Here is a 57,671-nt window from a genome sequence, read left to right as displayed (position 1 = left end):
AAAGGCACTTCGCCTTCGCGATTTTCGTATTGCTGTGTCCAGGTTTCACCGCCATCGCTGGTCGCCAGGATCAGCGCGTCGTGGCCGACCGCCCAGCCATGTTTGTCATCGACGAAATAAACAGCCGTGAGCATCTGACGGGTCGGAACCTTGGCCTGGGACCACGTAGCGCCGGCGTCATCGGAAAAGAGGATATGCCCGCGATCACCAGCTGCGACCAAGCGCTTACCCGCATAAGTGATATCGAGCAGAAGAGCCGATGCGGCCTTCTCCGATTCGATCGCATAGCGGGTCGCTGGCTCAGCGCTTTGCGCATGAGCGGTAGCAGTGGCGAGAAACAGGATGGATAGAACACTGCAGAGCGAGAGCGTTCTTGCAAGCGGCGAATAATTGAAATTCGACTTGCGGGGTGTTTTTTCCGCACGGCCGAACCGGGTGCGCCACATGACGGGCTCACTCATACATACCCCCTTTATTCTTATTAAGGTAAGACCTGCGTTAAGTACCAGGCGGAGCCATGCTATAGGGCTTTCGAAAGCGGCGGCAATTGTCTGGACGTTATGTTTTGTTAAGCCAGGCTGATTGATGTTGCTTGATTAGTAGGCTTTATGGCAAAGCATCTCGCTGCCGCCTCGCATTCCGTTTCACGGAAACGATCCGATCTTCGATGAGTACCCCCGAAAAAACGAATCCCGTGACATTGCACGGGATTCGGGGTGGTTCATATCGCCTTGCAGACGGCTACACCGAGTCAGGCGAGACTCTTGCTGACCACCTCGTAGACATCGCTGGATAGCTCGCCCGAGGCCAGAATCCGTTCCAGCTCGCCCTTCATCAGGCCCTGCCGACCGGCGTCGTATTTGCGCCAGCGGGTCAGCGGCGCCAGAAGGCGCGAGGCGATCTGCGGATTGAGCCCGTTCAATACGATGATCTGATCGGCCAGGAACCGATAGCCAGCGCCGTCGGCCCGATGGAAGTTGACCAGGTTCTGATTGGCGAAGGCTCCGATCAACGCACGAACCTTGTTTGGGTTCTTCAGCGTGAACGCCGGATGTTGCATCAGGTGCTGAACCCGCTCCAACCCGCCCGGTTGCGTGTTGCCGGCCTGCACGCTGAACCACTGATCCATCACCAGCGGGTTGTCCTTGAAGTGCTCGGCAAAAGCTTCGAGTGCTTTGTCACGCTCGGCCTCGAAGTTCGAATTGACCAGCACGGCCAGCGCGGTCAGGCGCTCGGTCATGTTGTCGGCCTGCTCGAATTGCTCGACGCAGGCGGCAACCACTTCGGGTTTACCGCTCAGCATCAGGTACGACAGGGCGATGTTTTGCAGCGCACGACGGGCGAAGTGACTGGCTTCGGCGACATAAAGCGTTTGCCGCGACACCTCGCGATTGCCCTGGTAGCGCTTCCAGAGCAGATCGAACAGCGCTGTGGCGATGCCCTCGCGGGCAAAATCACGCGCCGCGTGAATGGCGTCGACATCCGCCACTTCGCTGATTTCGGTGAGGTAGGCCTCGCTCGGCAGCGACAGCATTTCAGCGACCATCGCCGGATCGAGGCTTTCATCCTCTAGCAGGCTGCGCAGCGCCGCGACCAGACGCTGATCAAGCTGCAGCGTTTCGCCGCGCTGATGCTGCCCGATCATCTCCTGCAACACCTGAACCGACAGTTGCTGACCGGCCTCCCAGCGGTTGAAACCGTCGGAATCGTGCTGCATCAGGAACATCAGCTGATCGCGGCTGTACGGAAATTCAAGCTTCACCGGCGCGGAGAATCCGCGCAGCACCGATGGCAACGGCTGCTCGGGAACGTCGATGAAGGTGAACGTCTGCTCGGCCTGATCGACTGCCAGCACGCGAGTGGTGCCGACGGCGGCGTCCTCGCCTTGCAGGCGCAGTGCAATCTCGTTGCCCTGGCCATCCAGCAGACCCAGCGAAACCGGGATCACGAATGCCAGCTTCTCGCTCTGGCCCGGCGTCGGCGGGCAGCTTTGGCGGAAGGTCAGGCTATAGGTCTTCGCGTCAGCATCGTATTGCTCGCTGACGGCGAGGCGCGGCGTGCCGGCCTGGCTGTACCAGCGCTTGAACTGGGTCAGATCGGCGCCGTTGGCGTCTTCCATGGCTTTGACGAAATCATCGACGGTTACCGCCTGGCCGTCATGCCGCTCGAAGTACAGATCGCTGCCCTTGCGGAAGCCCTCTTCGCCCAGCAACGTCTGGATCATGCGCACCACTTCGGCACCCTTCTCGTAAACGGTCAGGGTGTAGAAGTTGGAGATCTCGATGAATGACTCGGGGCGAACCGAGTGGGCCATCGGCCCGGCATCTTCAGCGAACTGATGGGTACGCAGGTAGGACACATCCTCGACGCGCTTGACCGTCTCCGAATTCATGTCGGAGGAGAACTGCGCATCGCGAAAGACAGTGAAACCTTCCTTGAGCGACAGCTGGAACCAGTCGCGGCACGTCACGCGGTTGCCGGTCCAGTTATGGAAGTATTCGTGGGCAACGATGGCCTCGACACGCTGGTGAGCAGCGTCGGTAGCGGTCTCGGCGCGCGCCAGCACGGCGCTCGAATTGAAGATATTGAGGCCTTTGTTCTCCATCGCGCCCATATTGAAGTCGTTGACTGCGACGATCATGAAGATGTCCAGGTCGTACTCGCGACCATAGGCCTCCTCGTCCCACTTCATGGACTTCTTCAAGCTGTCCATAGCGTGCTGGCATTTGTCGATGTTCTCGGGCTCGACGTAGATACGCAGCGCTACATCGCGGCCGCTCATGGTGGTGAAGCTGTCCTCGACACACCACAGATCACCGGCCACCAGTGCGAACAAATAAGCCGGCTTCTTGAACGGATCTTCCCACGTCGCCCAGTGGCGGCCGTCGTCCTCTTCGCCGCTGGCGATCGGGTTGCCGTTGGACAGGAGGATCGGATAAGCATGCTTTTCGGCGCTAACCGTGGTGGTGAACTTGCTCATCACGTCGGGGCGGTCGAGGTAGTAGGTGATCTTGCGGAAGCCCTCGGCCTCGCACTGGGTGCAGAACATGCTGCCGGACTTGTAGAGGCCTTCCAGCGCAGTGTTGCTTTCCGGATGAATTACTACAGTACTGTCGAGTGTGAACGCGGCGCTATCGGGCTGCAGGGTCAGACTTTCCCCGGCGATCTCGTAATCGCCCAGGCCCAGCTGACGGTCGTTCAGCGACAGAGACATCAGCTCAAGATCCTGGCCGTGCAACTGCAGCGGCGGCAGGCCGGCACCCGCTTCAGGATTGCGGCGCATCACCAGTTGCGCATGCACCAGGGTGCGGTCTTCGTACAGTTCGAAGGTCAGGTGTGTTTCATCGATCAGGTACTCGGGGGTCTGATAATCCTTGAGATGAATGACTTTCGGTTGTTCGGTGCGCATGCAATTGGGCCTCTTCGAGGCAGCTCAAGCGGCAAGCTTCAAGCTGCAGGTTTGTTCGGTGACAGCCGGTGAGGTCGGCGTACATCGACTGTCTCGTAGGGTGGATGTCGCTTTTCACATCCACCTTTCTCAGAATCGGCGGGGCGTACGTCGCCACCTCAAGCTGTGGATCGCCACCGCGTGGATCGGTAAAGCGTGGTTCACCCTACGATCTGCTTATGCCGCGGAGCTGGCCGCGACCTGATAAGCGGTGAACTTGCGGATGTTGATCACGCCGGTGTCCAGGATCAGGTATTGACCCTTGATACCGCGCAGGGTGCCTTCCACTACGGGCGTCTTTTCCAAGTCTAGACTGACGATCTTGGTCGGGTAGGCATCGACCGGGTAGCGAATTTCAAGCACCTCGGCATCTGCAACCGGTTGAATCGCCTGTAGCCCGTAGCGCTGCTGCAGGCCCCGCAGGCCTTCGGCACAGGCATCGAATATCTGCTCGCGAATCTTGATCAGGTCGATAGGCTCGGCATCGCCCTTGAGCAGCGCGCGCCAGTTCGTGCGGTCAGCGACCTGGCTACGCAACAGATCCTCGACCATGCCCGACTGCTGGCGGGTAGCGACACGCATGATCGGCAGCGCCTGGCTCGCGCCCTGGTCGAGCCAACGGGTCGGCAATTGCGTGGCGCGAGTAATGCCCACCTTGATGCCTGACGAGTTGGCCAGGTAGACCACGTGATCGGTCATGCAGAAGTCCATGCCCCACTGCGGATCACGGCAAGTGCCGAAATCGTGGTGGCATTTTTCCGGGCTCATGATGCAGATGTCGCACTGCGGGAGCTTCTTGAAGCAGGGATAGCAATAGCCCTGGCTGAAACTCTTGTTGGTCTTGCGTCCGCAATGCGTGCAATTGATGGCGCCGAGGTATTCCAGCCGCAGGGTCTTGCCGATCAGTGGATTGACCGGGACCAGTTCGTCGTTCAGGCGGAAGGAGTATTGCGCCTGGGCACCCAGCTGAATCGACATCTTGCTCAGCGCGCCGCGTCCCAATTCCAGCATCAGTGACGGGTTCCGGAAGCAGGAGCGAATAGACTGGTGTCGATCGGCGCCTTGTTCTTGCTCTTGGACGCGCACTCCTGGCCACCCATGTAGCCGGTGCGTTCTTCTTCAGGCAGGTTCTGGATTTCCCAAGCAATCATCGCGCCGAGGCAGGTTTCCTTCTGCTCGGGTGTCAGTTTGCGCCCGTCGCTCCACTTGCCCAGCTCGACGGCGGTTTTCAGATTTTCGTAGATTTCGGGGGTGATGTTTTCGATGGCTTCGATAAAGGACGACATGGCCGGCTCCCGGGGAAACAAGCGCGCATTCTACCGAGCGGCGCTGCTTTAGGGAAAACGATCAGCCTTTCAGTTGCCTTGGCCCGCGGCCCTGCGGCGCGCCAGCAGCCCACCTAGGATACCGGTCAGGCAGCCAGCGACCAGCCCGCCGACGTGGGCTGCAATGGCGATCGCCAATGCACCGAAGCTCACCACTTCGATCACCCCGGTCAGGCATACCACCAGCCAGATCAGCATCAGCACCACCACACCGGGCGGCAGTCGGTAGGCTTCGTCCGGCGACAGCTTCTGGAACAGCCAGCAGTGGCCGAGCAGCCCGTACAAAACGCCGGACAACCCGCCAAAGATGCTCGGCCCGCCGAACAGATATTGCGCCAGGTTGGACACGATGCCGAACAGCAGCGTGAACCCGAGCAGCATCAGCGCGCCCTGGCGATATTCGATGCGCCGCCCCAGTTCCCAGTACCACATGGAATTCATCGCCAAGTGCAGGAAGCCGAAATGCACGAAGATCGGCGTCACCAGCCGCCACCACTGCCCTTCTGCGAGAGTCTGTTCGAGCGTCGCGAAATAGGCGTATTCGCCGTCGATGCGAAAATCGCTGAAACTGAACCAGCGAATGGTCTCGAAATTTTCGCCGAGCATGGTAATCGCCGCCGCGATCAGCGTCAGCAGCAACACCGCGGCGGTCAACGGGCTGCGGCGCATACTGGCGACGAATCCCCCACCGCGGCGTGGCGGTTGCTCGGCGACGACCGCGCCATCACCTTGCGGGTAACGCTGATAGAGTTCACGGACCTGTTCGGCGGTTTCAGCCGGCACGCGCAGTACCTGCTCGCCCGACTCTTCGGAAACGCGGCAAGGCACCTGCAGGCGCCGCAGCAGCGCGACGAAACCACTCAGGTCTTCGGATAACGGCAGGCGCAACGCCTCGACAACCACCATCTAGCGCTCCACATTCACCCAGACGAATTTCGCCGGGTCGAGTCGGGTTTCCTGGTCGAGCCGGTAGGCGACCAGCTTGCCGTATTTCACCGCGCTGTAATCCAGGCAAGCCAGGTTATGGCGTATGGGCGCGGGCTCGCCGCTACGCCAGTAATGCCCGACGAACAGCAGCGGATCGTCGGGCCCGTACAGGAACAAGCGGCTCTTCTGGCTTTCGCTGAGCGGCAGGCGCGCCGCCTTTTCCGGCAGGCCGTCGGGCTGGAACACGATGTCGCCATAAGTTCTGGGGTTCTCTTCCCAGAACTTGGTGCGGAAGAAGCTGCGAGTGAATCCCTCGGCACTGGTCAACGTCAGGCCCTGGGGCAGCGGCATGTCGGTGCCACGCAGTAGACGGTCCAGTGCCTTGGCCGCGAATCCCTCGCTGAACGCGGCATCGCGCAAGAATTCTGGATCGACACAGCCGTGGCTCAAACGCTGGCGGAGCTGATCGATGACGGCGTTATCCCAGCAGGCGTGAACCACGCGGAAACGCTCGCTCTGAAGAAACAGCGGCAGCTCCATGAACCACTCGCGGAACGCCCGCCACTCATCCGGGTAGCGCTCGAACTGCTGGAAGGTCTCCTGCAGCAGCGTCTCGTAGCGCGGGGTATGCTCGCGGACGAAGGTCTTGCCGCTTTCCGGCGGTGCCGGGGTGTACCAGCCCAGTGCGTTGAACTCGTGGTTTCCCATGATGCAGTAGGCCTGCTCCGCCTCGACCATTGCATGCACCAGATGCAACGCCTCACGAATGCGTGGCCCGCGGTCGATGATATCGCCGAGGAAAATCACTTGCCGGCGCGGATGGCGCCACACATCGCCATGCCGGCGATAGCCGAGCTGATCGAGCAGCCGCTCCAGGGTACGAGCGCAACCGTGCACGTCCCCGATGAGGTCGTAGCCGCGCTCCGGATCGACGATCACTATTCCCCTCCACCGAGGCGACTGCCCCAGCCAAGCTTGGTGCGGCAGACCTCGTAATAATTGTGGTCCAGCGGATGGATCAGGTGCAGCTTCTGCGGCTTCTTGCGCACCGTGACGGTATCGCCCGGCGCGCAGGTGAAATGGTTCTGGCCGTCACAGGAGACTTGCGGATAGATCTGCATGTTCGGCGATACCACGATCTTCAGCTCGCTGTTGCCATCCACCACGATTGGCCGGCTGGACAGGGTATGTGGATACATTGGCACGACAACGATTGCATCCAGCCGCGGGTGCATGATCGGCCCGCCAGCAGACAGAGAGTAGGCCGTCGAGCCGGTGGGCGTGGCGATGATCAGGCCATCGGCCTTCTGGCTGCAGACGAACTGGCCGTCGATGTACAGCTCGAACTCGATCATCCGCGTCGATTTGCCGGGATGCAGCACCACGTCGTTGAGCGCGTCGCCCTCGCCGATGGATTCCTCGAAGCGCCTGACCTGAGCTTCGAGCAGGAAGCGATTTTCCAGGGTGTATTGCCCACTCAGCACTTCAGCGACTTTCTCTTCCAGCTCGTCGGGGCGAATATCGGTGAGAAAGCCCAGGCTGCCACGGTTGATTCCAAGCACCGGGACGCGATGCTTGGCCAGCGCTCGCGCCGCGCCAAGCAAACTGCCGTCACCGCCGACGACAATCACCAGATCACAGGAGTCGCCCAGCCGTTGCCGCGACGAGGTCTGCATGCCATGCCCCGGCAGCACCTCGGCGATGTTTTCTTCGAGGATGACGTGCAGGTGGCGTTCCACGAGGAATTTCTTCAGTCGGCGAATGGTGTCCAGCACCTGGGAACTGCCCAGGCGGCCGATGATGCCGATGTTGCGGAACTGGTCCATTGAAGCTCCCTGATAGCGTGGCGGGTAACAGGCCGGCACGCATCGAGCGGCAGCGGGCCGGGCAAAGCCTAACAGGCTCTAGATTGGTGTCGCGCGGGCGCGTTTGAGTTCAACACCGCGTTGGCCGACCCCGTTGCGGTGCGGCGCGAGGATTATGGGCGAAAGGCCAGAGGCGCAGCAAACCATCCCGGCTATGCTTGCTGCATGAGCCTTCCCCATCTTGCCGATTTGTTGCCCAGCTTACGGCACCCACAGGTGCGAGATCTCGCCTGGGCGATCCTTTCGCCGCCGCTCTTAATCGACGCCCCGTCACCCCAGCGCCATCCACTTGCGGCCAGTCGCTGGGCCGATGATCCCGCTGCGCTGAGCAACTGGTTGCTGCTGCACGACAGACAGCCGGCGATACTCCAGGCGTGGCTGGCACAACACAGCATTCGCCGGCTGGGCCTGTATTACGAACGTCTCTGGCAGTTCGCCTTGGCCCAGGCGCCGGATGTCGAACTGCTGGTGGCGAATCTGCCGATCCGACAGGGCGGCCAGACGTTGGGCGAGCTGGATCTGATCTTGCGCGATGCCGAAGGCGTGCATCACCTTGAACTCGCGGTGAAATTCTACCTGGGCCTGCAGACCGGCGATCGCCGCCGACACGACCACTGGCTGGGTCCCGGCAGTCATGATCGGCTGGATATCAAGTTGCAGCGCCTCTGCGAGCACCAGCTGCGACTCTCGTCCAGCCAACAGGCACAGGCACTACTGACCGAGCTGACTTGCCGCCAGATCAAAAGCGCCTTGTGGCTCGGTGGCTACCTGTTCCAACCCTGGCAGGACGGGTGTGAACCGCCCGCCGGAGCCAACCCGATGCATCTCGGCGGGTCATGGTTGCGGCTGTGCGACTGGCTGCATTCGACTGTCACCGATAGCGACGCGCACTGGCAACCGCTGCCCCGTCAAACCTGGCTGGCCCCGGCGCAATTGGAAGACAGCCAACTCTGGCAAGCCGAAGACGTTCAGCAGTGGATTGTCGATGCCAATCGCAGCCAGGCACGCCTGCTTGCCCGCGTGGAACCCGATGCGGATGGGCACTGGGTCGAGCGCGAGCGCCTTTTCGTGGTATCCGATAGCTGGCCTGGGTGATGCACTCTTCATCAAATCGTCACCCTCATGCGACACACTGCAGCGCCCATCAGACTGCCCCTCAGTAACAGAACGGCCCATCGATGTCTTCAGTTCAACCCGATTCAATCTCTCTGCAGCATTCAAGCGCCTGGACCATCTTTCTGGTGTTTCTGCGTCTGGGGTTGACCTCCTTTGGTGGTCCGGTGGCTCATCTCGGCTATTTCCGCGAAGAGTTCGTCAACCGCCGTCGCTGGCTGGATGAAGCGGGGTATGCCGATCTGGTCGCGCTCTGCCAGTTTCTGCCTGGGCCGGCGAGCAGCCAGGTCGGCATTGCCATCGGTTTGCTACGCGGTGGTTATCGCGGCTCGCTAGCCGCCTGGACCGGGTTCACCTTGCCGTCGGCGATTGCTCTGATGCTCTTCGCGTTCGGCATCAGCAGTTGGGGCGAAGCCGTTCCGGAAGGGCTTCTGCATGGCCTGAAGATCGTTGCGGTTGCGGTGGTAGCTCAGGCGGTGTGGGGCATGGCTCGAAACCTGTGCACCGACCGAGCGCGCATCACCATCGCTCTGTTCGCCGCATGCGCGGTATTGATTCTGCACAACGCCTGGGCACAACTCGGCGTTATCGCGCTGGCAGGCCTGGTCGGGGTGATGTTGTTTCGCCCTACATCGAAGGGTTGTCCCGCGCCTCATCAGGGCCGTCGGGATCGCTCGGTTGCCGGCGTCTTTTTGTTCTTGTTCTTCGCACTGCTGATGACGTTACCCGCGCTGGCCGCCGCTTCCAGCAGTCAGTTGTTGGAATTGTTCGACACCTTCTACCGCGCCGGCGCGCTGGTCTTCGGTGGGGGGCACGTGGTGCTTCCGCTGCTGCAGGCCGAAGTCGTACCTAATGGCTGGGTCAGCAACGACATATTCCTTGCCGGCTATGGCGCCGCACAGGCGGTGCCGGGGCCGCTGTTCACTTTTTCGGCATTTCTCGGCGGGTCCATCGGTCCTGGCAGCGCCGGCCTGATAAACGCAGCCGTATGCCTCGTGGCGATATTCATCCCTTCGTTTCTTCTGGTGTTCGGCGTCATGCCGTTCTGGGATCGACTACGCGCCAACCGCCGTGTCCAGGCAGCGCTGGGTGGAGTGAACGCCGCGGTGGTCGGCCTGCTACTGGCGGCGCTTTATGATCCAGTCTGGACCAGCGCCATATTCAGCCCCAGCGACTTCGCTCTGGCGCTGGTCGCGCTTGTCGCCTTGATGGCCTGGAGGCTGCCGCCCTGGCTGGTCGTGCTGGTGGGCGGTCTTGCAGGCTGGGCTATCGCCGCGGTGTCTTGATCGTTCGCCAGTGGTTTCGGCTCAGCCGCTGCGTTCAGTGCGACCGCCGGAACGCGCCAGATAGCCGCTGCCCCGCTCACAGATCAAGGTCGCGTATTGCTCGGCAGACAGCCCATCGAGACCGTCACGCAGCGGATAGGCGGTGAAACCCAGTTGGGTCAGCAGAAAGACCGCGCTGGCGCTACGCTTGCCGCTGTCGCAATAGCACAGATAGATCCGATCCTGAGCCAGCAGGCGTGTCTTGAGACGCAACAGATGCAGCGGCATATGCAGTGCCTGCAGCGCATGGCCGCGCTGGTATTCCTCCAGCAGCCGGACATCCAGCCATTGAGCGCCCTTCGCGATCAGTTCGTTCGCCTCCGCAAGGTCAAGTTCGGCCACCACCGGCGCCTTCAACAGGGCGATGAAATCCCGCCGCGCCAGGCGCAGCACCTGAGCATCCTCGAGCAGCGTCACGGTGGCGTTGCGAGGGCGTTCGGAGAGCAGAGCTTCTTCGCCGAAGCAGGCGCCGACGTCCAGTTCCGCCACGACCTGCTCTACACCGCCAAGGCCGGACATGACCTCGGCTCGACCGCTCTTGAGGAAATAACAGCAGTCGCCGGCATCACCTTCACGCAGCAGTACGTAACCGGCAGGTAACTCGATCGACTCAAGCCTGCCAAGCATCTTTCGCACGTTTTCCAGCGGCACCTTGGCGAACAGCGGATTGTCCAGCAGCGCTTCGAGCCAATCGGTCAGCTCGCCAGCCGTGGACAGCTCCAGAAGCAGATCGGCATGGGTCTGATGCCAGGACAACAAACGATCCAGCTGGGCGCTATCGACCGTCAACACACTGCAGACTTCCAGCGACCGCACCTGGCTCAGCCGGGGGCCGGGGCCGAATGCATGGCAGCTTTCCGGCGAGCCAGCGGCCATCCGCCATTGCTTGCCGCCTTGCCCATGCATGGACAAGGCGCCGGTAAGTAGGAAGTAGCAGGATCCGGCGCCTGTCTCGTCATCGAACAACAGCTCATCGGCGAGCAGCAGTCGTGGAATCAACTGCGCACGAAGCGTCTGAAGTCGACGAGGCGAGAGCGCATTGAGCGGAATCAGACTACCTAACTGATCGGGACGCAGCGGCTTGTTCATCCATGGTTCCAGAAGACGGGAAAGTCAGCGCAGCAGCTCGTCCAGCTGCGCCTGAGCAGCTCGCCGGCCCTGCAAGCCGCCGGTATGCACGAAGATGAGCCGCGTGCCGGGCGTAAAATAGCCGCGCTCAATATAAAGGCGCAATGCCATCATCGCCTTAGCCGTATAGACCGGTTCCAGCGGCAACCCGGTGGCACGCTCGGCTTCCACCATGAAGCGCGCAAGCGCCTCGTCGAACCGACCGAAACCGCCGCGACTCGCATCGATCAGCTGATAGTTTGTGCTGGAGACTTCAGCCTCGCCGAGCAGCCTGGCGACTTCCTGCGCAACACCATGAGACGGCGGCCCGGCCAGCGCACCGTAGACGCAGCGCTCGCCCTGCTCGGCCTCGCCGATCACCAGTCCTGCCAGGGTCGTACCGGTTCCAGCGGCCAGCCACCAGCCGTCGTGATCGTCCCAGCCAATCGCGGCCAGTTGCTCCCGTACGCGTGTCACCAGCGGCGCGCAACCCAGAGCGCCAGCAAGGCCGCCACCACCTTCCGGTACGCAGTAATAACCGGGATAGCGTTCGCACCAGAAATCGAAGAACCCCGGTTGGTGCCGCTCACGATAGCCACCGTAGCCCAGCCAATGGAGCTGCATTCCGAAGCCCTGTAAATCATCGACGGTCGCCGTCCGCTGTGGTTGCCCGCGCATCAGGCCGACACTGGCCAGCCCGCTGCGTTTGGCAGCTGCCGCCAACGCGTGAAGATGATTCGAGTGGGGGCCACCAAGGCTGATGAGGCCTGGTGCACCCGTCGCCCGTGCGGCCTGCAAATGGTGGGTGAGCTTGAACCATTTGTTTCCGGACAGCTCGGGATCGACCAAATCCAGGCGCAACACGGCGACCTGCACCTGCGCTTGCCGCAGCCAAGGCAAGTCGATGAGCTGCAATGGCGCGGGCCGTAACTCTGGAAATGATGATGAGAATGCCGGCAAATCGTCAGCTACCCGTGCGCAGCCGGTCCTGCGCTCTATGTCTGGCACAGCAGTTGGACTCACCAATGAAAAAACGGCTAGGGGCTTCCACTTTGTCCAGCGGCATATTGCAGCGCTCTCCACTGGACAAGGTAGCGACGCAGGTTGGCTGTTGATAATGCTGCACCCACTGGCCGTACTGCTCTTCGGAAACGGCACATTTGGCTGCGGCATAGGCGAGAGGGTTCTGTTGATAGCGGGCCATGTCATGAAGCGGAATGGTCAGGTGTCCCGCGCCGGGGTGATAAGCCATGAACGTCACGCCAAGGCCTGAAAGACGCTTGAGCACTTGCTCACCGCTCTGCTCGACGAGCGCATCACGCTGCTTTTGGAGTTGCTCGATCTCCTCCTGCAGCTGGACATCCAGTTCGTTGCGGTAGGCCAGTTCCACGTCACGGATGGACACCTGCTCCTTGTATTCGGTCACCGCGGCCGCGATCTGCCGTTTCAACTCCTCATCGAACTGCGCCTGCGAGGCCTGCGCTTCCGCGCGGCTGTTCTGCTCCAGCACACGCAGCTGCCGGCTCATTTCTTCACGGTTTTTCTGAAAACCCTCCGCCTGCTCGGCGAGCTGCGAGCGAAGTTGTTCGGCGAGCTGCTCCTTGTGCAGCAGTTCCTGGCGTAACTGAGCAAGCTCTTCCAGCAGCTTGGCCTGCTGCTGTGCGGCCAACTCGCGCAAACGCGTGATATCGGCCTCACGCTGTTGCTCGAGATTGGCGATGCGCAGACGCTGCTGTTTGATCAGTTGCGCGGCCTTGAGCCGTTGCTCCTGCTCGCGCTTTTCGGCTCGTTCGGTGGCCGCTTGTTTGGCCGAATCAGCCGCATACCAGGCATCCTCGGCGACCATTTGCAGGCGCTCGGCCGGTACCGTCTGAGGCATCTCCTCCTCGACCAGCAAGCAGAGCTGGTTGCGCCTGATTCGGTCACGCAGCATGACGAGGTGATTCCGGCTCTTGGTCAGTTCCGGGTCCCAGAGATGCATCTGATACCAAGACACAGGGCATTGGCTGCGGCATGCCAGCCGAATGGGGCCCGCACCTAGGTCAGGCCCACGTCCGGTGCGTTCGGCCAGATTGCGCAGCGGAATGTTCCAGCCGCTGTCAGCCGAGCCGTCTTCGTTGAAGTCCAAGTAAAAGAACACCGCCGAACGAATCTGCAGCCGGGTACTGACCAAGACGTAGGCGACGCGCATCTGCTGATCGGCGAACTCCGGCATGCTCACCACGCCATCGAGCATGGCCTCGAATTCCGGGTAGAGCATTTCCTTGCAGACGCCGCTGTCATTGAAGAACAGCACGGCTTCGACCGTCTGCGGTTTGATCTGCATGCTCGCACCCTCGATGGCTTGATCAGCTAGCGAATGTTGCCCATGAGCGGCGGACGCACCCACGCCGCTCTTTTATGTCGGCGCAAGTGTAGGAGAAAAATCGAAACAGGCGATGTGATTGGGTTGGCAGCGAGTCCGGTGCCTGGGTCCACAGTGTCACTCCGCCGGGAAACTGTGACTGAATTGGATAAAGCCATGTCAGGATTTCAATGCCGCAAGCTGTGGCGCCAGACGCCGCCCCATTTCTTCACCGAGCGCCGCCAATCCGCTCATGGGGCGCACCATGACTTCGAAATCAGTGATCAGGCCGGCTTCATCGAAGCGAATCATGTCGATGCCCTTGAGCTGTCGATCGCCGACACGCGCGCTGAACTCCAGCACGACGCTCGATCCATCCGCACTGGCCAGCTCGCGGTGGTAAGCGAAATCTTCGAAAACCTTCACCACGGTATTGAGGATCAGGCTGACCGCTGCCGCGCCCTCATAGGGTTTGAAGGCCATCGGCGAGCGAAACACGGCGCGTGGATGTAGCAACTCTGGCAGACCGCTGAGATCGGCGGCTTCGATCATCTGATGCCAACGCTGGAGCGTAAATGCAGCGGGCGGTTGCAACGAAAGTGCGGTGTGCATACGAGGCTCCTGTGAATAGAACGGCCCCGCTAGAGGTGGGGCCGGACAACTCAGATTTCCGCAGCGAGGCGCGAGCCCTGGTTGATCGCGCGTTTGGCATCCAGCTCGGCGGCAACATCCGCGCCGCCGATCAGATGCACATTGGCGCCCGCCGCCTCGAGTTCGGCCTGCAGCTCACGCAACGGATCCTGCCCTGCGCAGACGATCACGGTATCCACCGACAGGATTTGCGGTTCGCCTCCGGCGACGCGGATATGCAGGCCCTGGTCGTCCACCTTGAGGTATTCCACGGAGCTGATCATCTGCACCTGCTTGTTCTTCAAGCCGGTGCGATGAATCCAACCGGTGGTCTTGCCCAGCCCATTTCCGACCTTGGATTTCTTGCGCTGCAGCAGAGAGACCTGGCGTGCCGGCGCGTGCGGTACCGGTTGAATGCCGGCCACCCCGCCACGCGCTTCGAGCCCAAGGTCGATCCCCCACTCTTTCCAGAACGCCTCACGGTCCAGACTGGTCGACTGGCCCTGATGGGTGATGAATTCCGAAACGTCGAAGCCGATACCGCCAGCTCCGATGACGGCAACGCGTTGCCCCACCGGTTTACGTTGCAGGATCGCATCGAGGTAACCGATCACCATCGGATGTTCGATACCGGGAATCTCCGGCGTGCGCGGCGCGATGCCGGTCGCGAGAATGATCTGGTCGTAACCGCCAGCTAGCAGATCCGCCGCATCGACACGGGTATTCAGGCGAACGTCGACACCGGTGCTTTTCAGTTTGCTGTCGAAGTAACGCAGGGTTTCGTAGAACTCTTCCTTGCCCGGGACGCGTTTGGCCACGTTGAACTGGCCGCCGATTTCGCTACGCGAATCGAACAGGGTTACCTGATGGCCACGCTCGGCGGCGACGGTAGCCGCCGCCAGACCGGCCGGGCCTGCGCCGACCACGGCAATCTTTTTCACCGCTGCGGTGGGAATGTAGTTCAGCTCGGTCTCGTAGCAGGCCCGCGGATTGACCAGACAGGTTGTGAGCTTGCCGCTGAATGTATGGTCGAGACAGGCCTGGTTGCAACCGATGCAGGTGTTGATGGTATCGCTGCGATCGGCAGCCGCTTTGTTGACGAAATCCGGATCGGCCAGGAACGGGCGCGCCATCGATACCATGTCGGCGTCGCCTTCGGCCAGCACCTGCTCGGCAACTTCCGGCGTATTGATGCGGTTGGTGGTCACCAGCGGAATGCTCACCTCGCCGCGCAGCTTCGCCGTTACTTTGGTGAACGCCGCGCGCGGCACTTTGGTGGCGATGGTGGGAATGCGCGCCTCGTGCCAACCGATGCCGGTGTTGATCAGTGTCGCGCCGGCCCGCTCGATGGCTTTGGCCAACGTCACGACTTCTTCCCAGGCGCTGCCGCCTTCCATCAGATCGAGCATGGACAGGCGATAGATGATGATGAACTCAGGCCCCACCGCCTCTCTCACCCGGCGCACGATTTCCACGGGCAGACGCATGCGGTTTTCGTAACTGCCGCCCCAGCGGTCCGTACGATGGTTGGTATGGGCCACCAGGAACTGATTGATGAAGTAGCCTTCCGAACCCATGATCTCCACGCCATCGTAGCCGGCCTGCTGGGCCAGGCTCGCGCAATTGACGAAGTCACGGATCTGCTTTTCGATCCCCTCTTCGTCCAGCTCGCGCGGTGTGAAGGGATTGATCGGCGCCTGGATGGCGCTGGGCGCCACCAGTTGCGGGCTATAGGCGTAACGACCGGCATGGAGAATCTGCATGCAGATCTTGCCGCCCGCTTCGTGAACGGCCTGGGTGACCACCTTGTGCTCTTCGGCTTCGGCGGCGGTCGACAGCTTGGCCGCGCCCGCGCGTACCGAACCCTCTTCGTTGGGCCCAACACCGCCGGTGACGATCAGGCCGACGCCACCGCGCGCGCGTTCAGCAAAAAATGCCGCCATGCGCTTGAACCCGTTGGGCATTTCCTCGAGACCGGTATGCATCGAGCCCATCAGCGTACGGTTGCGCAACGTGGTGAAACCCAGATCCAGCGGGGCAAGCAGGTGCGGAAAAGCGGTCATGGTCAATCCTCGGTCAGGCGGCGCGAGTGTGGTGCGCTGTAATCATCGGTAAAGTCGCCACGTCTCATGGGATCGTGGTCGCTATGCGGCGAAGATAAAGAGGCGCCGCGAAGCGCTCAATGATCGAAACTCACAACTGCCTGACCCTGGTGCGCAAAACACTTGGCAATCGTGAACGATATACCTAGTCTTTCGCACATGCCCTCAGCAGCGTTTTCCATGCGTACCTACAGCAAACTGCTCGGTTTGACCGCCCTCGCCCTTGCCGCGCTCTTCATCTATCTGGACTGGACAGGTGACCGACGCAGCGGCCCATTGCTGTCCGACCTGCGCACTCTGCCGATCAATAGCCAGGGCCAGCCAGGGACTGCAGGCAATCTACTAGGGATCGAAACGCGGCTGATGCCAGCCGATTATCAAAGCCGGGAACGGCTGCAGCTGAAGTTCACCACTTACCTCGATCAGGCGCGTGACGCCGGTCTGCTGAACGCGCGTACGGTCGTCGTGCTGCCGGAGCATGTCGGCACCGGCCTGTTCGCCCTGGGCGAAAAGCCGGAAGTGCAACAGGCACGTACGCTGCGCGATGCCATGCAGTGGACGGCGTTGAGCAATCCTTGGGACTATCTGCGGGCGCTGTTTGCCAATGAGGGCGGCGACCACCGCACCGAGGCTGTGCTGAAGATCAAAGGGCGGCAAATGGCCGATGACTATCAACTCATCTTCGGCAATCTTGCACGCGGCTACGGCGTCACGCTGGTCGCCGGCTCCATCGTACTGCCCGAGCCGCGCCTCGAGGATGGCCGTCTACGGATCGGCGATGGCCCGTTGCGGCAGGTCAGCTTGAGCTTCGGCGCGGACGGCCAGCCCATTGGCCCGCTGCAATACAAGATTGCCTTAAGCCGCTATGAGCGTCGCTACAGCCAGGCACCTGACGTGCCATCGTCTACGCTGCGCACTCCTGCCGGACGTCTGGCCGTACTGCTCGGCTGCGACGGCTATACCCGCCAACCACCTGCCGATGCGGAACTGCTCGCCCTCCCCGGTGCGCGCGATGACCCGCACGCCAGTTGCGCAACCGCTCTCGTTCCTCAAACGTCGCTGCCCCGCATGGAGGTACGCACGTTCGGGCTGCCCTGGAATCTGGTCGGCTCGCCCCGTCGACCCGCACCGCAGCATTACAACGCGCCCGTGCAACTGAACAATCTGTGGCTGCCGGAGCGCTCGTGAATCGCCAACGGGTGCGCCTCGGTGACCTCTCGGTTGGCTTCGTGCACAGCTTGAGCAGTGCCCTACAGGAAAAACAAATCGATCCGCAGCCGCTGCTGGACGCTTACGGTCTAGACCTGGCGCGCCTGTCCGAGCCACGCGCATGGCTGTCCATTCCGCGCTATATGCGCCTCGGCCATGCGGCCATCCAATTGACTGGCGACCCGAGCCTGGGCTTAGTGATGGGCCGATTGCGCAAGGCCGGTCATCTGGGTCTGGTCGGAATAACCTCCGCCCAGGCGCCAACCGTTCGCGAAGCGGCACGCACCCTTATTCGCTACGAGCCGCTGTACGCATCCAATTACCGTGGCGCTTCGGCGTTTCATGAAGATGCCGAAGGGGCCTGGTTGCGCTTCTATTCGATCAGCCCCTACAACAGCTACAACCAATTCGTCGTGGATACGGTACTGGCTAGCTGGATCACGCAACTGGCCACGGTCGCCGCATGCCCGATAGCGCCCGTCGCGATTCATATCGAATTCGAACGCCCCGACTATGCCGCGCGCTACGAACCAATCTTCACGAAACCCGTCGAGTTCGCTGCCGAGCACAACCAGCTGCGGCTGGACAAAGCCACGCTGGCGCTGCGCAACCCGGAACATTGCCCCGGCACCTGGCGCCAGCTATTGGAGTTTTGCGAAGCGGAACTGGAACAGCGGACCCGGACACGCAGCCTGCGCGAGCGGGTCACGCAACTTCTGGGACCGATGCTCAAAGGCGGCGAGCCGGACCTGCAGCAGATCGCCAGCCGACTGCAGCTGCCCTCCTGGACGCTGCGTCGAAAGCTGGAAGAAGAAGGCACCAGCTACCGGGCCATTCTCAACGATACGCGCCGCGACCTGGCCATGACCTATATTCGCGACACCGAACTGGCGTTCGGCGAGATCGCCTGGCTTCTGGGCTTTTCCTCGGCGGAAGCCTTTCAGCGCGCATTCAAGCGTTGGGGCGGGCAAACGCCTGGCGAATACCGGCGCCAGCAGCGGCGTGCCGACTGATCAACTAAAGCTCGAAAGCGTCTTCAGCCGGCTCGGGGCCATCCTGCTCGGCGGCGTGCCATTCGAGTATTTCGTCCTGGTAGTCATCCATAGGAGCGCTCCTTGTATTGGGTCTCTATTCGACAAATCCGTACCAGCACGCTAACGCGAGTACATGACCGAAACATGAACCGTTGCGCACCGATGTTGGAACATCTGAATAGCCCAAGCTCACCGCCACCACAACGCGCCTAAACGCCGCACAGCACAGCACAGCACCGCACTTGACGCGACGTTCATGGAGTCGTCAGGCCAGCGGCCGTCATGAACTGACGCAGCAACCAGGCGACTACCCCAAGCACCAATACGCTTGCGGACCAGATCAACACGAGCCAGGTCATGCGCTTCCATAACGGCTTGGCCTCTGATGCGCTGCTTTCACGCTCCTTTTGCATAGGACCCTTCATGAGGCGACCAACTCAGTGATAGCCATCTTCGGCACTGACCTTTCCCCTGAATACGTAGTAGCTCCAGGCCGTGTACATCAGGATCAGCGGAATGATCAGCAGCGCCCCAACCAGCGTAAAACCCTGGCTCTGCGGCGGCGCGGCAGCCTCCCAAATGCTTACCGAAGGCGGAATAATGTTCGGCCAGAGGCTGATGCCCAGGCCGCTGTAGCCGAGAAAGATCAGCGCCAGGGTGAACAGGAACGGCGAGTAATGGGCGTAGCGCGCGATCGATCGCAGCAGCCCGTATGTGCACAGCAGCACCAGGATTGGCACCGGCATGAAGAGAAACAGGTTCGGCATGCTGAACCAACGCTCGGCGATATCTGGATGCGTTAGAGGAGTCCAGATACTCACGACACCGGTCACTGCCAATAAGGCCCAAACTAGCGGCACACCGATATCGTGCATGCGCCGCTGCAGATCACCGCTGGTTTTCATGATCAGCCAGGTGCAACCCAACAAGGCATAAGCGACGATCAAGGCCAGCCCGCAGAACACCGAGAACGGCGTCAACCAATCCAGCGGGCCACCGACATAGGCCCGATCGGCCACCGGAAAGCCGTGAATGAAGGCGCCCAGCGCGACGCCTTGGAAGAAGGTCGCGGCGAGCGAGCCACCAATGAAGGCTTTGTCCCAGATATGTTGGCGCGCAGCGCTCGCCTTGAAACGAAACTCGAAGGCGACACCGCGAAAAATCAGCCCCATCAGCATGAAAATGATCGGCAGATACAGGGCGGACAGCACGACTGAGTAAGCCAGCGGGAAGGCCGCGAACAGTCCGGCGCCACCCAGCACCAGCCAGGTCTCGTTGCCATCCCAGATCGGCGCCACGGTGTTCATCGCCACGTCACGCTCGGAACTGTCTGCAAGGAACGGGAAAAGAATCCCGATACCCAGATCGAAGCCGTCCATCACGACATACATCATGATCCCGAAAATGATGATCACAGCCCAGATCAGCGAAAGATCGACACCCATATTCAGTTCCTCTCGCCCAGTTGATCGCCGTGCTCGTGGGGAATCGCCTCGTCGGCGGCAGAAATCGGCCGCATCGGCGTTCTTTTTTCACCGGGTCCACCTGCACCCTTCTCTTTGCCTTCGTGGGTGACCGGCCCCTTCGCAATCAGCCGCAAAACGTAGACGAAGCCGATACCGAACACCGCAAAGTAGATGAGCACGAACAACGCCAGCGTCAGCCCTAGCTGCTCGGCGCCGTGATTCGAAACTGCATCGGCGGTGCGCATCACGCCGTAAATCACCCACGGCTGCCGGCCGATTTCCGTCGTGAACCAACCGGCGAGAATCGCGATGAGTCCCGACGGCCCCATCCACAATGCCAGCCGTAGAAACGCACGCGACTCATACAGCCTGCCGCTGCGCCGCAGCAAGAGACTCCACACGCCGGTGAGGATCATCAGTAAACCCAACGCGACCATTATCCGGAATGTCCAGAACACGATGGTCGAGTTAGGCCGGTCTTCTGGAGGGAAATCTTTGAGGGCCGGAATGGGCTCGGTCAGGCTGTGCTTGAGAATCAGGCTGCCGAGGTACGGAATTTCCACCTTGAACCGCGTCTCTTCACGCTCCATGTCCGGCCAGCCAAACAACAGCAGAGGGGTTGGCTCGCCAGACGAGTTATCCCAGTGCCCTTCCATCGCAGCGATTTTTGCGGGTTGATGCTCGAGCGTATTCAGGCCATGAAAATCGCCGACCACGGCCTGAATCGGGGCAACGATCAGCGCCATCCACATGGCCATGGAAAACATCTTGCGAACCGCCGGATTGTCTCGCCCACGCAGCAGGTGCCAGGCCGCCGAAGCGCCGACCATGAACGCGGTGGCAAGGAACGCCGCGATCGCCATGTGCGTCAGCCGGTACGGAAACGATGGGTTGAAGACGATGGCGAACCAGTCCACCGGCACCACGATGCCATCGATGATCTCGTGGCCCTGGGGCGTATGCATCCAGCTGTTGGAGGCCAGGATCCAGAAGGTCGAAATCAACGTGCCGACTGCCACCATGATCGTGGAAAAAAAGTGCAGCCCCGGTCCGACGCGGTTCCAGCCAAATAGCATGACACCGAGGAACCCGGCCTCAAGGAAAAATGCGGTCAAAACCTCATAGGCCAGCAAAGGCCCGGTCACGCTGCCGGCGAACTCCGAGAACGCACTCCAGTTGGTGCCGAACTGGTAGGCCATGACGATGCCAGAGACTACGCCCATGCCGAAGTTGACGGCGAATATCTTCAGCCAGAAGTGGTAGAGGTCGCGATATACACCACGTTTGGTCTTGAGCCACAGCCCTTCCAGCACAGCGAGAAAACTGGCCAGCCCGATCGTGATCGCCGGAAAGATGATGTGAAAGGAAATGGTGAAAGCGAATTGGATCCGCGCAAGCTCGAGAGCTTCCAAACCGAACATTCAAGGCCCCTCGTCAGTTAGCCGCGTGCCCATGGCAGATGGATGTCGTACGCATTACTGACAGCAAGAAACCGCAAGGGTGCGCTCGATCGCTCGGCAACCACGTGGCTAGACGAGCAGAACGCGTCATAACAGTGCAGACCAAGAGGACAGAGGTGCGTAACTATCGCTGCACGGTGCGATCAGGCGACGTCCCGATATGCAGAGCGCGGATGCGTAACGAAGAAAGCTGAGCGCGGTAAACAATCGTTATCCGCGGGCAGAGCGGCGCGCTCAAGGGAGCCAGTGAAAAAATCAGCCAGGACACTCTCGAATGGATGCGCTAAATAACGGCGAGGCAGAAACGAAAAAAGCGACCCTAAGGTCGCTTTTTGCGAGACTTCCTGGCGGTCAGGGCCTGGAAGTAAATATGGCGCAGCGGACGGGACTCGAACCCGCGACCCCCGGCGTGACAGGCCGGTATTCTAACCGACTGAACTACCGCTGCGCGTCGGCCGGACTTTCGTCCGAATCGTAAGGCTTGCTGTTAAGCAGTGGCCAACCGAGTAACCAACCGGTTGATCGCCTTGCGAGGCGCGCAATTTACGCATCCACCCGAACCAAGTCAACTGTGCGCAGCGTTTTTTTCCAGAAAAAATCCGGCCATTTGCAATCACTGCCAGGAATCGCACGTTGCCGGGCACCTTTTGCCTGAAAAACAGTCATTTGCACTGGCTATTTTAGGTGCTTCAGTTGTCATGGTCTGGTCTAGACTCCAGGCATGCCGGACATCGACGGTACCCACCAACCTCTACCCAAACAGCGTTCACACCCTTATTCAGTTTCACGGAGTGCCTGGCTTGGCTTCCACCGCCGCCCTGCAGAACGTTCGCCAACACGCGCCGCTGATCATCAGCGCGGCTATCGTCGTGCTCTTCGGTCTCTATCTGGCTGGTCAGATCAGGGAATGGCTGCAGCTTACCCAGGCGCCCTCGGCGGCTGCCGCGCAGAGCAGCCAGCCAGCGGGCGTCGCGCCGGATCTGCAACGCATGGAAAGTCTATTCGGCACCCCTGTGTCTACCAGTCAGAGCTACACAGCCGGGATATCAAATTCCGACCTGACCTTGCTAGGCAGCTTCGTACACGCCGATCCGGCCCGTTCCACGGCAATAATCCAGCTGAGCGGCTTTCCACCACAGCTATATCGGGTCGAAGAGGAACTGGAACCGGATGTCAGCCTGCACAGCGTTCACCCTGACAGAGTCGAAATACTGAGAGGCGGCCGCGTCGAAAGCCTGTATTTCCCGAGCGTTCGCTCCGCTACGGCGGTACCTGACAACCTGCCGGACTATAGCGACCCTGCGGAGACGGATTACGTCGACCCGCAAGCGGAAATGCTGCAACAGCAGATGGAAGCGCTCCGCCAACAGATGGAAGGGGCCACCAGCCCACCAGAAACCATGCCCACCGATGAACAGCCCACGGAAGACGACTGACTGATGCTGCCTTTTTCCTCTCGCCCGTTGATTGCCTTGATCGCCGTTGGCGTACTCGCCGCTCCCCTACCCTTGCTGGCGGTCGACCCCGGAATCGAGCCGAGCGAAACCCAACAGGACGGCTGGACGATCAACCTCAAGGACGCCGACATTCGCGCCTTCGTCGATCAGATCAGCCAACTGACGGGGCAGACCTTCATCGTGGACCCACGGGTCAAGGGACAGGTCAGTGTCGTGTCATCGACGACGCTCTCGCTAGCAGAGGTCTACCAGCTATTCCTGTCGGTCATGGCGACTCACGGTTTCAGCGTGCTCACCCAGGGCGAAGTCACGCGAATCGTGCCGAACGCAGAAGCAAAATCGGAGGCAGGCGGAGGACCGGCCGGCGGCGATCTGCTGGAAACCCGTGTCATCCAGGTCCAGCACACCTCTGCCACCGAATTGATTCCACTGATTCGCCCGCTGGTCCCGCAATATGGCCATCTGGCCGCGGTCGGTTCGGCCAATGCACTGATCATCAGTGATCGCAGCGCAAACATCGCGCGCATCGAAGATCTGGTCCGCCAGCTCGACCGCGCCCAAACCGACGACCACAGCGTGGTCAATCTGCAGTATGGCTGGGCCGTGGACATTGCCGAGGTGCTGCGCAACACGCTGGCACGGGGCGAAGCCCGGGATACCGCAGGCGCACAGATCATTGCCGATTCGCGCACCAATCGACTGATCTTTACCGGGCCGGAACAGGCGCGGCAGAAACTTGCCAATCTGGCGAGGACACTCGACACGCCAAGCACCCGATCGGCCAATACGCGCGTCATCCGCCTGCGCCATAACGATGCCAAGTCCTTGGCCGAGACCCTCGGCGATATTTCCGAAGGTCTCGCAACACCAGTGGATGGCGAGGTTCAGGGCGGCCGTTCGCAGAACATCCTGATTCGCGCCGATGAAAGCCTCAACGCCCTGGTCATGCTCGCCGAGCCCGAGCTGATCGGCACCCTGGAGTCGATCGTACGTCAGCTCGATATTCCACGTGCGCAGGTCATGGTCGAGGCTGCCATCGTCGAAGTTTCCGGCGATATCACCGACGCACTCGGCGTCCAGTGGGCGGTCGATGCGCGCGGAGGCACAGGCGGTGCCGGCGGCGTCAGCTTCGGCAATACCGGCATATCCATCGGCAGTGTGCTCAATTCGATCAACGAGAACGAGATTCCAAGCAACCTTCCTGATGGCGCGATTATTGGGGTCGGCACGCGCAGCTTCGGCGCATTGATCACTGCATTGTCAGCCAACAGCAAGAGCAACCTCTTGTCGACGCCCAGTCTGCTGACACTGGACAACCAGGAAGCCGAAATTCTCGTCGGGCAGAACGTGCCCTTTCAGACCGGCAGTTACACCACGGACTCGTCCGGCGCAAACAATCCGTTTACCACCATCGAACGCCAGGACGTGGGTGTAACGCTGAAGGTGGTGCCGCACATCAATGACGGAGCCACGCTGCGCCTGGAAATCGAACAAGAGATTTCCACGATCGCACCATCGGCATCGCTGTCGGCGCAAGCGGTCGACTTGGTGACGAACAAGCGTTCGATCAAGAGCACCATCCTCGCGGAAGACGGCCAAGTGATCGTGCTGGGGGGCCTCATTCAGGACGACGTTACCCGCACCGACTCGAAGGTCCCGCTCCTCGGAGATATCCCGTTCCTAGGCGCGCTGTTTCGTTCTACTCAGGAAACTCACATCAAGCGCAATCTAATGGTGTTTCTGCGCCCGACCGTTATTCGCGATCGCGCCGGGCTGGCAGCGCTGTCCGGCAAGAAATACAGCGATATCCGGGTCATCGAGACCGGCTCGGACAGCCCGAGCATCCTCCCTGCCACGCCCGAGCGGCTGTTTGACGGCCAAGGTCAGCCAGCACCGGCTATCGATCTTCGCTCTAACGAACCGGAGCAGCGCCGTGCGATTCCCAGAGCGCCGGCAACACAACGAGCCCCGGCAGTCTCCGCTCCCATGCCGCAAAGGGAACAGTCATCGATTCGCTCGGGCTGGGCCGTCCAAGTAGCCAGCCTACAGAACCGCGACAGCGCCGAAGCGCTACGGGGAAAGCTGGGTGCTGAAGGGTTCGATACCTATATAAGAACGACAGGCCGGACACATCGCATATTCGTCGGGCCAATGGAACAGCGCCAGGAAGCCAGCCGGATCCGCGACCAGCTCTCCGAGGAACAGCGCCTGGACGGTTTCGTAGTGAACTTCGAAGCTGGGGACAACTGAGATACCGTGCAATCCGAATTGAGGACGATCCTTCGTCCTCAATTCAGCATCACAACGCAGCCAGCCCTCGGGCTAGGTCGGCTTTCAAGTCAGCCACATCTTCCAGGCCCACGGCCACACGGATCAGACTGTCACGGATGCCAGCGGTTGCACGATCTTCCGGCGAAAGCCGACCGTGAGTAGTCGACCCTGGATGAGTGATGGTGGTCTTGCTATCGCCCAGATTGGCGGTGATGGAGATCAGCCGGGTCGCGTCGATAAAGCGCCACGCACCCTCCTTGCCCCCCGCCACCTCGAAGCTCAGCACAGCCCCAAAGCCCTTCTGTTGACGCTTGGCCAGTTCATGCTGCGGATGACTGGACAAGCCCGCGTAATAGACTTTTTCTACACCCGGTTGCTGCTCGAGCCACTCGGCGAGCGCTTGCGCGTTTGCGCAATGCGCCTGCATACGCAGCCGCAGGGTCTCCAGCCCCTTGAGAAACACCCAGGCATTGAACGGGCTCAACGTCGGACCCGCCGTGCGCAGAAAGCCCACCACTTCTTTCATCTGCTCGGCTCGGCCGGCCACCACGCCGCCCAGACAGCGCCCCTGGCCGTCGATGTACTTGGTGGCGGAATGAATAACGATGTCAGCGCCGAGCGCCAACGGTTGCTGCAGGACCGGTGTGCAAAAGCAGTTATCTACCGCCAGCATGGCGCCCTTGGCATGGCAGAGTTCGGCCAACGCCTCGATATCGACCAACTCGGCAAGCGGGTTCGAAGGTGACTCGACGAATACCAGGCGGGTATTGGATTTGAATGCGGGCTCCCAAACGTCAACCTCTGTGAGCGGAACGTAGTCCACTTCAAGCCCGAAGCGTTTCAGATATTTCTCGAACAACGAAACCGTCGCACCGAAGACGCTGCGCGAAACGAGCACATGATCGCCGGCGGAGCACAGGCTCATCACCGTTGCCAGGATCGCAGCCATCCCAGATGCGGTCGCTACGGCCTGCTCGGCACCCTCCATCGCAGCGATACGCTCTTCGAACGCACGCACTGTGGGGTTGGTATAGCGCGAATAGACATTTCCCGGCACTTCGCCGGCAAAACGTGCGGCGGCGTCGGCGGCACTCCGGAACACATAGCTGGATGTGAAGAACAGCGGCTCGCCATGCTCACCTTCGGGCGAGCGGCGCTGGCCCGCACGAACAGCCAGTGTATCCATGCCCACTCCGGACAGATCACTGTCCAGCCGGCCTGCGTCCCAGTCAGTTGTCATAAATTGTCCACCCTGAACGGAGGCGGCAAGCCGCCGGGTTGTCGATCAGTTGTTATGTAGATCGATGATAGCGCTGCCCGTGATGCTCTTGCTTTTGCTCAAGTCGTTACGTGCCTGCTCGATTTTGTGCAGGTAGACCTCATCGATATCGCCGGTCACGTATTTGCCATCGAATACCGCGCAATCGAAATTCTCGATCTTCACCTTGCCGCCACCGACCGCATCGATCAGATCATCCAGATCCTGATAAACCAGCCAGTCGGCGCCGATCAGTTCTGCGACTTCCTCGGTGCTGCGATTATGTGCGATGAGCTCGTGGGCGCTGGGCATGTCGATGCCGTAGACGTTCGGGTAGCGAACGGCCGGTGCGGCGGAGCAGAAATAGACATTCTTCGCCCCTGCTTCGCGGGCCATCTGGATGATCTGCTTGCAGGTAGTACCGCGGACGATGGAGTCGTCCACCAACATGACGTTCTTGCCACGGAATTCGAGATCGATGGCATTGAGCTTCTGCCGAACCGATTTCTTGCGCGCCGCCTGCCCCGGCATGATGAAGGTCCGGCCGATGTAGCGGTTCTTGACGAAGCCTTCTCGAAACTTGACACCCAGCCGGTTAGCCAGCTCAAGCGCTGCAGTACGGCTAGTGTCAGGAATCGGAATGACCACGTCGATATCGTGATCCGGACGTTCGCGAAGAATCTTGTCGGCCAGCTTTTCGCCCATCCGCAGACGGGCCTTGTATACCGACACGCCATCCATCAGGGAATCCGAGCGCGCAAGGTAGACGTGCTCGAAGATGCAAGGCGCGTAATGGGGGTTCGGCGCGCACTGACGGGTATGCAGCTTGCCGTCCGATGTGATGTAAACCGCTTCGCCGGGCGCGAGATCCCGGATCAACGAGAAGCCCAGCACATCCAGCGCGACGCTTTCGGAGGCGATCATGTATTCGACGCCGTGCTCGGTATGCCGCTGACCGAACACGATTGGGCGAATGGCATTCGGGTCGCGGAAACCGACGATGCCGTAGCCCGTCACCATGGCCACCACCGCGTAGCCGCCGACACAACGCTCATGGACCTTGGCCACGGCCGCGAAAACGTCCTCTTCGGTGGGCTGCAGCTTGCCTCGCACCGCCAACTCATGAGCGAACACGTTGAGCAGCACTTCCGAATCGGAGTTGGTGTTCACGTGGCGCAGGTCGGATTCGTAGATTTCCTTGGTCAGCTGATCGACGTTGGTCAGGTTGCCGTTGTGCGCCAGCGTAATGCCATACGGGGAGTTCACATAGAACGGCTGCGCCTCCGCCGAGCTGGAGCTGCCCGCAGTGGGATAACGTACGTGACCGATTCCCATATTACCGACCAGACGCTGCATGTGACGCTGTTGAAAGACGTCGCGGACCAACCCGTTGTCCTTGCGCAGAAACAGCTTGCCGCCGTCACTGGTTACGATTCCCGCCGCATCCTGCCCACGATGTTGCAGTACGGTAAGTGCGTCATATAACGCCTGATTGACGTTTGACTTACCGACAATGCCGACAATGCCACACATGCAAGGAACCTCTCAGTTAATACAGGCTGACCCGGACATGACACAGACCTGAGGCCCTCGGCACACCCGTTGAAGAACGCTCGTCTCAGCCGGAAGCATCGAGCGAGCCGGCTACCCATTGGCTTCCAAACCCGAGAATCAGGTTTTTCGACCAGTCGGCAACTAACAGAAAATGGGGCAGTAGTGTCGATTCACGCCACCACGGATCCTGGTGTACAGGCGCGAGGCTGAGCAGACCAACGAGCACAACGATCAATAGCCCGCCACGAGCCGCACCGAATACCATTCCAAGAAAGCGATCCGTGCCTGACAAGCCGGTTACCCGAACCAGCTCCCCGATGAGGAAATTAACCAGCGCGCCGACCAGTAGCGTCACGATGAAAAGAATCGCGCATGCCGCGATGACCTGAAAAGAAGGGGTACTGATGAACTCGGCAAGATGATGGGACAGCGCACCACCGAACATCCAGGCGACCACGCCAGCAATGATCCAGGTAAGCAGCGAAAGCGCTTCCTTGACGAAGCCGCGTTTCAAGCTGATCAGGCTGGAAATGACCACAACGGCGATAAACGCCCAATCGACCCAGGTGAGCGTCACAGGGTTTCCTGCTAAGGAGAAAGGCGGCGCATTTTAGCAGAGCGCCCGCAAAGGGGTAAGCAGACAATCATGCTTACCCGCGGAGCTGCGGGACGACCAGCGACAAGCCTGAGGTCCCCTTGCTTAACCCTGTTCAGGCTTGAAACGGACTACGAACCCGTTCAGCTTCTGCTGGCGTTGTAGTTGATCACGAAGGCGGTTGGCTTCCGCTCGCTCGACAAGCGGCCCGACGAAGACCCGGTTCATCCCGTCTGCGGTACGTATATAAGCGTTATACCCCTGAGAACGCAGCGTCTTCTGCAGCTTGTCGGCATTCTCGCGACTCGAGAGGCTGGCCAACTGCACCGACCAACTGACCGGCAAATTGGCCGTGTCCAGTCGCTTCTCTTCTGGAGTGGTCGACGGCGCCTCGACGGTTACCGGCTCAGGTGTTGCTGGCGCGGGCGCCGGCTCGGCAGAGGCTGGAGCCGGATTGATAGGAGTCGCAGGCGCCTCAGGCTGGGAAGCTGCATTCTCCTCGATGATTTCGAACTCTTCCGGGAAAGGCTCGACCTCGGGCTCAGGTACCTCCACAGGCTGCGTCTCGATCACAGGCGCAGCAGGCGCTTCGGGCATTTCCGGCGCATCCACGACAATCTGCCGGCCGGCATCTTCGCGGTTGAACAGCATCGGAACGAATATTACCGCCAGTGCCAGAAGCACCAAGGCGCCAACGATACGCTGCAACAATCCCTTATCTACCAAGACCATGTTCTCCACTGGTTGCGTGCCGATCGATCCAGCTCAGCGCATCGGCCACACAGTAAAAAGACCCGAACAGCAATATCTCATCGCCATCGACAGCCAGATCGCACTGCCCTTCGAGCGCCTGGGATATCCCCGGATAGATAGTGACGCTTGCATTGCGTTCCAGCAATGCCGCACTCAGCTCAGCTGCCGAGCGCGAGCGCGGCGTAGCCAGTGGAGCAACCGCCCAGACATCGACCACAGGTAGCAGCGCATCGATCACGCCAACCAGATCCTTGTCGGACAGCAGACCGAATACCGCCAGCCGACGACCAGGCTTCGGTTGTCGCTGCAGGTGTCTGGCTAGATATTCTGCCGCGTGCGGGTTGTGCCCGACATCGAGCAATATCGACAAGTCACGCCCCTGCCAACGGATCGTACGACGATCCAGACGCCCGGTGACACGCGTACTCAGCAGAGCCTCCACCACCCGCTCCGGCTGCCAGGACGACTGGAGCAATGCAAACGCTTGCATCGCCACAGCTGCATTTTCCAGCGGCAGCGCCAGCATCGGCAGATTTCGCAGTTCTAGGGGGTTGCCCGCCCCATCTCGGCCACGCCAGTGCCAACGAGTTGCCTCCATCGCCAGATCGAAATCGCGCCCACGGACCAGCAACGGCACTGCCGACTCAGTCGCATTTTTCAGCATCGATTCTGGTGGAGCGGAATCACCACATACGGCGGGCTTTGCGGGACGGAATATTCCGGCTTTTTCAAACGCCACGCTTTCGCGCGTATCGCCGAGCCATTCGGCATGGTCCAGCCCAATATTGGTAACGACCGCCACGTCGGCATCGATCAGATTCACCGCGTCGAGACGGCCACCCAGCCCGACTTCCAGCACCACGGCGTCCAGCGCCTCACGTTCGAAAAGCCAGAAAGCGGCGAGCGTGCCCATTTCGAAATAGGTCAGTGACACTGAACCTCGTGCTTGCTCGACCGCCTCGAATGCTTCACATAACGCCTCGTCACTAGCATCCGTCCCGTTGAGACGAACGCGCTCGTTGTAACGCAGCAGATGAGGCGAGCTGTAGACACCCACCTTCTTGCCCTGCCCAGCGAGCATTTGGGCGATGAAAGCGCAGGTCGACCCCTTGCCATTGGTGCCGGTGACAGTGACCACCTGGGGAGCCGGGCGCTTGAGGCCAAGCTTTGTCGCCACCTCACGGCAGCGATCAAGGCCCATATCGATAGTGGTGGGATGCAGCTGCTCAAGATAATCGAGCCAGTTCTGCAAACTCCGCCGGCTCATGCGCTGGCCGTTACCAAGGCAGGCTCCGCCGGGGTCGGCAGATGTTGCAACTGAGCGAGAAGACGCGACAAGCGAGGACGCAACTCGGAGCGCGGGACGATCAGGTCGATGGCACCGTGGTCAAGCAGGAACTCACTGCGCTGAAAACCTTCCGGCAGCTTTTCACGCACCGTCTGCTCGATCACGCGCGGCCCGGCAAAGCCGATCAGGGCCTTGGGCTCGGCGACGATGACATCGCCCAGCATGGCCAAACTTGCCGATACGCCGCCGTAAACCGGGTCGGTAAGTACGGAAATGAACGGCAATCCTTCTTCGCGCATGCGGGCCAGCACTGCGGAGGTCTTGGCCATCTGCATAAGTGAGATCAATGCTTCCTGCATGCGGGCACCACCGGAAGCTGCGAAGCAGATCAGCGGACAACGCTGTTCAAGCGCAGCATTGGCGGCCTGAACGAAACGCTCCCCGACGATCGCGCCCATGGAACCGCCCATGAAGGAGAACTCGAACGCGCAGGCCACGACCGGCATGTTCATCAAGGTACCCCGCATCGCGACCAGCGCATCCTTTTCGCCGGTCTGTTTCTGCGCCGCGGACAGGCGATCCTTGTACTTCTTGCTGTCGCGAAATTTCAGCCGATCGACAGGCTCGAGGTCGGCGCCGATCTCCTCGCGCCCCTCCTTGTCAAGAAAAATATCCAGACGCGTGCGTGCGTCGATGCGCATGTGATGTTGGCATTTCGGGCAGACATCCAGCGTTTTTTCCAGCTCCGGGCGATATAGCACCGCCTCGCAGGACGGACATTTGTGCCACAGGCCCTCGGGTACTGAACTCTTCTGCGTTTCCGAGCGCATGATCGAAGGGATCAGCTTGTCTACTAGCCAGTTGCTCATGCTTTTATTCTCCACAGCTTGTCAGTCCCGCGCGTAACGACTGCACGCACCGGAAAAATTCATCGTTGCGACCGGTCTCCAGTCGGAGCTCACTGCGTCGCGTAGGCAATAGCCAAAGAAGCGCTATCGCTGAAGTCTGATCGCCGCCTGGCACCAGATCGGTAACAGTGGCGAGGCTCGCCAAATCGGCGAATGGTAACTGGACGGCAATGACCCTGCGCTCGTCACATCGAAGCTCTTACTGACCGAACGAAGTCCCGCACTTTCTGCGCATCTTTGACGCCCTTGCTCAGCTCTACTCCCCCACTCACGTCGACGGCGAACGGACTTACCTCGGCCAGCGCCTGGCGAACATTTTGCGAAGTCAGCCCGCCAGCTAATATCAGTGGTTTGGGCAGATTTGCAGGGATTAGGGACCAATCAAACACCTCGCCCGTCCCGCCAGGAACACCCGCAACAAAGGTATCGAGCAGAATTGCGCTAGCCCCAGCGTAGCGTGCGGCCTGCACCCGGACATCCTCACCCGCCTTGACTCTGAGCGCCTTGTACCACGGCCGATGAAAGCCTTCGCAGTCTGCCGGCGTTTCGTCACCATGAAATTGCAGTGCATCCAGCGGCACGGCATCCAGCGTCTCATTGATTTCGCAACGCGATGCGTTGACGAACAAGCCTACGGTGGTGATGAAAGGCGGCAGAGCGGCAATGATGGCGCGAGCCTGCTGGATATTTACCGCGCGTGGGCTCTTGGCATAGAACACCAGGCCAATCGCATCCGCACCGGCTTCGGCAGCGACGAGCGCGTCCTCAACCCGGGTGATTCCACATATCTTGCTACGAACGATAGGCAACGGCAGGCACCTGCGATAAAAGACCCCGGATGGTAACAAAAGCGCCACAGGCTGCAACCCGCATCACTTTATCGTCCGTTTCGAAGGATGACTCGTCACTTGTCCCGCCGCTGGCATCAGGTCGGATGATTTCGCACATCAGGCAGGCCAGACAGGAAATGCGGCCCAAGATAGCGCTCAGGCAATTCGAACTGTTCCGGGTAATCCACCTGAACGAGATACAAGCCGTAGGGATGGGCGGTAACACCACCCGTTCGCCTTACACGCGACTCCAGCACTTCCCTCGCCCATTCGACCGGGCGTTCGCCCGCCCCGATGGTCATCAACACACCGGCGAAGTTACGCACCATGTGGTGCAGAAAAGCATTGGCACGCACGTCGATCACGATCAGCCTGCCATACTCGAGCAGCTCCAGATGGTGAATGGTTTTGATCGGCGATTTCGCCTGGCACTGGCGCGCTCTGAAAGCACTGAAGTCGTGGGTTCCGACGAATGCCTTAGCCGCTTCGCGCATGCGCGCAATGTCCAGCGGTCGGTGGTTCCAAGTTACTTCTTCGGCGAGATGAGCCGGGCGAATCTGGTCGTTGTAGATGACGTAACGATAACGGCGCGCCATGGCGCTGAAGCGCGCGTCGAAGCTCTTGGGCATTTCCTTGGCCCAGGTCACGCTGATATCACCCGGCAGATTCATGTTCGCGCCCATTACCCAGGCGTGCATGGAGCGCGTCACTGGCGTATCGAAATGAACCACCTGGGCGCAGGCATGAACGAGCGCATCGGTACGCCCAGCACAACTCAGCGTCACCGGGTGGCCGCCGGCCACTTTGCTCAAGGCATTTTCCAGTGAGAGCTGAATTGACGGCACGCCATCACGTTGCCGTTGAAACCCACGATAACGGGACCCCTTGTATTCCACACCAAGGGCAATTCTGAAAACGTCAGCGGCAGCCGATAGGGCTGCCGCTTCAGGTACTGCTTCGATCATGGTCAGGCTAGTTTGGCGAGCATCTCTCGCGCCTCTTGCTGCTGGGTATCACTGCCCTCGTTCATGACCTCATCGAGGATGTCGCGAGCGCCTTCGGCATCACCCATATCGATATAGGCGCGGGCAAGGTCCAGCTTGGTGGTGGTTTCATCGGTGTCGGCGAAGAAATCGAAATCGTCGTCAAGACCCTCCGAGGTTGACTCGGCCTCCGGCTCCGATAGGTCGAGCGGCTCGTCCACGTCTCGCGCCAAGGCTTCAGGCTCAGCTTCGACCTCATCGAACTCGGAGATAAACGTTTCGGATACCGCTCCGCCGCTGGTCTCGTCAGGAACCGACAGATCGAACTCATCCGGCATGCCCGCAGACTGGACAGGATCGGAGAGCTGGAAATCAAAGTCCTCGGCAGCAGGCTCGCCCGCTACTGGCTTCGACAGTTCTTCGTCGAGGTCTAACAGCACATCGTCATCGACAGTAGAAGATTTCGGCTGATCTTCAAGATCGAGCGAGAAACCGGCAAGTTCGGCTTCAAGGGACTGCATATCCGCTTCGGACGATTTGTCCAGGTCAAACGCGAAATCGTCAGCGGCCTGCTCCTGCGCAGCGGCGTCAAGATTGAGGTCGTCGAAATTGAGTTCGACAAGCTCCTCTGAGGTCTCGCCAGCCGGGGCTACGGCTGTTCGGGTCAGGTCATCATTGAGTTCAAGATCGTCCAGACTCAGGTCAAAGGCATCACCCGACACCTGATCAGCAGTCGGTGCCGAAGCCGGTTCGTCAAGCTGGAGATCATCCAGGCTGAAGCTCTCAAAATCATTGGTGCTTGTCGCGGCGGCTGCCGCAGCGAAGCCAGCTGCTGCAGCCATTGCCGGATAACGGAGCTTCGTCTGTTCAATTGCGTCCAACGAGCCGCCGATTTCGCGGAGCTCCGCCTCTTGCCGAGCGAAACCATCCCGATCACCAAGTTCGGCATAGACTTCCATCAGCTTCAATCGCAGGTCACTGCGCTGCGGCTCATCGTTCAATGCATTCTGCAGCAGGTCGCCAGCCTGATTGAAACGACCGTAAGCGATGTAAATATCGGCCTCGGCCAAGGGGTCGTTGGTAGCGGCAGCGAGCGAGTCAGCCGAATGCTCACCGCTGTCTTTATCGGTCGACTCCACAGCGGACGAATCGAGATCCTGCTGCGCCATGTAGAACGTGTCAGGTGAACTATCGGCAAGCAGGCTTTCCTGCAGTTCAGCTTCCTTCAAAGCGTTGCGGCGGGACAACGCCATCAGCCCGACCAGCAATAGCAAAAGGGCTCCGCCGCCCAAGGCGCCGAGGAGAATGGGATTGGCCAACAGCTCGTCGACGTAGCTATCGGCTTCAGGCTCTTGTATCGCTGGAGCCGATGCTGCGGGAGCCGGTGTGACTGGCGCCTGTGCAGCCGGCTCCGTATCTACCGCTGCCTCTCCTTGGGTCGCTGCTGGAGCTATGACCTCAGCACCAGTAACTTCGGGCTCGGCAGTGGTTTCGGTTACTGCTTCGGGCGTTTCCGGAGCAACGTTAGCGCTTGAATCAATTTCACTATTCGAAGGCAGCGCGGATGTCGCATCGACTCCCGGCTCGGCCCCCGTTGCCAGTTGAGCTTGTAGCTTGGCCAACTGGTCGTCCTTGAGCTGCATCAGGCGCTGCAGCTTGTCGAGTTGACCCTGAAGATCGTTGAGACGGTCCTTGAGGTCCAGATTTTCGCGACGACTGGAATCAAGACTTTCCTCGGTAACCGCGAGCTTGTCACGCAACGCCTGAGCGTCGGCTCCGCTTCCAGTATCACTACCCGCTGTGGCTTCGTCGGCTTCCGGTGCGACCAAGCGGAGATTATCGCCCTGCTCACTACGCGATGGTGCTGCTCCCACCGAATCACGCTGGGTCGCATCCAGCTGGCGCGTGCCCGCTGCGCCGGAGGCGGCAGCCTGACGCCAACTTGCGTTCTGTTGCGCGACTTGCTGAATCGCCTCAGCTTGTGACCGGCTACCGATTTGCTCGGCATTCGGCAGGCGAAGCACCTGACCGTTCTTCATTCGGTTGATGTTGCCAGCGATGAAGGCGTCAGGGTTCAGGTCTTGAATGGCCAGCATGGTCTGATGAACGGTGCCACCTTGGCGGGCGCGCTCGGCAATTTCCCACAGCGTGTCATTAGGCGTGACTTTATATTGCTCACCTTGCAGCGCGGAAGCGCCGGTAGGCGCTGAAGCAGGCCGCGTTGCGACTCGCGGCGCCGTCTCGGACCGAACGATTGGCGCTGCAATAGGCAACTGAGGGGCAACGGAAGCAGCGATTTCCGGCGAATAAAGCGGCGGGTCCAGCAGGAGCGTGTATTCGCGCAGTAGCCGACCGTTGGGCCAGAGCACCTCGATGAGGAAGTTCAGGTAGGGTTCGCGAACCGGCTTGGTCGATGAGACCCGGATAACGCTCTTGCCATCAGGGCGCAAAACAGGGGTAAAGGTCAGGTCCGTCAGGAAATACTGCCGGTCAACACCCGCCCGATTGAAATCTTCCGCAGACGCCAGAACCGGGACCACTTCACCCGGCGCCAGAGTTTTCGCATCCAGCAATTCGATTTCAGCCACCAGCGGTTGATTCAGTGCCGACTTCAGCGTGACCTCTCCCAGCCCCAGCGCGTACGCCATTTCGGAAGTCAGCGCGGTAGCAGCCGCGATTGCCAGCACCAGATTGCGAACCCGAACCATTATGTAATCCCTTGTTTTTTAACTTTTCTCGGATCTTCGAGAAGGGTCTTATAGACGCTGCCCGTGCCCGCCAGATGGCGGCCCCCCGTCAGCGATAAGCCTAAACAGCGCAGCTAGCTAGATATAGTTATTCGAATTGCCGGTAAGTATCTTTTACAGATAGTGTTTTATCAATAACTCACCAGACCGCACTGCATTGCCCGCCACGCCTTTTGCCACGTTATCAGACACAATCCACAATTCGCGTTCGCCTGTTTCAACGAAGCTGCAGCCTGCTCGCGAACCGGTAGCCCTTGTACTTCAATTCCGAACAAGACGCTCAACGAAACAATGCGAAACCCTGGCGGTGTAGTTATTGAAGCAATATCTATCGGCCCGCCACCTAAATATGGAAACGAAAAACAGCCCTTAACCGCGTCGATACCGACACATGGTGAGCCGTCCGAAGGGCGTCACTGTAGCCGAAGCAGATCGTCCCGCAGTGAGGTTAAGCCTAGATCCGACGAACGCGCCATGCAGAGCCCTCGCTGCGGAACGCTCAGCTAGGCAGCTTCGACCAGATAAAAAAAGCGCCGCGGCTGTGCCGAGGCGCTTCGGTGTTTCCTTCCTTGCGGTTTAGCGTTCCAGAAGGATGCGCAACATCCGCCGCAAGGGTTCCGCGGCGCCCCAGAGCAACTGGTCGCCCACGGTGAAGGCGCCCAGATAATGAGAACCCATGTTCAGCTTGCGCAAACGACCGACAGGTACGTTCAGCGTGCCGGTCACCGAGGTCGGACTGAGCTCCTGCATGCTGGCGTCCCGATGATTCGGAACCAGCTTAACCCAAGGGTTGTGCTGGCTGATCATGCCCTCTATATCCGAGATCGGCACATCCTTGTTCAGCTTGATAGTCAGCGCCTGGCTATGGCAACGCATGGCGCCGATGCGCACGCAGATGCCGTCGACCGGAATCGGATTCTTGAAGCGCCCGAGGATCTTGTTGGTTTCGGCCTGTGCCTTCCACTCCTCGCGGCTCTGCCCGTTGGGCAGTTCCTTATCGATATAGGGAATCAGGCTACCGGCCAGCGGCACGCCGAAGTTATCTACCGGGAAGGACTCGGACCGCTGGCTCTCTGCGACCTTGCGGTCGATCTCCAGAATCGCACTGGCCGGGTCGGCCAGTTCATCGGCAACCGCAGCGTTGATGGTGCCCATCTGCTTGATCAGCTCGCGCATGTTCTGCGCACCGGCGCCGGACGCCGCCTGGTAGGTCATAGCGCTCATCCACTCGACCAGACCGTTCTCGAACAGGCCGCCGAGCCCCATCAGCATCAGGCTGACGGTGCAGTTGCCACCAATATAGTTGCGAGTGCCGGCATCGAGCTGCTGGTCGATCACCTTGCGGTTGACCGGGTCCAGCACGATGACCGCATCGTCCTGCATGCGCAGGGCGGAGGCAGCGTCGATCCAGTACCCATTCCAGCCGGCTTCGCGCAGCTTGGGGAATACTTCGTTGGTGTAGTCGCCACCCTGACAGGTCAGGATCACGTCGAGGCTTTTCAGCTCATCGACGCTGTAGGCATCCTTGAGCGGCGCGATGTCCTTGCCGATCGAAGGCCCCTGACCGCCTACGTTGGAAGTGGTAAAGAACACCGGCTCGATCAGGTCGAAGTCCCGCTCTTCCAGCATCCGCTGCATGAGCACGGAACCGACCATGCCGCGCCAACCGATCAGACCTACACGTTTCATCGCAACTACACCTATATAAAGTGACCCACCCGCTTTGAGAGCGGGCCAAGAGATTACAACTTCGCGAGCGCCGCGACTACCGCATCGCCCATTGCCTGAGTGCCGACCTTGTTACAGCCATCGGACCAGATGTCGCCGGTGCGCAGGCCTTGGTCGAGCACGTCGCTGACCGCTCGCTCAATGGCATCGGCCGCCGCCACCTGATTAAAGCTGTAGCGCAGCATCATCGATACCGAAAGGATGGTCGCCAGCGGGTTGGCGATGCCCTTGCCAGCTATATCTGGCGCCGAGCCATGGCAAGGCTCGTACATGCCCTTGTTGTTAGCATCCAGCGACGCCGACGGCAGCATGCCGATGGAACCGGTGAGCATGGAAGCCTCGTCGGACAGGATGTCGCCGAACATGTTATCGGTAACGATCACGTCGAACTGCTTGGGCGCGCGGACCAGCTGCATGGCGGCATTATCGACATACATATGGCTGAGCTTGACGTCCGGATAATCTTTGCCGACCTCTTCCACTACCGCACGCCACAACTGGCTGGAGGCCAGCACGTTGGCCTTGTCCACCGAGCAGAGCTTCTTGTTGCGCACCATGGCCATGTCGAAACCGACCTTGGCGATACGGCGGATTTCGCTCTCGCTGTAAGGCAGGGTGTCGTAGGCCATACGCTCGCCGTTCTCCAACACTTTGCTTTCACGCGGCTGGCCAAAATAGATACCGCCGGTCAACTCACGCACGATGAGGATATCCAGGCCGGCAACGATCTCCGGCTTCAAACTCGACGCTTCGGCCAGCTGCGGATACAGCAGCGCCGGACGCAGGTTGCCGAACAGCCCCAGTTGCGAGCGGATCTTCAACAGGCCGCGCTCAGGACGGATGGCCGGATCGATGGCATCCCACTTGGGACCACCGACGGCGCCCAGCAGAATGGCATCGGCGGCACGGGCACGCTCGAGGGTTTCGTCAGCCAGCGGCACGCCGTATTTGTCGATGGCCGCGCCGCCCAGCTCGTCATAGCTCAGTTCGAAGTTCAGCTGGAACTTGTCATTGGCCAGCTGCAGCACCTTGACCGCTTCGGCCATGATTTCCGGGCCGATGCCATCGCCAGGGAGAACCAGAATCTGTTTGGACATTTCCTATTCCTTATAAGGAGTCACTTCGGGGCCGGGGTGCTCCATAGGGTGGGCTTCAGCCCACCAGTAGCTCCGAGCCGTGTTGGTGGGCTGAAGCCCACCCTACCTCGTAATTTTCACCTACTTGATCGCGCCGAACAGCCACGGCTGGCTCTGCTGATGACGAGCTTCGAAGGCCTTGATGGCCTCGGCGTCCTGCAAGGTCAGGCCGATATCGTCCAGGCCGTTGAGCAGGCAGTGCTTGCGGAACGCGTCGACCTCGAAGCCGTACTGCTTGCCATCCGGGCGCGTCACGGTTTGCGCGGCCAAGTCGACGGTCAATTGATATCCCTCGGTGGCCTCTGCCTGCTCGAACAGCTCGTCCACCTCTTCGTCTTTAAGCACGATCGGTAACAGGCCGTTCTTAAAACTGTTGTTATAGAAGATGTCGGCATAACTCGGCGCGATGATGGTACGAAACCCGTACTCCTCCAGCGCCCATGGTGCGTGCTCACGGGATGAACCGCAGCCGAAGTTCTCACGCGCCAGCAGCACACTGGCGCCCCGATAGCGCGGGAAGTTCAGCACGAAATCCTGATTGACTGGACGCTGCGAAGAATCCTGGTTCGGCTGACCAACATCCAGATAGCGCCACTCATCGAACAGGTTCGGACCGAAACCGGTGCGCTTAATCGACTTCAGGAACTGCTTGGGAATGATCTGATCGGTATCGACATTGGCACGATCGAGCGGACAGACCAGGCCGGTGTGTTGGGTGAATGCTTTCATGTTTCGCCTCCTCAGGCCTGGAGCAGTTCGCGCACATCGATGAAACGGCCGGTCACAGCGGCTGCCGCGGCCATGGCCGGGCTGACCAGATGAGTGCGGCCACCAGCGCCCTGGCGCCCCTCGAAGTTGCGGTTGGAAGTGGACGCGCAATGCTCGCCGCTGCCCAGCTTGTCCGGGTTCATCGCCAGACACATGGAGCAACCCGGCTCGCGCCACTCGAAACCGGCTTCGAGGAATATCTTATCCAGCCCTTCCGATTCCGCCTGTTGCTTGACCAGGCCCGAACCCGGCACCACCATCGCCTGCTTGACGGTCGCGGCGACCTTGCGCCCCTTGGCCACTTCGGCAGCGGCACGCAAATCCTCGATGCGCGAGTTGGTGCAGGAGCCGATGAACACGCGATCCAGCTGGATATCGGTGATCGGCTGGTTGGCGCGCAGGCCCATGTATTTCAGCGCGCGCTCGATGGAGTCGCGCTTGACCGGATCGGATTCTACCGCCGGGTCCGGCACCTGCTGATCGACAGCCAGGACCATTTCCGGCGACGTGCCCCAGCTCACCTGCGGTTTGATGTCCTCTGCTCTTAGCTCGACTACCGTATCGAACACCGCATCCGAGTCGGACACCAGCTCCTTCCACGCCGCGACCGCTCTGTTCCAGTCCGCGCCCTTGGGTGCATAAGGACGGCCTTCGACATAGGCGATGGTCTTCTCGTCACAGGCCACCAGGCCCACGCGGGCGCCGGCCTCGATGGACATGTTGCAGAGAGTCATGCGGCCTTCCATAGACAATTCGCGGATGGCGCTACCGGCGAACTCCAGCGCGTGGCCATTCCCGCCAGCGGTGCCGATCTTGCCGATCACGGCGAGCACGATGTCCTTGGCTGTGACGCCGAACGGCAGTTTGCCTTCAACGCGAACCTGCATGTTCTTCATCTTCTTGGCCACCAGGCACTGGGTGGCGAGCACATGCTCGACCTCGGAAGTGCCAATGCCATGTGCCAGCGCGCCAAAGGCGCCATGCGTGGAGGTGTGCGAGTCACCGCAAACCACGGTCATGCCCGGCAGGGTCGCGCCCTGCTCCGGGCCGATCACATGCACGATGCCCTGGCGGATATCGTTCATCTTGAATTCGAGAATGCCGAAGTCATCGCAGTTCTCGTCGAGAGTCTGCACCTGAATGCGCGAGACTTCGTCGGCGATGGCTTCCAAGCCGCCCTGGCGCTCGCCCTTGGTGGTCGGCACGTTGTGGTCCGGGGTGGCGATGTTGGCGTCGATACGCCACGGCTTGCGCCCGGCCAGACGCAGCCCTTCGAACGCCTGCGGCGAGGTCACTTCATGGAGAATATGACGGTCGATGTAGATCAGCGACGAGCCATCGTCGCGACGCTTGACCTCGTGCATTTCCCAGAGTTTGTCGTACAGCGTTTTGCCGGCCATCGGGACTTTCCTCATCAGTTTCTGCGGGCAATAGCCCTTTCGCTTATGGGGTGAATGCTATGGGGTTACATCGAATTACTCAAATTCATATTTTTCATTCGATGCATTCCTATATGGAATCTCTATAGCTAAGCTGGACGAAAGGCAGGGTGGGCTTTAGCCCACCAGAATCAGCGCGGTAGGCTGCAGCGGAGCGCCGCCCGGCCCACCTACGGAGCGCAGGCCGAGCGGCACTCAGCCTCCAGCGCTTTCTATCGGCTTCAAGAGGAAATTATGGATCTGGCAGGCCTCAACGCCTTTATCGCCATCGCCGAAACCGGCAGCTTCTCTTTGGCCGCAGAACGCCTGCACTTGACTCAGCCTGCGGTGAGCAAGCGTCTTGCCGCACTGGAGTTGCAGCTCGACGTGCGCCTGTTCGATCGTCTGGGACGGGAGATCGGCCTCACCGAAGCCGGCCGGGCCCTGCTGCCTCGCGCCTACCGAATCCTCAATGTACTGGACGACACCCGCCGCGCATTGACTAATCTCAACGGTGAAGTCAGCGGTCGCCTGTGTCTGGCGACCAGTCACCACATCGGCCTGCATCGCCTGCCGCCGTTGCTGAGGAGCTTCACTCGTGCCTATCCCGACGTGAATCTGGACATCCGCTTCCTGGATTCGGAAGTTGCCTACGAAGAGGTTCTTCATGGTCGTGCCGAACTGGCCGTGATTACGCTGGCGCCACATACGGCTGCGCCGATTCGCGCCAGCAAGGTCTGGGACGATCCGCTGGACTTCGTCGTCGCCCCGGAGCATCCGCTGGCACAAAAACAGCAGATAACCTTGGCCGACGTGGCCGGTTACCCCGCCGTGTTTCCAGGTGGCAACACCTTCACCCACCATATCGCTCAACGGCTGTTCGAGCGCGAGAATCTCAGACCGAACATTACGATGAGCACCAATTACATGGAGACGATCAAAATGATGGTCTCCATTGGCATCGCCTGGAGTGTGCTGCCCCGCACCATGCTCGATGAACAGGTGGTGCGCCTTCCGCTGCCTGGAGTTCAACTAACGAGAGAGCTCGGATACATAACCCATACCGAGCGCACCCTGTCGAACGCAGCCAAGGCCTTCATGTCTTTGCTGGATGCCGGCTGACGCACTTGCACCCTGCCATCTGCTACGGATAAGTTCGGGACATAACAACAAGAGCACCAGAATCATGAGCAGTACCGGTTATCGGCCGATCCGTCACCTCCACACCAGCCCGGCGGAAACCATTCATGCGACCTCCTGAATCCCTGACCGGTGTCAGCGCCAGCGAAGCGGCAAGCCCCTGGCGGGATGCGACCCGCCTATTGTCGGTACTCGATGCGGCAGGGCTCGGCGTTTGGTCGTGGGACTTGCAGCACGGCATCGTCTACTGGTCGCTCGGCACAGAGCGGCTGTTTGGTCTCACTGAACCGCTCACTCAGATTACTCAGGATGAGTATCTGAATCTGATCGCTGCCGAAGATCGGCTTCATCTCACAACCGTCGCCCGCTCCGTACTGACGGGCGACAGGTCGCGTTTCAGCGTGCGTCACCGGGTGCGCTGGCCAGACTCGAGCGTGCACTGGCTGGAGATCGATGGGCAGCTGCAAGAAAGCGGCGCCGGTTGCTCGACGCTGGTGGGCATCGTCCGCGACATCACCACCCAGCACACTCAGGCCCTGGCCTTCGAAGACAGCCAAGAGCGTCTGGAGCTGGCACTGGCCTCGGCAGAACTGGGCAACTGGGAATGGCACATCCCAAGCGACCGGCTCTATGCGTCGAGCCGCGCTTCTGAATTACAGGGCATCATCGACGGTCCGTTCGATGGTTCGTTCCGGGAGTTTTTTCGCAGCGTCGCGGCAAATGACCGACAAACCATGCGCGAGGCATACAGCGATCTGCTGGCCGGGCGACGCCAGAGCTATCAGACGACCTATCAGGCGCTGCATCCGAACGGTACCGTCCGGCACTTGGAAACAACTGCCAAGCTGTATCGTGATGAGCACGGCGTGCCGTTGCGGATGGCCGGAATCATTATCGACGCCACGGAGCGGGTCCTGCGCGAACAGCATCTGGCCGCGTCCGAAGCCAGATTTTCCGCCTTGTTCCAAGGCAGTCCCGACCCGATTTCCCTTTCCCGTATCCGCGACGGCACCTTCATTGATGTCAATCCCAGCTTCAGCGCCGTATTCGGCTGGGAAGGCAGCGATATCGTTGGGCGTTCGGCTCCGGACATACATTTCTGGCGCGACGAGAAACAGCGGCAGTCGCTCTACCAACGGTTGACTCGTGACCAACGCCTGGACGACGCCGAAGCGCAATTTCGCACCAGGGCTGGTCAGTACATCACATGCGTGGTTTCCAGCCGTTTCATTCGAATCGACCGACGACTGTGCATCGTAACGACTTTCCGCGACATCACCGAGCGCCAGCAGGCCGAAGCAGCCTTGAAAGCCAGCGAGGCCAAGTTCGCCAGGGCATTCCATTCAAGCCCCGACGCCATCATCATCAGCGAACGCGCCACCGGACGCTTCATAGAGGTTAACGAGGGTTTTCACCGTCTCTCCGGCTACCGTCCAGAAGAAGCCATTGGCCGTACATCCACCGAACTGGGCATCTGGTCTGACTCGCAGCGCAAGGACATCCTCGAACGGCTGGAGCGTGACGGCCGCGTCGCCAACTGGGAAATGGTCGGCCAGGATCGTCACAGCAACCCTAAACATATCGAGGTGTCAGTCGAACCGATCGAACTCAACGACACCGATTGCCTGTTGATATCGGCGCGAGACATCAGCCAACTGAAGGCGGCACACGCACAGATCCATCACCTGGCGTATCACGACCCACTGACCAACCTTCCCAACCGGGCGCTGCTGATGGATCGTCTGGTACAGCAAATCGCGTTACACAAGCGCCATGACCTGCGAGGCGCCCTGCTGTTTTTAGACCTGGATCATTTCAAGCACATCAACGATTCGCTTGGGCATCCGGTCGGCGATGCCGTCCTGAAGATGATTACGGCTCGCCTCGAAGCCAGCACCCGCCAGGAAGACACCGTCGCGCGCCTCGGTGGCGACGAGTTCGTCGTCCTGCTGACAGGACTGAGCGGCAGGCGCTCGGAGGTGACGCGCCATGTTCGTCAGATTGCCGAAAAACTGCGGACCCTGCTCGCCGAGCCCATGACATTCGAAGGCAACCGGCTGCACGTCACCCCAAGCATCGGTATTGCCCTTCTGCCGGACCATGGCGATACGCCCGCCGATCTCCTGAAGCGAGCCGACATTGCGCTTTACGGGGCCAAAGCAGCCGGGCGCAACGCCATCCAATTGTTTCGCACGACAATGCAGCAAGCCGCAAGCGCACGTCTGCAGCTGGAGAGTGAGCTACGGTTGGCGCTGCAGCGCAACGAATTCGAACTACAGCTGCAACCCCAGGTGGATGCGCGCTCGGGTTCGGTGATCGGCGCTGAAGTCCTGTTGCGCTGGAATCACCCGGAGCATGGCCCGCGCTCACCCGCTCAGTTCATCGACGTGCTGGAAGAAAACGGCCTGATCGTCGAAGTCGGCGACTGGATCATCACACAAGCCAGCCGCATCGGCGCTTCGCTATTGGCCGCGGGGTTGGTGCACCCCGACACCTTCAGCCTTTGCGTCAATATCAGCCCGCGTCAGTTCCGTCAGCACGAGTTCGTCGAACGCACCCTCAATGCGCTGAAGGCCACCGGGGTTCCGCATAGGATGATCAAGCTGGAGATCACCGAAGGTATCGTGATCCAGAACCTGGACGACACCATTGCCAAGATGCGCCGCCTTTGCCGACACGGCATCAGCTTCGCTATGGACGATTTCGGCACTGGCTACTCATCGCTCACCTATCTGAAACGCTTGCCGGTGGATCTGCTCAAGATCGATCAATCGTTCGTGCGAGACGCGCTGGATGCGCCCAACGACGCCGAGATCATCCGCGCTATCGTCGCGATGGCTAGAAGTCTCGGGCTGGAGGTGATCGCCGAAGGGGTCGAGCAGCAGGCGCAGCTGGACTTGCTGCAACTGCAGGGCTGTCACCTGTATCAGGGGTATCTGTTCAGCCGTCCGCTGCCCGTGGACGAGTTCAGAAAGCTTCTGGCAGGTTCCAGCACCAACGAGGGCGGCGGCCGATAAATAGCATGGGTCCCCTGCCATATTGAGAGAGTGCAGCGACTCCCCCCGGCCGAATGAACTCGGCCCTACGGATTACGCACAATGGTCTGGCCCGAAACCCCGTAGGGCCGAACTTGTTCGGCCTTTGCAATCTGCGGCTTTGGTTCAGGTGGAAATCGAGCACAAAGAACGATAGCCATAAAACAAATGCCCCGGCACGAGCCGGGGCATTTGTCAGCATACTGAAGCCGGTGGAACACACCGGCTTTGAAATGGGATCACCTGATCAGTTCAGGCTCAACTTGGCGCGGTTCTTTTCCAGGGTAGCGGCACCAATCCCTTTGACTTCCAGCAACTCGTCAACCGAACCGAACGGGCCATGAGCTTCACGATACGCAACGATGGCCTTAGCCTTTGTCGCACCGATGCCTTTGAGTTCGCGGGTCAGGGTCTCGGCATCAGCCGAATTGAGGTTGATCGTTGCCGCTTGGGCTACTGCAACCTCTGCTGCTGCAACAGGTTCAGTCTGGGCTGCATGGCCGCCAATGGAAACGCTGGCGAGCAGTGCGAAGAGTGCTGCGGAGAGAAAAGACTTGGTCATGATTCACGTCCCTTTGAGTGTTGGTTTTCGACCGGCGCGGTACTCCATGCGCCGCCGGGACACTTTAAGGTGCAACAATTACAAGTCAAATCGATGCGTTGGTTCTGTGAACTACGCCCTCCAAGCGGTGCTTAGCGCATCACATTGAACAGGCTCAGCCCGGAAATTTTCACGTAGCTCTGTTGCGCCGCTTCGAGAATGACCGTTTGCATAGCAAGCCGCGACAACGCCTCGGGATAGTCCAGTTCGCGCAGCTCCGCCTGGACGCCCTTGTTGACCAGCGCGACGTCTTCGTTGTCTGTCAGGGTGGTGTCGATGGTATTTAACCGTGCGCCGATATTGCCGCGCGCCGCATCGACACTGACCATGCCGTGGTCGAGGTTGGTTAGAGCGACGGCGACTGAGTCGCGGATGCCGGTGTTGCCAGTCGATGGGTTTTCCAGGGCAGAGCGAAGGTTGGCGATGGTGTCCAAGATGCCCTGTTTCTGCCTAATTTCGCCGGTGAGGCTGATGGAGAATTTGTCACCTTCAGCAGGCGGAGAAATAAGCGTTATTTCAATAGACACGCCATCTTTTGTAAGTACGCGCGTAGCCGGATAGCCAGTGTCGTTCACAGGAAAAGCTTCGTTAATTTCCCCGTCAAACGCCCCCTCTTCATAGCTGAAACTAACTTGCTTCCCCGTCGCGCGCCCTTCGGTTAAAGCGGCCCCCGTAATCTTGCCGGCTGGGTCGGTAGCAACGGAGCCAAGCACGGCCCCAGAAGGATTAGGAACTAGTATTTGAGCTCTATCACCCGCCACCGAAAGACCGTCGAGCTGAACCTCGACCCCGCGGAAGACTAGCTTATCGCTCTTGTCAGCGTTCGAATCCATTTGTTGAGTGGCGAGAGGTTTTTCTTCTTCTGGAGGTGTAACTGCAACACGAGGCAATGCATAGATCGAATAACTTCCATCCGCCCCAAATTCAAGCTCGACACCATTGACAGGGAACCCCGCCGCGAATGCGGTTTCATCGCTGACCAGCGGCGCAGAAACTTTCAGTGTGGAAGGATTCGCGGAATCGGCGGAAATGAGTGCAGTGTTTAGCCGCCCAGCATTGGTCACGTTTTCGAAAATCGACTTGCCGCTGTCGCTGATCGGAATATTCAGCGAGCTGGCAATCTGCAATTTGCGCTGCCCTTCGTCGCCTTGATAGCTATAACTGCCATCCGCGCCACGAACGAAAGGCTGGGTCTTACCCTGAAACCCCGAAAACAAGTACTCGCCGCGCGCATTGCGCGTATTCATCAGCGAAAGCAACTCATCCTCACGCTCGCCCAATTCGGCGGCGATGGATTTGCGGTCTTCAGCACTCAATGCGCCGTTGCCCGCTTGCACTGCGAGTTCGCGTACTCGCTGAAGGATCGTGTTTACCGAGTTCAGCGAGACTTCTTCCTGGGTCAGGCTGTTCTTCGCAGCCGTCAGGTTGGAGTTGTATTGGCCGAGCACGTTCTGCTGTTGCTCCAGCTGCAGCAGGCGCACCGACGCAACCGGATCATCAGCTGGCGTAAGGATGCGGTTGCCAGTGCTGATCTGCTCTTGGGTGCGCGTGGCGTTGGCATAGTTTCGCTGGATGCCATTCACGCCGTTATTGAATGCTTGCAAGGTCGAGATGCGCATGGGCGGGCCTGTTACCTGAAGGTGCTGATCAATGTATCGAACATAGTGCGCGCAACTTGAATGATCTGAGCCGAGGCATTGTAGTACTGCTCGAACTTGATCAGGTTGGCGGCTTCTTCGTCGAGGTTGACGGCCGAGAGCGAGTCCCGGTTGTCGGTCGCCTGCTTGAGGATCGCCCCCGTTGCTTCGCTGTCCATACGGGCCTGAGCGGTTAGCGTGCCGACGCGCTCAACCAATTCGCCATAGCCATCAGTGAAGCTGGCACCGGATGTAACTCCACCGGTGCCGACGGTTACGCCAATGGTCTGCTTACTCTGCAGGTCAACCAGCTTCAATGCGTTGCGGTTGTCCGATACTCCGCTCTGGTTGAAGTTGAACTTGAAAGTATCCCCATCAACAGGACGCCCACTGATGGTGAATTCGAATTTATAAGTCTGTTCATCCGGCGCTGCACCTGTAGTCACGGTCAGGCCAAGCGTATTTGATTGGCCTGCCACTATAGTGCTTGGAGACAAAGACACCCCAGTCGGTACTGAACTAGGCAAGACTAATCCGGAGCCGTCATATCTAAGTTCAAGCCCATTGAGGGCGGCCGCAAGAGCTACGTCGTCGATTGGCGAGACCTCAGAAACCAGATTTGGCTGCCCAATCACACCAGTACCGCCATTCTGCAAACCGCTCTCCGCACGCACTGGCGCAGCGAATGCAAGCTGATCGGCCTGATCGAGCACGGTGCTGATATCCGCTGCACCATGGCGCGTAGGCTGCAAGGTGAACTTATCACCAACAGCAGGCGGTGGATTGCCCAAAACAATCTGGAAACCTTGGTCACGACCATCCTTATCGGCGATGCTCAGGACCCCGTTCGTACTGGTGACCGTCATCGGCTGATTGTCACTTAAGCGCCGAATCTTGTAGCCGGCACCGTCAGACTCCATCAGATAGTCACTGGTAGTCAGCAGGCTGGTTTTCGTGATGTTCAGCAGCGGCTGGGCGTCGCTGTTGCCGGAAAAGGCATTGACACGGAGTTTCGCCAGCGCCGGGTCGTTGTAATTACCGAACAGCGCCGACCCCACCTGCCCTTTCAAATCCAGCCCCTGCTTCAGCTGCGTATTGACCTGATCACTCACCGTCAACGCTAACCGTCCCAGCGAATTGAGCGTAGGGTCCAACACTTCCTGCCGATAGCGAATCAGCCCACCCAGCTCGCCACCTGTGATCTGCGAAGTGATCCCCTGCTTCGAGCCACCACTGACGAATTGTATTTCGTGACGATTCGGATCGCCTTGTCCTGGGACCACTTCGAGCCGGCTCACTGTTTTACCCACAACCAGTGGCTGACCGCTTCCCACGGAAATATTGAAGCTATTGTCGTCCTGCGGCGTTACGGTGACGCCGATGTAGGTCGACAACTGGCGCACCGCCTCATCTCGAGCATCGAGCAGGTCATTAGGCTGCTTGCCGTTAGCGGATGCGGTTGCAATGGCATCGTTCAAACTACCAATGCTGCCTGCCAGACGATTGATCTGATCGGTGACCGCAGCCATCTGCTTGTTGGTGAAGTTGTTCTGTTCGGTCAGCCGATCGGAAACGGTATTGAATCGGCGCGCTAGCCCCTCAGCCTCCGCCAGTACCAACTGACGTGCCGGAATGTTGGCGGGATCTTCCGCTGCCGTTTGCAGTGCCGAGAAAAACTTCTGCAGTGAGGGCGTGATGCCGGTCGTGCTGCCTGCCAGCAGAGAATCGAGCTGGTCGATCTGGCTTTTGTAGGCCTCCACATCGCTGCTCAGCGAGGTGCTGCTGCGCAACTGACTGGTCAGGAATTCGCTATAAGTCCTGCGGATTTCCACCAGCGTAGTGCCCGAGCCGACATAACCCGCCCCGCTGAATTGAGGAGTCCGGGTTGCCTGGGATGCATCCTGGCGGCTATAGCCGGGAGTATTGACGTTGCTGATGTTGTGGCCGGTGATCGACAGCTGGCTCTTGCTCGCACTCAAGCCCGACAGGCCAATATTCAGTAGGTCAGCCATGATTAGCCTCTAGTCCGCACGGCGGGCGCTGAACTCGCGTCAGCGATCGTTTGGTAGGTCCGCACTTTGCGAGCGATCTGATTGATCTTGTTCGCATATTGCGGGTCGGTCGCGTAACCGGCCCGCTGTAGTTCGTTGACGAAGCGCTCCGAGTTACCGGTGGCGCTCGCAACCTGAATCGCCGGCTGGTAACGGTCATTGTTTTCAAGCAGCCGAACGTAATCGTTGAAACTCTGTTCGAACGAGTCGTAAGCCCGGAACCCAGCGACCTGCTTGGTCGCCTTGCCGTTGACGTACTCGGTTGTGGTGACCGTCGCGGATTCACCTTGCCAACCCGTGGCTTTGATGCCGAACAGGTTGTGGCTGTTGCTGCCGTCCTTCTGCCGAATCATCGACTTGCCCCAGCCGGTTTCCAGCGCAGCCTGAGCCACCAGGAAGCGTGGCTCTACGCCGAGTCGCTTGGCGGCTTTCTCCGCCATGGGCAGCATGGTCGCGATAAATTCGGCCGGTGAGTTGAAACGCGTCTTGCTCGGCGCGCTCGGTGCCGTCGCCTCGACACCATTGACGATCAACGGCGCATCGTGGGGTGCCGCGAAGGCCGTGGCGGGCTGCCAATCGAGATTCACCAACGGCTGCGGCTTGCCGGCCTGTTGAGCATCGGTTCCGTTCTTGGCAACCTCGGCGGGTGCGGTCTCTGCCGATGGACGCTCGGCAAGCTTACCCGGCAGCGCCAGACGGCGTTGATTCAGCAGCTGCGCGTCATTTCTAGCCGGCGCAACGGCGGCGCTGGGGCTGCTCGACGCTTTCGCACCTTCGGCCTGTCCAACCTGAGCGAAGGGATTGGGCTTCTCGCTGGGCTCCTGCTGCTTGCTCAGCTGACGGATCAGCACGTCAGCCAGGCCTATGCCGCCGCCTTCTTTGGAAAGCGTGACCGACAGCTGCTGGTCGTGCATATCCTGATACTGCTTGCTGGCCTGGCTGTTGAATGGATTGTCCTTGGACATCACCTCGGTGGCCGAACGCATCGACTTGAGCATCTCGTTCATGAACAGGGACTCGAACTCCTGCGCAACCTTGCGCACGTTCTCCGCGCCGTCACGGTCCTTGCCAACCTTGAGCTGATTCAGCCGATTCAGGTCGGAATAGCTGCCGCTATCAGGTGTGCGCCGGCCAAGCCCCAGTCGATTTTCCATGTCCCGGTCCTCAGATCACGATCAGGTCGGCTTGCAAAGCGCCGGCTTGCTTGAGCGCTTCGAGGATGGCCATCAAGTCGCTGGGCGCGGCGCCCACCTGATTCACCGCTCGCACGATCTCATCAAGCGTGGTGCCCGGACCGAACTTGAACATCGGTTTGGCCTCCTGCTCCGCCTTGACATTGGAGTTGGGCACGACCACCGTCTGGCCGTCCGACAGCGGGTTCGGCTGGCTGACTTGCGGGTCTTCGGAAATGGTCACGGTCAGGCTGCCGTGGGTAACGGCGGCCGGCTGCACGCGAACGTTCTGGCCGATCACGATGGTGCCGGTGCGCGAATTGATGATCACCTTGGCGACCGCCTGGCCAACGTCGACCTCCAGGTTTTCCAGGATCGACAGATAGTCGACGCGCTGGCTCGGATCCAGAGGCGCGGTAATGCTGATCGAGCCCCCGTCGAGCGCCTGGGCCACACCCGGGCCGAGCAACTCGTTGATATGGTCGACGATGTTTTTGGCGGTGGTGAAATCCGGACGATTGAGGTTCATCGTCAGGGTGTTGCCCTGGTTGAATGCGCTCGGCACCGGCCGTTCGACCGTCGCACCGTTCGGAATACGACCTGCGGAGGGAATGTTGACGGTAATGCGCGAACCGTCCCCACCGCCGGCATCGAAACCGCCCACCACCAGGTTGCCCTGAGCGATGGCGTAGACGTTGCCGTCGATACCCTTGAGCGGCGCCATCAACAGACTGCCGCCGCGCAAGCTCTTGGCGTTGCCGATCGACGAAACGGTGATATCGATCGTCTGGCCCGGCTTGGCAAAGGGCGGCAGATCGGCATGAATGGACACGGCCGCGACGTTCTTCAGCTGAACGTTGCCACCCGCCGGCACCTTGATGCCGAACTGCGCCATCATGTTGTTGAAGGTCTGCACCGTGAACGGCGTCTGGGTGGTCTGGTCGCCACTGCCATTGAGGCCGACCACCAGACCGTAGCCGATCAACTGGTTGCTACGAACGCCCTGAATGGTGGCGATGTCCTTGAGCCGCTCGGCCTGGGCCGGAACGGCTACCAGGCACAGCAAGGCAACTACGAATGAGCTGAACAGTTTCATTGCCTGCACCTGCTTAGAACGGCCACAACGGGCTGATGAAGAAACGGTCCAGCCAACCGGGCTGGCTGGCATCGGCGAAGGCGCCGGTACCGGAATAGGTGATGCGGGCATCGGCGATACGGGTCGACGGCACCGTGTTATCGGTCGCGATGTCGTCCGCGCGCACCAGACCGGCAATGCGCACCAACTCGTCGCCCGTATTGAGTGTCATCCACTTCTCACCGCGAATCGCCAGAATGCCGTTTGGCAGCACGTCGGACACGGTAACGGTGATCGAGCCGGACAGGCTGTTGCTCTGCCCTGCCTGACCGGAGCCGGAAGTATCACGTGCCGCGTCGTATTCGGCGCCCAGGTTCATGGCGTTGCCGGTCAACGGGTTGGCCATCGATACGGCGCCGCCAAACAGCGAGCCGAGCCCGATATTGGCGCTGCTCTCCTTGGATATCTGCGAATTGGCATTCTTGCTCGCCTGGGTCCGCTCGTTGAGCGTGATGGTGATGATGTCACCGACCCGATGAGCCTTCCGGTCGTCGTACAGATTGGTCTCGAAACCCGCCTGATAGATGGCGCCGTTGTTTTGCGCAGCCGGCAGCGGCGTACGCGGTAAGACCGGTGCGTAGTACGGGTCATTGGGCTTCGGGGCTGGCGCCACGCAACCGGTCAGAACCACAGCGGACATCAGCGGAAGAACAATCAACAAGCGGCGCATATTCACCTCAATCCAGCGGCTGACAGCTGTTACAGCTGCTGGGTAACGAAGGACAGCATCTGATCGGCCGTGGAGATGACTTTCGAGTTCATCTCGTAGGCGCGCTGAGTGGTGATCATGTTCACCAGCTCCTCGACGACGCTGACGTTGGAGTTTTCCAGCGTGTTCTGCAGCACCGTGCCCAGTCCGTTCAGGCCGGGCGTGCTGACCTGCGGCGCACCGCTGGCGGCGGTTTCCAGGAACAGGTTGCTACCCATCGCCTGTAGGCCTGCCGGGTTGACGAAGTCGGCGGTCTGCAGGTTGCCGATGATTTGCGGCGCCGGGTTGCCGAGGGTGGTGACGGAAACGGTGCCGTCCTCGCCCACGGTGAAGCTTTGGGTTTCCGGCGGTACGACGATCGCCGGCTCCAGCGCATAACCGTTGGCGGTCACGATCTGGCCGTCGGCGTTCAGATGGAAGCTACCGTCACGGGTGTAGGACACGGTGCCGTCGGGCAGCAGGACCTGAAAGAAGCCACGGCCGTTGACCGCCATGTCCAGCGGCTGCTCGGTAGTCTGCAGGCTGCCGGCGGTGAACTGCTTCTGCGTGCCGACGATACGCACACCGGTACCCAGCTGCAGGCCGGACGGAAGCTCGCTGTCCTGAGTGGACTGACCACCCGGCTGCCGACGGATCTGGTAAAGCAAATCCTGAAACTCGGCGCGGTCTTTCTTGAAGCCCGTGGTGGAAACGTTGGCCAGGTTGTTGGAAATGGTCGTCAGGTTCATGTCCTGGGCGGACAAACCCGTCTTACTCACCCACAGTGCTGGAAGCATGTTCTTCTCCTCGTACGCCGGAATTCGGGCGCAGCGCGTTGTTTACTAGCTGAGTTGCAAGACTCGGGCCGCAGCGGCACTGTCTTCTTCGGCGGTGCGCATCATTTTCACGTGAAGCTCGAACTGCCGGGACAGTGCCAGCATCGACGTCATCTCCGCCACCGCGTTGACGTTGCTCGCCTCGAGAAAACCGGACGTCACACGGACCGCGGCGTCAGCCTCGACGGGCTGGCCGTCCTTCATGCGGATCAAGCCATCGGTGCCCTTCTCCAACTGCTTTGGATCGGGGTTGACTAGCTTGAGACGGTCGACCGTAACCACCACGTTCGGGTCTTCTCCGAGCGCACGAATGCTGATGGACCCGTCGGCGCCGATCTCCACCTTCTCTTCCGGCGGCACGGCAATCGGCCCGGCATTGCCGAGCACCGGCAAACCGTCGCCGGTCCGCAGCATGCCGAGCGTGTCGATATTGAGGCTGCCGGTACGGGCATAAGCCTCGCTGCCATCGGGCGCTTGCACCGCGATCCAGCCCTCGCCTTCGACGGCAACGTCCAGGTCCCGCCCCGTTTCCTGCAACGTGCCGGCGCTAAAATCCGTGCCTGGACGTTCAGTCATGGCGTATACGCGTGCCGGAAAACTGTCGCCGAACACTTGCATCGACCGCGCTTGCTCAAAATCACGACGAAAGCCGGTGGTCGAGATATTCGCCAGGTTGTTGGCATGGGCCTGCTGGGCGCGAGCGTTCTGGCTCGCACCCGTCATTGCCACATAGAGCATCTTGTCCATCGAACCTCCGAGACGCGTGAATTGACGCTTAACCTTCCATGTCTTCTCGAAAGCAATCCACATGCCAACAGCGAACCAAGGATTAACCCGCTGATTTGCAAGAGTTATTAAAAAAAGAAAAGGCCCCGAAGGGCCTTTGAAAAGACGGAGCGGCAGAATTCCGCCATGCAGCGACTGCCGCCGCGACTCATCAACGCAAATTGATGATCGTCTGTGTGATCGCGCTTTCGGTTTCGATCGTCTTGGCGTTCGCCTGATAGTTGCGCTGCGCCACGATGAGGTTGACCAATTGGTCCGACAGCTCGACGTTGGAGTCTTCCAAGGCGCCGGCCTGAAGAGCACCCATAGTGCCCACACCCGGCGGATTACGTACTGGATCACCAGATTCGAAAGACTGAACCCACTGTGTCTTCCCTACCGGTGTCAGGCCCTGCTCGTTAGCGAAACTGGCAAGTACTACCTGTCCCTGAACTTTAGACTGTCCGTTGGTATAGCGAGCAAAAATTTGGCCCGTCTCATCGATCTCCAAACCCGCTAACTCACCGGTGGTATAGCCGTCCTGGCTGACACTAGTGACAGCGAAGGCACTGGAATACTGGCTGGCGTTACGGAAATCTAAAGTAATACCGTCGGCGCTGGCATCTGCCCCGTTGTCAGCCCAAACCGCTGGCGACCCACCGTCCGATGCGGCGGGATTCCAATTAGTCAGTGCCATCGTGCCATCCTCATTAAAGGAAAAATCGGCGGATGTGCTGCTTAGTAATTTGCCTGCGGAACTAAATGCCAAGGTGGCGGTGAACGGCGCCGTAGCTAAAGACTCCGACGCCCTCCTTACAGCTTGCAGAACAGTGTCAGCCGTGGGTGCTGGATCTACAGAGCCTAAAGCCGCCGTGGCCGCCGCAAGTACAGCAGGATGTGGAGATCCAGCATTGACAGCATCAAAAACGCCTTGGGCTGTGTTTGCACTGGACGCTGCACGCTCCGCAAGATCGACAGACGCAGGATCACCCAGCGGGCCGCTTGGGTTTCTTCCGTCAACCAGTACGTTCATCGCCCAAGTATTGGCCGGGCTCGGCTGCTTTATGAAATATTGGGTCAGCACATGGGCATTGCCTTGCGAATCGTAGATATTGGTCGAAGTCGAGGAGTTGTAAGTAGCCGGATCAGCAGCATTGAACGGAGCAGTCGTTGGTGTTGTGCTCGTAGAGTTCAGATTGAAAACTTGATCCAGCTTGCTGGTTGGCTTGGGCTCCTGACTGCCGGACTGAATTCGCAAATTCCCAACGGTGTCGCCGAGTGTTCCGTTGGCATCAGTCATATAGCCCTGAAGGTTGTATCCAAAGTTATCTACTAGATACCCCTGCCGATCAGTTCCGAAGTAACCGGCCCTGGTGTAACTCATTGCGCCGTTGTTACTGACCTGGAAAAAGCCCTTTCCGTTAACTGCCAGATCCAGTGCATTTCCGGTGTAGTTGACGTTGCCCTGGGTAAATTGCTGGGAAATGTTCGCCAGCTGTACCCCGCTCCCGACGGAGTTCTTGTTTACGCCCATAGACGAGGCATACACATCAGCAAACTCCGCACGTGACTGTTTAAAGCCAGCAGTCCCGGCGTTAGCGATGTTGTTACCTGTAACGTTGAGGTCTTTGCTGGCGGCACGCATGCCGCTAAGGCCGATATTGAACGACATGAATTGCTCCTGTTACCGGGTGTGCCGGCAGTTACTGACCAATGACTTGGACTTGGGACAGCCCAATGCTGCCTACACCGGCCAGGTTGAGCATCAGCTCCCCGCCGTTCTGTCCGAGCGTGACGCTGTCTACGTTGGCAGGGAGCAAGGTGTACAAACCCTTGGTCTCGCCTTGATAGGTGGCTTGTGCTTCGAATCGGTAGGTTCCAGGCGGCAAGGTATTGCCGCTCGAATCCTTGCCGTCCCACATGAACGAAACATTTCCGGCTTCCTGCTGGCCCATGTTGATCCGGTTGACCACCGTGCCAGCACTGTCATAAACGTTGACCGATACGTTGCTGCTGGTCGTAGGCAATACCATGCTGGCCTTGAAGGTTTCGCTGGTATCGACGACCGCTTTGTCGGTGGGCACGATCACCTTGCGGCCGACCAGCGACGACGCCTGCAGCGCCTGGGACGACTGATAGCCCGATAGCATGGTTTCCATGCTCGAGTTCAGTTTCTCGACGCCCTCTACGGTGCTGAATTGCGCCAGCTGGGCAATGAACTCGCCGTTTTCCTGAGGTTCCAGAGGGTTCTGGTTGTTCAGCTGAGTTACCAGCAGCTCGAGAAACTCGTTCTTGCCGAGATCGTTGCTTTTTACTTCGCGATCTTTGATCTGATATTGGTCGAGTACCGAACCGGTACCGCTGACGCCGCCTGTCGTGCTCATGGCTATCTCTCGTAAGGGTTACTGGCCCAGGGTCAGTACTTTCTGCAGCATGGTCTTGGCCGTGTTCATCAACTCGGCGTTGGTCTGGAACGAGCGACTGGCAGAGATCATGTCCGCCATTTCTTCCACGACGTTGACGTTCGGGTAATAGACGTAGCCTTCTTCATTCGCAGCCGGATGGTTGGGCTCGTAACGGGCTTGCAACTCGCTCTGGTCTTCCACCACGCCAAGTACCTGAACACCGGCACCGGCCTGATCCTGCTCGGCGAACAGGGATCCGTTTGGCGAACCGTTGGCCTGCTGCAACATAGTCGCGAAGACAGGATGGCGGGCGCGGTAGGTTTGATCGACGCTGGACGAGACGGTCTCGGCGTTGGCGATGTTGCTGGAAATGGTGTTGAGGCGAGTGCTTTGAGCACTCATGCCGCTGCCGGCGATATTGAATACGCTGCTAAGGGACATGGGCTTCGCTCCTGTTATTCGCCACGCAGGGCGCTCATGAGCCCCCTGAACTTACTGTTGAGAAAGGTAAAGCTTGCCTGGAAGTCGACGGCATTCTCGGCGTAGGCGGCTTGCTCGACCTGCGCATCGACAGTGTTCTGATCCAGCGAAGCATGCATCGGCGTGCGGAATCGAAGGCCTGGATCGGCAATCTCAAACCCTTGCGCCGCGATGTGCTTGCTGCTGGTGACAGCGACGCCGAACTCGCCCTGGTTTTTGCTCTGCTGGGCAGCGAGAACACTGCCGAACTCCAGATCACGCGCCTTGTAATTAGGCGTGTCGGCGTTGGCAATATTGTTGGCAAGCACCTCGGCCCGCTGAGCGCGGAACCCGAGTGCTTTTTCGTGGATACCCAGAGCTTTATCGAAACTGATGCTCATGATCTGGCCCTCTGCCGGATACAGTCTGCTTAGCAAACCACCAGCAAAGGCCATGCCATTTCGATAAACAACTGATTTAGAAGGGATTTATAGCAACGCATCAGGAGCGATGCGTCAAAAGCGGCAAAGCTTTTCCATGTTTTTGCCGCCTCTTCACTCATGACCGACAGATTTCTGCCGCCGCCTCGCTGCGACGCTGCAGGTATCGACCGTTCTACTTGGCCTTATAGATGATGCCTGGACTGCATTGAATCATCTGATACAGCTCGGGAAGCCCGTTAAGCGCCTCGGATGCCC

General features: G+C 59.9%; 49 protein-coding genes, 1 tRNA gene and 1 pseudogene (2 of these 51 cut by a window edge). 8 read left to right on the top strand and 43 right to left on the bottom strand.

Going from position 1 to position 57,671, the window contains the following annotated elements; all coding sequences use genetic code 11:
- From NA645_RS07055 to NA645_RS07025, 7 genes are all read right to left on the bottom strand, one after another.
- Positions 1-461, bottom strand: the start of a protein-coding gene (locus tag NA645_RS07055) for a WD40/YVTN/BNR-like repeat-containing protein (RefSeq protein WP_256048179.1). The gene continues 628 nt to the left of window position 1, outside the view; only the first 461 of its 1,089 coding nucleotides appear in the window; the start codon lies at positions 459-461; the stop codon falls past the left edge of the window.
- Between the two features lie 290 nt (positions 462-751).
- Complete coding sequence (gene pepN / locus NA645_RS07050) at positions 752-3,409, bottom strand: aminopeptidase N (protein WP_256048178.1); 2,658 nt, start codon at positions 3,407-3,409, stop codon at positions 752-754.
- 216 nt (positions 3,410-3,625) lie between these two features.
- Positions 3,626-4,459 (bottom strand): DUF2797 domain-containing protein, encoded by an 834-nt coding sequence (locus NA645_RS07045; protein ID WP_256048177.1) that lies wholly within the window; start codon positions 4,457-4,459, stop codon positions 3,626-3,628.
- On the bottom strand, positions 4,459-4,734 hold the full coding sequence (locus tag NA645_RS07040) for a YeaC family protein (RefSeq protein WP_256048176.1): 276 nt from the start codon (positions 4,732-4,734) through the stop codon (positions 4,459-4,461). Before NA645_RS07040 ends, NA645_RS07045 begins: the two co-directional genes overlap by 1 nt.
- 69 nt (positions 4,735-4,803) lie before the next feature.
- On the bottom strand, positions 4,804-5,679 hold the full coding sequence (locus NA645_RS07035) for a rhomboid family intramembrane serine protease (protein WP_256048175.1): 876 nt from the start codon (positions 5,677-5,679) through the stop codon (positions 4,804-4,806).
- Positions 5,680-6,639 (bottom strand): metallophosphoesterase, encoded by a 960-nt coding sequence (locus tag NA645_RS07030; protein ID WP_256048174.1) that lies wholly within the window; start codon positions 6,637-6,639, stop codon positions 5,680-5,682. It lies immediately after the preceding gene.
- The gene (locus tag NA645_RS07025; RefSeq protein WP_122164119.1) at positions 6,639-7,526 is read right to left on the bottom strand and encodes an NAD(+) kinase; all 888 of its coding nucleotides are present in this window, start codon (positions 7,524-7,526) and stop codon (positions 6,639-6,641) included. Before NA645_RS07025 ends, NA645_RS07030 begins: the two co-directional genes overlap by 1 nt.
- A 204-nt stretch (positions 7,527-7,730) precedes the next feature.
- Here NA645_RS07025 and NA645_RS07020 point away from each other — a divergent pair, with 204 nt between their 5' ends.
- Both NA645_RS07020 and chrA read left to right on the top strand, forming a co-directional pair.
- The gene (locus NA645_RS07020) at positions 7,731-8,660 is read left to right on the top strand and encodes a DUF1853 family protein (protein WP_256048173.1); all 930 of its coding nucleotides are present in this window, start codon (positions 7,731-7,733) and stop codon (positions 8,658-8,660) included.
- 83 nt (positions 8,661-8,743) lie between these two features.
- Positions 8,744-9,964 (top strand): chromate efflux transporter, encoded by a 1,221-nt coding sequence (gene chrA, locus NA645_RS07015; RefSeq protein WP_256048172.1) that lies wholly within the window; start codon positions 8,744-8,746, stop codon positions 9,962-9,964.
- Between the two features lie 21 nt (positions 9,965-9,985).
- Here chrA and NA645_RS07010 read toward each other — a convergent pair whose 3' ends face one another.
- The 5 genes from NA645_RS07010 to NA645_RS06990 form a co-directional block, all read right to left on the bottom strand.
- Positions 9,986-11,092, bottom strand: a complete 1,107-nt coding sequence (locus NA645_RS07010) for a cyclic nucleotide-binding domain-containing protein (RefSeq protein ID WP_256048171.1) — start codon at positions 11,090-11,092, stop codon at positions 9,986-9,988.
- Positions 11,093-11,116: 24 nt separating this feature from the next.
- Positions 11,117-12,025, bottom strand: coding sequence for a 1-aminocyclopropane-1-carboxylate deaminase/D-cysteine desulfhydrase (locus NA645_RS07005; protein WP_256048170.1), 909 nt, complete (start codon positions 12,023-12,025; stop codon positions 11,117-11,119).
- A 49-nt stretch (positions 12,026-12,074) separates the two neighbouring features.
- A complete protein-coding gene (locus tag NA645_RS07000) occupies positions 12,075-13,436 on the bottom strand; it encodes a chromosome partitioning protein ParA (protein ID WP_256048169.1) in 1,362 nt (453 codons plus the stop codon).
- A 198-nt stretch (positions 13,437-13,634) separates the two neighbouring features.
- Positions 13,635-14,066, bottom strand: a complete 432-nt coding sequence (locus NA645_RS06995; protein ID WP_256048168.1) for a nuclear transport factor 2 family protein — start codon at positions 14,064-14,066, stop codon at positions 13,635-13,637.
- 50 nt (positions 14,067-14,116) lie between these two features.
- Positions 14,117-16,147: an NADPH-dependent 2,4-dienoyl-CoA reductase gene (locus NA645_RS06990; RefSeq protein ID WP_256048167.1), complete on the bottom strand. Its 2,031-nt coding sequence runs from the start codon at positions 16,145-16,147 to the stop codon at positions 14,117-14,119.
- 219 nt (positions 16,148-16,366) lie between these two features.
- Between NA645_RS06990 and NA645_RS06985 the strand changes: the two genes are divergently transcribed.
- Both NA645_RS06985 and NA645_RS06980 read left to right on the top strand, forming a co-directional pair.
- Positions 16,367-17,374: a carbon-nitrogen hydrolase gene (locus NA645_RS06985; RefSeq protein ID WP_256048166.1), complete on the top strand. Its 1,008-nt coding sequence runs from the start codon at positions 16,367-16,369 to the stop codon at positions 17,372-17,374.
- Positions 17,371-18,408 (top strand): AraC family transcriptional regulator, encoded by a 1,038-nt coding sequence (locus NA645_RS06980; RefSeq protein ID WP_256048165.1) that lies wholly within the window; start codon positions 17,371-17,373, stop codon positions 18,406-18,408. The genes NA645_RS06985 and NA645_RS06980 overlap by 4 nt, the downstream gene beginning before the upstream one ends.
- A 275-nt stretch (positions 18,409-18,683) precedes the next feature.
- Here NA645_RS06980 and NA645_RS06975 read toward each other — a convergent pair whose 3' ends face one another.
- The 4 genes from NA645_RS06975 to NA645_RS06960 form a co-directional block, all read right to left on the bottom strand.
- A complete protein-coding gene (locus NA645_RS06975; RefSeq protein ID WP_256048164.1) occupies positions 18,684-18,842 on the bottom strand; it encodes a DUF2474 domain-containing protein in 159 nt (52 codons plus the stop codon).
- Positions 18,843-18,866: 24 nt separating this feature from the next.
- Positions 18,867-19,874 (bottom strand): cytochrome d ubiquinol oxidase subunit II, encoded by a 1,008-nt coding sequence (gene cydB, locus NA645_RS06970; RefSeq protein WP_256048163.1) that lies wholly within the window; start codon positions 19,872-19,874, stop codon positions 18,867-18,869.
- 2 nt (positions 19,875-19,876) lie between these two features.
- A complete protein-coding gene (locus NA645_RS06965) occupies positions 19,877-21,316 on the bottom strand; it encodes a cytochrome ubiquinol oxidase subunit I (protein ID WP_256048162.1) in 1,440 nt (479 codons plus the stop codon).
- A 410-nt stretch (positions 21,317-21,726) separates the two neighbouring features.
- Positions 21,727-21,803 (bottom strand) — tRNA-Asp (locus NA645_RS06960).
- Between the two features lie 352 nt (positions 21,804-22,155).
- Here NA645_RS06960 and NA645_RS06955 point away from each other — a divergent pair.
- Both NA645_RS06955 and gspD read left to right on the top strand, forming a co-directional pair.
- Positions 22,156-22,791, top strand: coding sequence for a type II secretion system protein N (locus NA645_RS06955; RefSeq protein ID WP_256048161.1), 636 nt, complete (start codon positions 22,156-22,158; stop codon positions 22,789-22,791).
- A gap of 3 nt (positions 22,792-22,794) precedes the next feature.
- Positions 22,795-25,062, top strand: a complete 2,268-nt coding sequence (gene gspD / locus NA645_RS06950; RefSeq protein ID WP_256048160.1) for a type II secretion system secretin GspD — start codon at positions 22,795-22,797, stop codon at positions 25,060-25,062.
- A gap of 49 nt (positions 25,063-25,111) precedes the next feature.
- Here the strand turns inward: gspD and NA645_RS06945 are convergent, their stop codons facing one another.
- The 14 genes and pseudogenes from NA645_RS06945 to leuC form a co-directional block, all read right to left on the bottom strand.
- Positions 25,112-26,323 (bottom strand): O-succinylhomoserine sulfhydrylase, encoded by a 1,212-nt coding sequence (locus NA645_RS06945; protein WP_256048159.1) that lies wholly within the window; start codon positions 26,321-26,323, stop codon positions 25,112-25,114.
- A gap of 45 nt (positions 26,324-26,368) precedes the next feature.
- On the bottom strand, positions 26,369-27,874 hold the full coding sequence (gene purF / locus NA645_RS06940) for an amidophosphoribosyltransferase (RefSeq protein WP_131648440.1): 1,506 nt from the start codon (positions 27,872-27,874) through the stop codon (positions 26,369-26,371).
- A gap of 85 nt (positions 27,875-27,959) precedes the next feature.
- Complete coding sequence (locus NA645_RS06935) at positions 27,960-28,472, bottom strand: CvpA family protein (protein ID WP_256048158.1); 513 nt, start codon at positions 28,470-28,472, stop codon at positions 27,960-27,962.
- Between the two features lie 123 nt (positions 28,473-28,595).
- Positions 28,596-29,222, bottom strand: coding sequence for an SPOR domain-containing protein (locus NA645_RS06930; RefSeq protein WP_256048157.1), 627 nt, complete (start codon positions 29,220-29,222; stop codon positions 28,596-28,598).
- Positions 29,206-30,510, bottom strand: coding sequence for a bifunctional tetrahydrofolate synthase/dihydrofolate synthase (folC, locus tag NA645_RS06925; RefSeq protein WP_256048156.1), 1,305 nt, complete (start codon positions 30,508-30,510; stop codon positions 29,206-29,208). Before folC ends, NA645_RS06930 begins: the two co-directional genes overlap by 17 nt.
- Positions 30,507-31,400 (bottom strand): acetyl-CoA carboxylase, carboxyltransferase subunit beta, encoded by an 894-nt coding sequence (gene accD, locus NA645_RS06920; RefSeq protein ID WP_256048155.1) that lies wholly within the window; start codon positions 31,398-31,400, stop codon positions 30,507-30,509. Before accD ends, folC begins: the two co-directional genes overlap by 4 nt.
- 224 nt (positions 31,401-31,624) lie before the next feature.
- Positions 31,625-32,248 (bottom strand): phosphoribosylanthranilate isomerase, encoded by a 624-nt coding sequence (locus NA645_RS06915; protein WP_256048154.1) that lies wholly within the window; start codon positions 32,246-32,248, stop codon positions 31,625-31,627.
- A 116-nt stretch (positions 32,249-32,364) separates the two neighbouring features.
- Positions 32,365-33,234, bottom strand: a complete 870-nt coding sequence (truA, locus tag NA645_RS06910) for a tRNA pseudouridine(38-40) synthase TruA (protein ID WP_256048153.1) — start codon at positions 33,232-33,234, stop codon at positions 32,365-32,367.
- 2 nt (positions 33,235-33,236) lie between these two features.
- On the bottom strand, positions 33,237-35,960 hold the full coding sequence (locus tag NA645_RS06905; protein ID WP_256048152.1) for a FimV/HubP family polar landmark protein: 2,724 nt from the start codon (positions 35,958-35,960) through the stop codon (positions 33,237-33,239).
- Between the two features lie 153 nt (positions 35,961-36,113).
- Positions 36,114-36,200 (bottom strand): annotated as a pseudogene (locus NA645_RS06900) (aspartate-semialdehyde dehydrogenase); the annotation flags it as partial.
- Positions 36,201-36,575: 375 nt separating this feature from the next.
- Positions 36,576-37,688, bottom strand: coding sequence for an aspartate-semialdehyde dehydrogenase (asd, locus tag NA645_RS06895; RefSeq protein WP_256048151.1), 1,113 nt, complete (start codon positions 37,686-37,688; stop codon positions 36,576-36,578).
- A gap of 53 nt (positions 37,689-37,741) precedes the next feature.
- The gene (leuB, locus tag NA645_RS06890) at positions 37,742-38,824 is read right to left on the bottom strand and encodes a 3-isopropylmalate dehydrogenase (RefSeq protein ID WP_256048150.1); all 1,083 of its coding nucleotides are present in this window, start codon (positions 38,822-38,824) and stop codon (positions 37,742-37,744) included.
- Between the two features lie 120 nt (positions 38,825-38,944).
- Positions 38,945-39,592, bottom strand: a complete 648-nt coding sequence (gene leuD / locus NA645_RS06885) for a 3-isopropylmalate dehydratase small subunit (protein WP_256048149.1) — start codon at positions 39,590-39,592, stop codon at positions 38,945-38,947.
- Between the two features lie 11 nt (positions 39,593-39,603).
- Positions 39,604-41,031: a 3-isopropylmalate dehydratase large subunit gene (leuC, locus tag NA645_RS06880; protein WP_256048148.1), complete on the bottom strand. Its 1,428-nt coding sequence runs from the start codon at positions 41,029-41,031 to the stop codon at positions 39,604-39,606.
- 273 nt (positions 41,032-41,304) lie between these two features.
- On the opposite strand from leuC, the gene NA645_RS06875 reads away from it, so the two are divergent.
- On the top strand, positions 41,305-42,171 hold the full coding sequence (locus NA645_RS06875) for a LysR family transcriptional regulator (protein ID WP_256048147.1): 867 nt from the start codon (positions 41,305-41,307) through the stop codon (positions 42,169-42,171).
- Positions 42,172-42,296: 125 nt separating this feature from the next.
- Complete coding sequence (locus tag NA645_RS06870) at positions 42,297-45,206, top strand: EAL domain-containing protein (RefSeq protein WP_256048146.1); 2,910 nt, start codon at positions 42,297-42,299, stop codon at positions 45,204-45,206.
- A gap of 265 nt (positions 45,207-45,471) precedes the next feature.
- Here NA645_RS06870 and NA645_RS06865 read toward each other — a convergent pair whose 3' ends face one another.
- From NA645_RS06865 to NA645_RS06805, 13 genes are all read right to left on the bottom strand, one after another.
- A complete protein-coding gene (locus tag NA645_RS06865) occupies positions 45,472-45,786 on the bottom strand; it encodes a ComEA family DNA-binding protein (RefSeq protein WP_256048145.1) in 315 nt (104 codons plus the stop codon).
- Between the two features lie 131 nt (positions 45,787-45,917).
- Positions 45,918-47,444 (bottom strand): flagellar hook-associated protein FlgL, encoded by a 1,527-nt coding sequence (gene flgL / locus NA645_RS06860; protein WP_256048144.1) that lies wholly within the window; start codon positions 47,442-47,444, stop codon positions 45,918-45,920.
- A gap of 11 nt (positions 47,445-47,455) precedes the next feature.
- Positions 47,456-49,474, bottom strand: coding sequence for a flagellar hook-associated protein FlgK (gene flgK, locus NA645_RS06855; RefSeq protein ID WP_256048143.1), 2,019 nt, complete (start codon positions 49,472-49,474; stop codon positions 47,456-47,458).
- Positions 49,475-49,476: 2 nt separating this feature from the next.
- Positions 49,477-50,667, bottom strand: a complete 1,191-nt coding sequence (flgJ, locus tag NA645_RS06850; protein WP_256048142.1) for a flagellar assembly peptidoglycan hydrolase FlgJ — start codon at positions 50,665-50,667, stop codon at positions 49,477-49,479.
- 10 nt (positions 50,668-50,677) lie between these two features.
- Positions 50,678-51,781 carry a flagellar basal body P-ring protein FlgI gene (locus NA645_RS06845; protein ID WP_256048141.1) on the bottom strand — a complete coding sequence of 368 codons (1,104 nt, stop codon included), beginning with the start codon at positions 51,779-51,781 and terminating at the stop codon, positions 50,678-50,680.
- A 13-nt stretch (positions 51,782-51,794) separates the two neighbouring features.
- Entirely contained in the window at positions 51,795-52,490 is a 696-nt protein-coding gene (gene flgH / locus NA645_RS06840) for a flagellar basal body L-ring protein FlgH (protein WP_131648421.1), read from the bottom strand.
- Positions 52,491-52,519: 29 nt separating this feature from the next.
- A complete protein-coding gene (flgG, locus tag NA645_RS06835) occupies positions 52,520-53,305 on the bottom strand; it encodes a flagellar basal-body rod protein FlgG (protein WP_256048140.1) in 786 nt (261 codons plus the stop codon).
- A 45-nt stretch (positions 53,306-53,350) separates the two neighbouring features.
- Positions 53,351-54,091, bottom strand: coding sequence for a flagellar basal-body rod protein FlgF (gene flgF / locus NA645_RS06830; RefSeq protein ID WP_131648420.1), 741 nt, complete (start codon positions 54,089-54,091; stop codon positions 53,351-53,353).
- Between the two features lie 190 nt (positions 54,092-54,281).
- Positions 54,282-55,781 (bottom strand): flagellar hook protein FlgE, encoded by a 1,500-nt coding sequence (locus NA645_RS06825; protein ID WP_256048139.1) that lies wholly within the window; start codon positions 55,779-55,781, stop codon positions 54,282-54,284.
- Positions 55,782-55,812: 31 nt separating this feature from the next.
- Complete coding sequence (gene flgD, locus NA645_RS06820) at positions 55,813-56,493, bottom strand: flagellar hook assembly protein FlgD (RefSeq protein WP_256048138.1); 681 nt, start codon at positions 56,491-56,493, stop codon at positions 55,813-55,815.
- An 18-nt stretch (positions 56,494-56,511) separates the two neighbouring features.
- Complete coding sequence (gene flgC, locus NA645_RS06815; protein ID WP_256048137.1) at positions 56,512-56,955, bottom strand: flagellar basal body rod protein FlgC; 444 nt, start codon at positions 56,953-56,955, stop codon at positions 56,512-56,514.
- Between the two features lie 14 nt (positions 56,956-56,969).
- A complete protein-coding gene (gene flgB, locus NA645_RS06810; protein ID WP_197444778.1) occupies positions 56,970-57,374 on the bottom strand; it encodes a flagellar basal body rod protein FlgB in 405 nt (134 codons plus the stop codon).
- A gap of 214 nt (positions 57,375-57,588) precedes the next feature.
- On the bottom strand, positions 57,589-57,671 hold the 3' end of the coding sequence (locus NA645_RS06805) for a CheR family methyltransferase (protein WP_256048136.1). It continues 742 nt past the right edge of the window; only the last 83 of its 825 coding nucleotides appear in the window; its start codon lies beyond the right edge, outside the window — the gene reads right to left on this strand; it ends in the stop codon at positions 57,589-57,591.

Source organism: Stutzerimonas stutzeri, from assembly GCF_024448955.1.
Lineage (GTDB): Bacteria > Pseudomonadota > Gammaproteobacteria > Pseudomonadales > Pseudomonadaceae > Stutzerimonas > Stutzerimonas stutzeri_AQ.
Note: the sequence above shows the minus strand (reverse complement) of the source record. Positions and strands in the feature narration are given on the sequence as shown.

Coding starts and splice junctions, on each gene's coding strand:
- pepN (WP_256048178.1), bottom strand. CDS start 3,409: ATGCGCACCGAACAACCGAAAGTCATTCATCTCAAGGATTATCAGACC.
- NA645_RS07045 (WP_256048177.1), bottom strand. CDS start 4,459: ATGCTGGAATTGGGACGCGGCGCGCTGAGCAAGATGTCGATTCAGCTG.
- NA645_RS07040 (WP_256048176.1), bottom strand. CDS start 4,734: ATGTCGTCCTTTATCGAAGCCATCGAAAACATCACCCCCGAAATCTAC.
- NA645_RS07035 (WP_256048175.1), bottom strand. CDS start 5,679: ATGGTGGTTGTCGAGGCGTTGCGCCTGCCGTTATCCGAAGACCTGAGT.
- NA645_RS07025 (WP_122164119.1), bottom strand. CDS start 7,526: ATGGACCAGTTCCGCAACATCGGCATCATCGGCCGCCTGGGCAGTTCC.
- NA645_RS07020 (WP_256048173.1), top strand. CDS start 7,731: ATGAGCCTTCCCCATCTTGCCGATTTGTTGCCCAGCTTACGGCACCCA.
- chrA (WP_256048172.1), top strand. CDS start 8,744: ATGTCTTCAGTTCAACCCGATTCAATCTCTCTGCAGCATTCAAGCGCC.
- NA645_RS07010 (WP_256048171.1), bottom strand. CDS start 11,092: ATGAACAAGCCGCTGCGTCCCGATCAGTTAGGTAGTCTGATTCCGCTC.
- NA645_RS07000 (WP_256048169.1), bottom strand. CDS start 13,436: ATGCAGATCAAACCGCAGACGGTCGAAGCCGTGCTGTTCTTCAATGAC.
- NA645_RS06995 (WP_256048168.1), bottom strand. CDS start 14,066: ATGCACACCGCACTTTCGTTGCAACCGCCCGCTGCATTTACGCTCCAG.
- NA645_RS06990 (WP_256048167.1), bottom strand. CDS start 16,147: ATGACCGCTTTTCCGCACCTGCTTGCCCCGCTGGATCTGGGTTTCACC.
- NA645_RS06985 (WP_256048166.1), top strand. CDS start 16,367: ATGCGTACCTACAGCAAACTGCTCGGTTTGACCGCCCTCGCCCTTGCC.
- NA645_RS06975 (WP_256048164.1), bottom strand. CDS start 18,842: ATGCAAAAGGAGCGTGAAAGCAGCGCATCAGAGGCCAAGCCGTTATGG.
- cydB (WP_256048163.1), bottom strand. CDS start 19,874: ATGGGTGTCGATCTTTCGCTGATCTGGGCTGTGATCATCATTTTCGGG.
- NA645_RS06965 (WP_256048162.1), bottom strand. CDS start 21,316: ATGTTCGGTTTGGAAGCTCTCGAGCTTGCGCGGATCCAATTCGCTTTC.
- gspD (WP_256048160.1), top strand. CDS start 22,795: ATGCTGCCTTTTTCCTCTCGCCCGTTGATTGCCTTGATCGCCGTTGGC.
- NA645_RS06945 (WP_256048159.1), bottom strand. CDS start 26,323: ATGACAACTGACTGGGACGCAGGCCGGCTGGACAGTGATCTGTCCGGA.
- purF (WP_131648440.1), bottom strand. CDS start 27,874: ATGTGTGGCATTGTCGGCATTGTCGGTAAGTCAAACGTCAATCAGGCG.
- NA645_RS06930 (WP_256048157.1), bottom strand. CDS start 29,222: ATGGTCTTGGTAGATAAGGGATTGTTGCAGCGTATCGTTGGCGCCTTG.
- folC (WP_256048156.1), bottom strand. CDS start 30,510: ATGAGCCGGCGGAGTTTGCAGAACTGGCTCGATTATCTTGAGCAGCTG.
- accD (WP_256048155.1), bottom strand. CDS start 31,400: ATGAGCAACTGGCTAGTAGACAAGCTGATCCCTTCGATCATGCGCTCG.
- truA (WP_256048153.1), bottom strand. CDS start 33,234: ATGATCGAAGCAGTACCTGAAGCGGCAGCCCTATCGGCTGCCGCTGAC.
- NA645_RS06905 (WP_256048152.1), bottom strand. CDS start 35,960: ATGGTTCGGGTTCGCAATCTGGTGCTGGCAATCGCGGCTGCTACCGCG.
- asd (WP_256048151.1), bottom strand. CDS start 37,688: ATGAAACGTGTAGGTCTGATCGGTTGGCGCGGCATGGTCGGTTCCGTG.
- leuB (WP_256048150.1), bottom strand. CDS start 38,824: ATGTCCAAACAGATTCTGGTTCTCCCTGGCGATGGCATCGGCCCGGAA.
- leuD (WP_256048149.1), bottom strand. CDS start 39,592: ATGAAAGCATTCACCCAACACACCGGCCTGGTCTGTCCGCTCGATCGT.
- leuC (WP_256048148.1), bottom strand. CDS start 41,031: ATGGCCGGCAAAACGCTGTACGACAAACTCTGGGAAATGCACGAGGTC.
- NA645_RS06875 (WP_256048147.1), top strand. CDS start 41,305: ATGGATCTGGCAGGCCTCAACGCCTTTATCGCCATCGCCGAAACCGGC.
- NA645_RS06870 (WP_256048146.1), top strand. CDS start 42,297: ATGCGACCTCCTGAATCCCTGACCGGTGTCAGCGCCAGCGAAGCGGCA.
- NA645_RS06865 (WP_256048145.1), bottom strand. CDS start 45,786: ATGACCAAGTCTTTTCTCTCCGCAGCACTCTTCGCACTGCTCGCCAGC.
- flgL (WP_256048144.1), bottom strand. CDS start 47,444: ATGCGCATCTCGACCTTGCAAGCATTCAATAACGGCGTGAATGGCATC.
- flgK (WP_256048143.1), bottom strand. CDS start 49,474: ATGGCTGACCTACTGAATATTGGCCTGTCGGGCTTGAGTGCGAGCAAG.
- flgJ (WP_256048142.1), bottom strand. CDS start 50,667: ATGGAAAATCGACTGGGGCTTGGCCGGCGCACACCTGATAGCGGCAGC.
- NA645_RS06845 (WP_256048141.1), bottom strand. CDS start 51,781: ATGAAACTGTTCAGCTCATTCGTAGTTGCCTTGCTGTGCCTGGTAGCC.
- flgH (WP_131648421.1), bottom strand. CDS start 52,490: ATGCGCCGCTTGTTGATTGTTCTTCCGCTGATGTCCGCTGTGGTTCTG.
- flgG (WP_256048140.1), bottom strand. CDS start 53,305: ATGCTTCCAGCACTGTGGGTGAGTAAGACGGGTTTGTCCGCCCAGGAC.
- flgF (WP_131648420.1), bottom strand. CDS start 54,091: ATGGACAAGATGCTCTATGTGGCAATGACGGGTGCGAGCCAGAACGCT.
- NA645_RS06825 (WP_256048139.1), bottom strand. CDS start 55,781: ATGTCGTTCAATATCGGCCTTAGCGGCATGCGTGCCGCCAGCAAAGAC.
- flgD (WP_256048138.1), bottom strand. CDS start 56,493: ATGAGCACGACAGGCGGCGTCAGCGGTACCGGTTCGGTACTCGACCAA.
- flgC (WP_256048137.1), bottom strand. CDS start 56,955: ATGTCCCTTAGCAGCGTATTCAATATCGCCGGCAGCGGCATGAGTGCT.
- flgB (WP_197444778.1), bottom strand. CDS start 57,374: ATGAGCATCAGTTTCGATAAAGCTCTGGGTATCCACGAAAAAGCACTC.